The following is a 54,862-nucleotide window of genomic DNA, read 5'->3' as shown; positions in this document are numbered from 1 at the left end:
TCCGGTTTCGAGAACTACGAGGAGGTCCTCGACTATCTCACCGAGACGACGGACGAACTGGATGCACGTCTCGACGTCCTCGCCCGTGCGCTCGTCTCAGTCCGCGACCAAGCCCGCGCGCTCGCCACGGCGAACGCGACGCGGGTCGTCACCGCCGAACTCGCTCGGACGGCAAATCGACACGGCATCGAGAGCGCCAAGTGTGGCGACTGCGAGATGAGCGTCACCATCGCGCTGCTCACCGAACCGTCCTGCCCACACTGCGGCGCGACGTTCGAGGATATCGAACCCAAGCAGGGCTTCTTCGGGTCGAACTGGCTCGTCGTCGGTCGTCCGCCCGCGCTGGAGGGTGACACCATCGACCCGGACGCCGACATCGACCCCGAGGCTGCCGACCTGTTGTCCGAGGTGACGGAGGGGTGAGCGACCGTTCCCAGGACCCCGAACGACGGGACGAACCGCTCTCCGACCTCGTCTCGGACATCGAGGAACGCCGAAGCCGGAAATCGGAGCGGGTCGATGACGTCTTCGAGGAGGTGAACGTCGGCGGCGTCGACACGGACGACCTCTGGGCCGACCTGCTGAGCGAGGACAGCGGCGAACTGGTCGTGAGCGCCCCCCGAGAGGCGGGACGGGACGACCGCGACGTTCGTACGATTCCGAAGACGAACTGCCAGGGGTGTCCGCACGTGGGCGACCCGCCGAACCTCCGGTGTACCCACGAGGGAACGGACATCCTCTCGATGCCCGACGTCGACCACTTCCGGGTGGCGGACTGTCCGATGGTCGCGGACGAGGACGACCTCCACGTGGACGAGAAGTAAGCGGTGGTCCCTCGGTACGTGGCGTTTTTCACGCTCCGCGCACAAGGCGGGGTATGCAATTTTGCGACGACTGTGGCTCCATGATGCGGACGATGGGGTCGAAGATGGTCTGCACGAACGACGACTGTCAGGCGACGGTGGCGAAGGACGAAGAGCGCGCCGCCGAGTTCGTCTCCACCGAGGCACAGGACGATTCGGACGTCATCGAGACCGAGGAGGGCGCGGATTTCGAGGGCAAACCGACCGCGAAGGACGTGCACTGCGACAAATGCGGCCACGACGTCGCGTGGTACACCATCAAACAAACCGCGTCCGCCGACGAGGCACCGACACGGTTTTTCAAATGTAAGGAGTGCGGCTATCGCTGGCGCGAATACAACTAATTATCATCTCAAATACTTCGCATATTTTACCCGCAGACCGACGTTTTAGGTAGTGCGGCGCAGACACACTGGTATGCGATTGCATACCCGGGACGTCCGACAGGATGTCCGCGAACTGGCTGGCTTGCTCGGCGACGTCCTCTCGCGACTCGCATCGCGGGAGGCGTTCGAGGCCGTCGAGACGGTACGAACCGGAGCCATCGACTACCGACACGGGGACGCGGCGTCCCGCGACGTACTCCGCGACGAAATCGACCGACTCCCGCCCGAGTTGGCCGGCCACGTCGCACGGGCGTTCGCGACGTACTTCGAACTCATCAACCTCGCCGAGGAGCGCCAACGCGTGCGCGCCATCCGCGAGGGAACGCAGGACGGAACGCTCGAAGACAGCCTTCGGGCCACCGCCGAAACGCTCGCCGGGGACGGTGCGGACTCCCAAACCGTCGAGCGAGTGCTGGAGGACGTGAACGTCGTTCCGACCTTCACCGCCCACCCCACCGAGGCGCGCCGGAAGACGGTCAAGGCGAAACTCCGCTCCGTCGAAGTCCTCCTCTCGGAACTCGACGAGCGCAGGTTGACCGACCGCGAGCAGAATCAGTTGGAACGCCGCTTGGAGAGCGAAGTGACCGGCCTCTGGGAGACGCGACAGGTCAGAAAGCGCCGCCCGGAGGTGGCTGACGAGGCGCGAAACGTCCTCTGGTACCTCGAAAACGTCCTCTTCGACATCGTCGGCGACGTGTACGACGAACTCGACCATACCGTCGGCGAGGAGTTCGACGTGGACGTTCCGGAACTGTTCGCGTTCCGTTCGTGGGCCGGGAGCGACCGGGACGGCAACCCGCACGTCACGCCCGAGGTGACGGCGGAAACCCTCGACCGTCAGCGCGAAGTCGTGTTGGAGCGCTACCGCGACGAACTGAAGCGCCTCTCCGGCGTGCTGAGTCAGGACGGCGACCGAATCGAGACGAGCAGTCTGTTCGATTCGAGCCTCGACACCGACCGCGAGCAACTCCCCACCATCGCGGAGCGCGTGACGGAGCGCTACCCGGAGGAACCGTACCGCCAGAAACTCGCCCTGATGCGCGAGCGAATCGACCGCGTCGGCGACGTTCGCCCCGGCGGGTACCACGACGCCGAGGAACTCCTCGCGGACGTGGACGCCATCGCCGACAGCCTCCGGAAGGACGGCGCGGAGAGCGTCGTCGATACGGAGGTGGACCCGCTTCGCCGCCGCGTCGAAACCTTCGGGTTCTCGCTCGCCGCGCTCGATTTGCGAGACCATCAGAAGAACCACACCACGGCAATCGCGGAGGCGCTGGCCCGCGAGGGTTTCGACTACGATTCGATGGACGAGGACGAACGGGTCGAACTGCTGACCGACGCCATCCTGCAGGACGAACCCATCATCGACATCGACACCGAGGGGCTTTCGGAGACCGCGAGCCGGGTTCTGACTCTCTTCTCGGAGACGGCCGAATGGCAGCGCGAGTACGGCGCGGAGACCATCGACACGTACTGCATCAGCATGACCGAGGAGGCGAGCCACGTCCTCGAGGTGCTGTTCCTCGCGGACCAAGCCGGAATCGTGGACCTGCCCGGCTACTCGGGACTCGACGTGGTCCCCCTGCTCGAAACCGAGTACGCGCTCTCGGGCGCACGGCGCATCGTCGGCACCCTGTTCGAAAACGAGGCTTACGCCGCGGCGCTCGAAGCGCGCGGCGGGACGCAGGAGATCATGCTCGGGTACTCCGATTCGAACAAGGAAAACGGCTTTTTGGCCGCCAACTGGAGCCTCTATCGGAACCAGAAACGACTCGCCGAAATCACCGAGGAGTACGACGTCACCCTCCGCCTGTTCCACGGGCGCGGCGGGTCGATTTCGCGCGGCGGCGGCCCGATGAACGAGGCCCTGCTGGCACTCCCCCGCGAAACCGTCTCCGGCCAGGTCAAGTTCACCGAACAGGGCGAGGCCATCGCTGAGAAGTACGCGAACCCCGTCATCGCGGAGCGAAACGTCGAACAGATGCTCGACGCCCAGATTAGGGCACGATACGCCGCACTGGAAGACGACGAGGAGACGATTCCCGACGAGTGGACCGAAGCGATGGACGTCGCCGCCGACGCCGCCCGCGACGCCTACCGCGACCTGCTCGAATCCGACGGCTTCGTCTCGTACTTCGAGGAGACGACGCCGATAACCGTCATCGAGGACCTGAACCTCGGGTCGCGCCCCGCCTCCCGCTCCGGCGAACGGACCGTGGAGGACCTCCGCGCGATTCCGTGGGTGTTCTCGTGGACTCAAAGCCGCTGCATCCTGCCGGGATGGTACTCGCTCGCCAAGGGATTGGACGCCTATGGCGACGTCGAAACCCTCCGGGAGATGTACGAGGAGTGGCCGTTCTTCCGGACCACCATCGACAACGCCGCGATGGCGCTCGCCCGGACCGACCTCGAAATCACGGCGGAGTACGCGGACCTCGCGCCGAAGAACCTGCGCGAGGAGTTCTTCCCCGAACTCGAATCGGAGTACGAACGCTCCGTCGAACTCGTGTTGGACATCACGGGGCGCGATGACCTCCTCGCGCGCGAATGGCTTCGGGAGAGCCTCGACCGTCGGAATCCCTACGTGGACCCGCTCAACCTCCTCCAAGTTCGCCTGCTTCGCCAGTCACACCTCACGGAGACGGAGCGCCGGACGCTCCGTCTGACCGTCACGGGCGTCGCGGCGGGGATGAAAAACACGGGGTGAGTCCGTCGCTCCGTCGAAATCGGATGACCTTTCCCGCTCTACGGCTCACACGCGAACGTGAGCGCTGACACTCCGGTTCGCGTCGAAGTGCATCCGGGTCGCGAGGCGGTGGTGGAGTTCGACCCCGACCTCACGTTCGAGTGCGTCGATAGCTGTACGTGGTGTTGTCACCACGGCGTCATGCTGTACGACCGCGAGTTCTTCGAGTTGGGAACACACGCCGACTTGAACGAGGCGACCACCGAGTTCCGCGGGGAGGATTTCGTACGCCGAGAGGAGAAAGACCACGACGAGACCGCAGAGGACGGGTGTGCCTGTCATTTCCTCCGCGGGGACGGCCTCTGTGAGTTACAGGCCGAAAACGGCTGGAAGCCCGCCCGCTGTTTCGTCTATCCGGTCTCCATCCGCAAGGAGGACGGCGAGATGCACGTTGACATCCGCGAGTCGGCGTGGGACCACTGCGAGGGGATGAACGAAAGCGAGCGCAAAATCATCGACCACTTGGACGCCTTTCTACCTGAATACCTGTGGGACGTGGAGAACCCGGATTCCGTTCGGGAACTGTGAGGATTCGCGGGGTTCACTGTCGCTGTGCTCGGTGGGATTCACACGGCACAGCGGCCGGTATCAGTATCTCCCCGACGTTCCTTCGGCGTCGTCGGGAACGTTCGTTTCGTATTCGGAACGACGTTCCGCCATCATCCCGCCGAGTGCACCGAAGACGATGGGATAGACCAGACCGAGGAAAATCGCCGGAATACCGTCCGGTGAGGCGGTTACCGCGGCGTTGGCGGCACTGGCAGCGAAGACGAACGTGCCGACGACGAACAACGGAAGATAGCCGACCGCGATACTGGCTCCGGCGTTTCGCGGTCCGTTGGCACCCGGCGCCTTTCCGGTCCGAACCGCTACGTATCCCGCACCGAACAGGAGGAGTGGCGGGACGAGATAGAGGAGAAAAAACGGTCCACCGATCATCGAAAGAAGGGACCGGTTCGTGAGCGACCGAAAGCCGTTGACCGTATCCGCCGTCGGAAGACTCGTCGGGACGAAGTGGGCGTTGTAAAACATCCATCCGGAAAGAACCCACCGTGACGGCGGTGTCCCGAAAATATGTGAGAGCGACGTCGCGTCAAGATAGCTCCCGGGGAGTTCGATGGCCATTATTTCGCCGATACGACCCGCCGTAGCCACGAACGTCAGGAGGTATCCGGATAGAAACGCTCCGATACCGAGGGGAACGGTCCGCCGGAGTGGGAGATGCGTTCGAACCATTACTATTCTCACATCTATCCGACAACATTATATCTTTTTTCCACGGAAACGGCGAGAACGAACCGTACCGTCGCTAGCCGGACCCGCTGATGACCACCCAGAGGGCAAACACGGCGATACCGCCGAGAGAGGTGCTCGCCACGGCGTGCATACGGAGTTTGTCGAGGAGGTGGTGTGCGTTGTCGCTCAACTGGGCCACCTCGTACACCTCGCCGCCGAGTTCACAGCGCGGGAGGAAGTCCATGGCGACGTGGAGGAAGACGCCCGCGGCGAACCCGAAGACGAGGCCGTTTATCGCGGCGCTGGACGGGAGTTGGAGGAGCGCGGAACCGATGGCCGTGATTCCGATTCCGGCGGCGGGAAGGAGCAGTACGGAGACAGGGTTTCCGCCGTCCCGGAGTCGGTGGGCGGCGACGTACCCCGCGGGTCCCTTGTGCGAGACGATGGCGAGGCCGAGGAGCAGCCCGAGGTCCGGCATGTTGCCGTAGACGAGGCCGATGATGGCACCCGCGGCGAGCGAGTGGGCGGTCAGTTCGACGGACGTGTGGTCGAGCGCGGTGTCGAGGTGGGTCGCTCGATGGCCTATCGTGTGGGCGCTGAACCCGACCAAAATGCCGAAGGCGATGCCGAACCCGCCGAACTCCGGGTGGTGTGATATCGCGCTCGGGACGAGGAAGACGGCGGCGCTGGTTATCATCGCGCCGCTCGCCAACCCGAAGGCCCAGACGAGCTTTTTCGCGTGCATGGAGTCGCTCGTCCGCCCGGAGAGGAGGGCACCCGCGGCCATGGCCGCGAACGCCACCCATCCGATGACGAGGACTTTGGACAGGCCCGCCGTCACCCCCACTCCGGTGAGGACGACGAGGGCGACGAACCCGGCGACGCCGAGCCGTGACAGTCGTGACATGGTTATTAACCTTCTCGGTGGAGTTATTAAGCCCGTCGGTCGGCCACCACAAAGCTATTGCCGAGCGGCGGCACGTAAAAAACAATGGAGACGAAGACGGTTCGCGGTGTGCGGTTTTCGGTTCGCGTGGCACAGACGCTCGTTGCGTACCTCCTCTTCCGACTCACCGTTCCGTTCGCGGGTGAACTGGTGTACGGCACGCTTTCGCATTTCGGTCTCGACGCATTCGTCACCGGGTCGCTTGGCGTGCTGCCGCTCGCTCCCGTCCTCGCCATCTCCTTCGGCGTCCCGTTCTGCTGTTTCACCTGCTGGTACTACTGGCGGTCGTGACCATGCGTGCCCTTCGTTTCACGTGGCGCGATTGTCTGTTCGTCCACTGGCCCGTCGATACCGCGCCGCTCGAAAACGCGATTCCGGACTCGTTGGCGCTCGACACGTACGACGGGCGGGCGTGGGTCAGCGTCCTCGCTTCGACCATCGAGAACGCGAGACCTCCCGGCACGCCGAGGGCGTTCGGCATGACGTTCCCGCAGGTCAATTTCCGAACCTACGTCCGTCTCGGCGACGCCACCGGCGTCTACTTTTTGAGCCTCGATACGGCGAGTCGGCTTGCGACACGCGTGGCACGACGGTTGTATCACCTTCCGTACTTCTATGCCGATATCGCCGTCGAGACCGACGGAACGAGTGCACCGAGTGAATCGGTCGAAGCGACGGAACTGGAAGCATCACACCGGGTTCGGAGCCGTCGACTCCATCCCGAAACGCTCCCGGTCGAATTCGAGGCGACGTATCGTCCGGAGCCCACCGTAACCGCCCCCGAATCCGGGTCGCTCGCCGACTTCCTCGCGGAGCGCTATCGGCTGTTCGTCCCGCAGGCCGGGATGACCGCCCGAGTCGAACACGACCCGTGGTCGCTGTGCCCCGCCGAGGCCGACGTTCGCGCCGGTTCGCTCTTCGATGCCGTCGGTCTGCCGACCCCCGACGCCGAACCGCGGGTTCGGTACTGCCCGGAGATGGAGTTTCACGTCCACGCGCCCAAGCGACTCGACTGACTCACTCCCGCGTCGCCTGCCGCCACTGCTTCAGGCCGACGATGTCCCCGTTTACCTCCTCCGCGTCCGTGGCAGCCCAGACGAACAGTTCGGCCACGTCATCCGGGTCGCGTCCCTTCCCATCCATCATGTCGGTTCCGACCACGCCGGGGTCGACGCCGACGACAGTTCCGTCGAGTTCGGCCGAAAAGCCGCGGACGAGCGCCTCCGCGGCGGCCTTCGAGACGGCGTAGGAACCGTACCCGGAATGGGTTTCGTGGCCGATACTGCCCGTCGGGACGAGAACGCGGGCGTCGTCGGTGAGATGGGGAAGCGACTCCCGAACCGTCGTGAACACACCCCGGCAGTTCGTCCGAAACGTGTCGTCGAAGGCCGCGTAGGATTCCGTCGGCAACGGCGTTTCGCCGGGTGTGCCGTGGTAGGCTCCGGCGTTCGCCACCAACACGTCGATGCCGTCGTCTCCCTCTCTGGCGGCGGTTTCCGCCAATCGCTCCATATCAAATTCGTCACGAACGTCGGCGCGGAGGCCGATTGCGGTGTTGCCCCGTTCCTCGATGGCTTCGACGCTCTCTTCGACTTCCTCCGCGTTCCGTCCACAGAGGGTGACGGTCGCGCCTTCGTCCGCGAACGCCGCCGCAACCGCTCGGCCGATTCCTCGCGTCCCGCCGGTAACGACCGCCGTCAATCCGTCCATGGGGGGAACGAGGGAGGGAAGCGTCAAATCGGTTGCCGTCGGCGTCCCTTCGAACCCCCCGTTGCAGTTAACCCCGTGCAGTGCAAGTGAAAACCATGTATCAGCCGGGCCACTGCGGCGTGGCACTCGCGCTCTATGCGCCCATCGGTTGTGCCCTCGTTGCGACCGGGTCCCCGACGTACGCCCTCCTCGGCGGCGTCGTCACCGTCACCCTCACGATGATACCGGACCTCGATACGCGAATGCCCCGACTCGACCACCGAGGACCGACGCACTCCGTCGCGTTCGCGGGAACCGTCGGCGTGCTGACCGCCCTCGCGGGCGGCCTTCTCGGTGGCGTACAGGCGGCGGAGTTCGGCCTACTGGTCGGCACGCTCGCCATCGTTTCCCACCTCCTCGCCGACGTCATCACGCCGATGGGCGTTCGTCCGTTCTGGCCGCTCTCGGAGCGAAACTTCACCCTCGACATCGTGCCCGCGAGCGACACCCGTGCGAACGTCCTCCTGTTCGTCCTCGGCCTCGTGTCGGCGGGCGGCGCGTGGACGCTCGGCCACCTCCTCGGATGACCGTTCGTCACTATCGCAGTTGCTCGTCGAGGAAGGCCGCTTCGTAGCCGACCACCGTATCGAGCGCGTCGTCGTACACGTCGAAGTGGCCGACCGGGAGTTCGATGTACGTCGCGTCGGCCGCCTCCGCCGCCGACCGAACCGACGACACGGGGACGATGTCGTCGTCTCGCCCCCCGACGAAGAGCAACGGACACGGAACGTCCTCCACGACCGAAATCGGTCGGTAGAACGGAATTTCGAGGAAGACGCGGGCCGGGACTTCGTTGTCCCACACCGGCGGGTCGGGCACGATGGTTTCCATTCCCTCCATCGCTCCCGGTGCGTTGAGCACCGCGAACTCTCCGGGATATCCGGCGATGGGAACCGTGTGCGGTCCCCGGAACGTGTACTTCCTGACGAGGTCACGGACGCCCGCGACCGTTCCCTTCAGGAGCTTTTTCACGCCGGATGCGCGGGCGACGGCCCGTCCGTCCACGAACGGAACTTGTGCGATGACGGCGGCGATTCGGTGGTCGTCGGCCGCTGCCTGAATGACGTGCCCGCCACTGTAGGACGTCCCCCAGAGCGCGATTTTACGTCGGTCGACGGCGTTCAGTCCCCGGACGTGGTCGATGGCCGCCTCCCAGTCCTCGACGTGCCGACTCGCGCTTACGAGGTTGCGGGGTTCGCCGTCGCTGTCGCCGAAGTTTCGGTAGTCGAAGAGAAAGACGGCGAACTCGTGGGCGACGAACTCCTTCGCGATTTCCGGCAACCCGAAGGTTCGCTCCGCCCCGAACCCGTGTGCCATCACGACCACGGGCGGATTCGAGACGCCCTCCGGCGTGTAGAGCCACCCGGCACAGCGCGTCCCCTCGCTCTCGAAATCGGCGTCGTTCCTCGCGTACCGCAACCGTGATAGCTCGCGTCCCCGTGTCTTCGTCATTATCTCCTACGAGGACGACGAGGAACATAAAAGTCGTCTCACGGGTCAACGAACGATAGCTCCTCCTTCTTTCCGGTGACGGCCCGCATCATACACCCTCGGCACACCCACAACTCGCCGGTTCGTCCGACGAGGTGCGTTCCGTTCGACTTCCGTCGTTCGCAGATGTCACATACCCCCATACCGAAGCCGTCAACGGCCGTGAATGTCAAACCCGCCCCTCCGCGGAACCGCAATCGGTTTTTCGAATCGGGCTCTGTTACCACGTATCGAGAAAGGTTTATCACTTACTGAATGAATGTTCAGTCAGTGAGTGCGAAGGTGCCGAAACTGCCGATAGCCTCGGTGCACCCGTGACCGACCGCGAGAGGACCCGCCGAGCGACCGAACACACTATCACGACTTCATGCCAGACAAACCTACGAACGCGACACGGAAACCGACGGCCGCCGTGACGTTGACCGACGTCCGCAAGACCTACCACCGCGGCGAACCCGTTCACGCCCTCGACGGCGTCGACCTGACCATCGAAACCGGGTCCTACACCGCCGTCATGGGGCCGAGCGGGTCGGGAAAGAGCACCCTGATGAACGCCGTCGGCTGTCTCGACATGCCGACCGATGGGTCGATTACGGTGAACGGAACCGAGGTGACGACGCTTTCGGATTCCAAGCGGACGTCCCTCCGGGGTGACGAAATCGGGTTCGTCTTCCAGACGTTCAACCTGATGCCGAAGCTCACCGCCAAGGAGAACGTCGCCCTGCCGATGGTGTTCCAGGGAGTGAAGACAAAGCCCCGAAACGAACGGGCGAGTGACCTCCTCGAACGGGTCGGGTTGGGTGACCGACTCGACCACCGTCCGAACGAACTCTCGGGCGGCCAACGCCAGCGGGTTGCGATTGCGCGTGCGTTGGCGAACGACCCCGCCATCATCCTCGCCGACGAACCGACGGGCAACCTCGACACGGAGACGGAGGGCCAAATTCTCTCCTTGTTCGAGGAGCTTCACGACGAAGGGAACACCATCTTCCTCGTCACCCACGAACGGGTCGTCGCCGAACACGCGGACCGAATCGTGCACCTGTTGGACGGCGAAGTAGAGCGCATCGAAACCGTCGATGCGCCGCGGCGGATGGAGGCGAACGCATGAACGTGCGCCAGAGTTTCGCGATGAGTTGGCGGTCCATCCGCGACCACAAACTCCGGTCTGTACTGACGACGCTCGGCATCATCATCGGCGTCGGGTCGGTCATCACGTTCGTCACACTCGGTGCGAGCCTTCAGGCCGCCGTCGTCGGCCAAGTCACCGCGGAGGACAACCCGTCCATCGTCGCGAGCGTGGGCCCCCCGAGTTCCAACGACGGACCCGGCGGCCCACAGGGGCAGGGAAGCTCACTGCCGGTGTTCACCGAACACGACATCGAGCAGTTGCGGGGACTCTCCGACGTCGATTCCGTCGTGCCACAGGGGAACGTACAGGTTTCCTCTATCGCTCACGAGGGCCAAACCATCGGCTGGGAGAGCGTGACCGCGACGACGCCGAATTCGTTCGCCGCCGATTCGTTCGAGTCGGGACGCACGTTCACGCCCGGGGAGGACGAAGTCGTCCTCAACGAACCGGCGGCGACCCTGTTCTCGACGAACGTCACTACCGGCGATACGCTCACGCTTCAGTTCGATAGTGGCCCGCGGACCGTGACCGTCGTCGGCATCCTCAACGCCTCGGCCACCGCGAACGCGTTCGGTGCGGCACAACCCCACATCTACGTCCCGACGGACCCGTTCTACGGCACGACTGTGAAGAGTCCGGCGACGGGCGAACGGCAACAGGCCTACCCGCAGGTCACGGTACGGGCCGTCAATTACGACCACGTGGATAGCGTTCAACCCGCCGTCAAATCGTACCTGTCGAACGAATCCGACGCGAGCCAACTCAAACCCGCGTCCTACGAGGTGTCCCTCCAGACGAACCGGCAACTGGTGGACCAGATTCAGGAGGTCATCGGGACGTTCACGAGCTTCATCACCGGCATCGCCGTCATTTCGCTCATCGTCGGGGCCATCGGCATCGCCAACATCATGCTGGTGAGCGTGACCGAGCGCACCCGCGAAATCGGCATCATGAAAGCCGTCGGCGGGCAGAAACGGGACATCATCCAACTGTTCCTCGTCGAGGCGGTCATCCTCGGCGTCATCGGGTCCGTCGTCGGAACCGTCGTCGGCATCGCGGGCGGGTACGCCGCCGCGCAGGCCATCGGCTTCGACCTCGCGTTCGCGCCGAAGTGGTTCGTTATCGCCATCGTCGTCGGTATCGGCGTCGGCCTCGTCTCGGGTCTCTACCCGGCGTGGAACGCCGCGAGAATCGACCCCATCGACGCGCTCCGACACGAATAACGGCGCTTTTTATTTCGCCATCAGCACCGATTCGACGTACTCCCGTGCCGCCTCACGCGCCTCTTCGAGCGCGTTCTCCTCGTCGAGGGAGGCATAGCGCGTTCGCGCGCCGTCGACGATGAGCATGAGCGCTTCCGCCGCGTGTTCCGGGTCCTCCACCGAGAACACGCCGGAATCCGTCCCGTCGGCGATAACCGTCTTGAGGAGATAGCAGGTGTACTCGTCGTTGCGCTGGAACTGCTCCCGTACCGCGTCGTTGTACGGAGCCTGCGCTCGCATCTCCAACATGGCGACCATGAAATCACGATTTCCCTCGCGGTCGGTCAACAAGCGGTCCAACAGCAGGTCGAGTCGTTCCTTCGGGGCCGTCGTTTCGACTTCGTGAACCCGGTCGATAAACTTGTCCAACAGGAAGCTAAGGAACGCCGCGAGGAGGTCGTCTTTCGTATCGTAGTAGTAGTGGATGGCCGCCGTCGATTTGCCGTACTCCGCGGCTATCGTCTGCATCGTCATGTTCGCATAGCCGTACTCACAGAGCGCTCGATAGGTGGCCCGCATTATTTCGAGTTCGGATTCGGAACGCTCGTCGCCGCCGGATGGCTCTGCCATTGACTAAACAACTAGTTATCGCGGCAAAACGCTTGTGGTCGTGCTTCGAACGGGTGTTTCGGCATTTCCGGTGCTTCTCGTGGAACTCCACCGTCCCGTCGGGTGATTGTGACGGTTGAACGACAAAATCCTTAACAGGGCTGACTAACTATTCAGTAAGTAGATGGAACGACCTCGTTCGACCGGGCCACCACCCGAGACACACGAAGGAATCATGGACGCTACACACCGCGCGCTCTGTGAGTACGGCTATGCGAACCTCACGATGCGACGCATCAGCGACGAACTGGGAAAGAGCAAGTCGCTCCTCCACTACCATTACGACGGCAAAGAGGAGTTGCTCGTCTCGTTTCTCGAACACCTGCTCGACGAATTCGACCGAACGGTTTCGACGGAGGGACACGGGAGCGGGGAAGAGACGCTCCGGTTTACCGTCGAAGCGCTCCTTTCCGACGCGGACTGTCACACCGACTTCGACACCGCCATGTTGGAGATGGGGATGCAAGCGCCGTACAACGACGACTTCCGGGACCAGTTTCGGACGAACGACGCCCGCTTGAAAGACCTGTTCTCGCACATCGTCGCGGACGGCGTCGAGCGCGGCGAGTTCGAGGAAATCGACCCGGAGCGGGCCGCCGAGCACCTGCTGATACTCCTCGACGGCGCTCGCGGTCGAAGCGTCGTCCTCGGCACCGACGCCCCCAACGACGTCGGTCGAGCGGCGATTCGCGATTTTATCGGTCGAATTACCGTCGGAGGTGACGGGGAATGAGCGCCGGAAACCGCGACGTGAACCTCACCGACGGTGACCTGTTCAAACCGCTGTTGTTGCTGTCGGCACCCATCGTCCTCAGCCAGTTGATGCAGGTCGTTTACAACCTCGCGGACACCTTCTGGGTCGGTCAGATCGGTTCCGGGGCGGTGAGCGCGGTTTCGTACGCGTTCCCGCTCGTCTTCCTGCTCATCAGCCTCGGAACCGGGTTTTCCATCGCCGGAACGGCGCTCGTCTCCCAGAACAAGGGCGCGGGCAACCACGAGCGCGTGGACCACGTCGCCGGGCAGACCATCACGTTCACCATGCTCGCGTCGTTGGTCTTCGCGGTCATCGGCTACTTCGCCGCGCCGACCCTCGTCTCGCTCATCGGCGCGACGCCGGGGTCGCAGGTGTACCGGTGGACCGTGGAGTTCACGCAGACCACGTTCATCGGCGTGTTCTTCATGTTCGGTTTCTTCATGTTTCAGGCGCTTCTACGCGGATGGGGCGACACGAAGACGCCGATGTACCTGATGGCGTTCGGCGTGACGCTCAACATTGTCCTCGACCCGTTTTTCATCTACGGGTTCACGAACAACCTGCTGTTGGAGACCCTCGGATTCGGCGGTCTTCAGACGACCCTCCTCAACCTCACCGGGTTCACCGGATTCGGGGTTCAGGGCGCGGCCATCGCCACCGTGCTCTCCCGGGGCGTCGGCGCGGTCATCGGACTCGCTATCCTGTTCAGTGGGCGGGTCGGTATCCATCTCACGCCCGAGAACATCGTTCCCGACCCGGAGACCATCAGGAAAATCGTTCGCATCGGGGCTCCCGCCAGCGTGGACATGTCGATGCGGGCGCTCGGTATCACGTTCCTGACCGCCATCGTCTCGATGGCCGGGAATCCAGCGGTCGCCGCCTTCGGAATCGGCAACCGACTCAACTCGCTCGTCTTCCTCCCGAGCATCGGACTCGCACAGGGGACGACGACGGCGGTCGGACAGAACCTCGGTGCGGACAAACCGGAGCGGTCGGAGCGGGCAGTCTACTACGCTTCGATGACGCTGGCGGTCGTGCTCGCCGTGGTGAGCGTCCTCGCGTGGGTGTTCGCGGAACCGGTCGTCGGAATATTCGTCGGGGACAGCGCAAACCGTGCACGGGTCATCGAACTCGGCGCACAGTACCTCCACATCATCGGCCCGACGTTCCTGTTCCTCGGCGTCTTCCGAGTCGTCACGTCGGCGTTCCGCGGGGCGGGTGATACCACCACCGCGATGGTGTTCACCATCCTTTCGCTGTGGGTGTTCCGCATTCCCGTGGCGTACTACCTCCTCGAAGTGAGCGGCATGGGTGCGACGGGTGTCTGGTATGCCATCGCGTTCTCGAACACCGTGACCGCGATTCTCGCCTTCCTCTGGTTCCGACGCGGGACGTGGAAGACGAGCGAGGTCGGCGAAGCCAACGCGCCGTCCCCCGCGGACTGACGCGACCTTCGGTCGTTTTACCGTCGTCACCGAAACACCTGTACCGACCGCTATCCATACGGGAAACATGCCCAAACGGATTCTCATCCCCGTGGACAACGCACCGCAGTCGGATAGCGCGCTCGAACACGCACTCGACATCTACCCGGACGCGACCATCGTCCTCCTCCACGTCCTCGACCCCAGTAGCTGGATTTCCTCGGACGAATACGGGGACATCTTCTACGACGATTCAGTCGAGGATACGAAGAAATCGACGGCAGACAGGCTCCTCTCCGAGATGCAAGAGACGGCCGAGGAGTCGGGTGTGACGGTGGAAACGGAACGGCTGATGGGTCGCCCGGCACACAGCATCGTGGAGTATGCGACGGAAAACGGCATCGACGGCATCGTCATGGGAAGCCACGGTCGAACCGGACTCGACAGAATCGTCCTCGGGAGCGTGGCGGAGGCGGTGACGCGGCGGGCCACGATTCCCGTCACCATCGTTCACTGACTCCTCGTTCCACCTTCACTCCTCGTTCCACCCCTCACTCTTCGTCGACGAGCAATCGACGGCGGATGTAGGCGTCGAGTTCGTCACGAACCGCCGGGATGGTTTCCTCCGTCGTGGTCACGCGCTGGGTCATCGCCCCTGTGATGGTCATCAGCAGGGATGCCGCCACTTGTTCGGCGTCGACGTCGCGGAACACGCCGTCGTCGATACCCGACTGAATGACGCCCGTGAGCAGTTCGCGGAAGAACTCGTCGCTCCGCGTGAAGTGGTCGCGGTAGTTATCGTCGTGGGCGGCCTGTGCGCGCAGTTCGACCATCGCGCGCGAGAAATCCCGATAGTCGTCCGAAACCGAGGTGCTGAACACGCGGTCGAGGATGGCGTTCAGATGTTCGTCGGCGCTCCCCGTCCGTTCGGCGGGAATCCGTTCCCGTTGGTGTTCGAGCATGAACTCCAAGAAGTCGAGCAAGAGGTCGTCTTTGCCGTCGTAATGGTGATAGAGCAACGACTTGCTCTTCGGGAACTCGTCCGCGATACGCTGAATCGTGAGGTCGGCGTAGCCGTGCTTACAGAGGGCGAGATACGTCGCTCGCATGATGGCGTCCCGCGTGTCGGTCGGGTCTTCGAGGAAGGATGGCGTCTCCGTCATCGGCCGAAAGACCCGCTGTGGACGGTCGTTCGAGTCGCCGGCTGGAACGATACGGCGAGGGAATCCCGTTCCGCGAACCGCCCTCCGCGCGTGACGGTCGTCGCATCGAATTCGTGCATACACGCTCTACGAACGCGAGATATAAAAATTGAATGAACATTCAGTAGCCCGTGATGTGCTCCCGAACGAAGGACAAAACGGGTCATAGTGACGGAATACGATCGAAGGGTGTTCAAACTGCGGTTTTCGTGGGAGGTTCTGTCTCGGAAGCTTTATAATTGACTAACCGTTCAGTAAGTCATAGATGACTGAATGTTCATTCACCTCGAAACCCGGACAGCTTCGTTCGAACGGAGGGTTCGGACGTGAGTACTGAAACGAGCGACGGCATCGGTCGTGAACGCCTCGTCATCCTCGGCGGCCTCATGTTAGGGATGCTTCTCGGCTCCATCGACCAGTCCATCGTCTCGACGGCGCTCCCGACCATCGTCGGCGAATTGGGTGGTGCGAACAAACTGTCGTGGGTCGTCACGGCGTACCTCGTGACAGTGACGGTGACGACGCCGTTATACGGGAAGCTGAGCGACCTGTACGGACGCTCCATCATCTTCGAGTCGTCCATCACCATCTTCCTGATCGGCTCCATCCTCTCCGGCCTCGCCGGCGAGTTCGCCGCCATCAACGACGTCGTCGCCCCGATGACGCAACTCGCGCTCTTCCGCGCGCTGCAAGGCATCGGCGCGGGCGGTCTCATCGCCATGGCGACGACCATCCTCGGCGACATCTTCTCGCCCCGCGAACGTGGGAAGTACATGAGCTACATGATGCTCATCTTCGGTGTCGCGACCATCGGTGGACCGCTCCTCGGCGGCTACCTCACCGACCACTACAGCTGGCGCTGGATCTTCTACATCAACGTCCCCATCGGACTCGCGGCCATCGCCATCACGCACTTCAAACTCGACCTGCCGACGCCGGACACCGAACACGACATCGACTACCTCGGGGCCGCGCTCCTCGTCTTCGCGGTCGGGGCGCTCATGCTCCTCACGACGTGGGGCGGCGGCAAGTACGCGTGGGACTCCGTGGAAATTCTCGCGCTCGCCGCGGGTACCGTCGTCTTCGGCGTCCTGTTCGTCCTGCAGGAACTGCGCGTGAGCGAACCCGTCTTCCCCATCCACCTGCTCGACAGGCACACCGTCGTCGGCGTCATGACGCTGAGTTTCTGTCTCGGTATCGGGATGTTCGGGGCGACCATTTACCTCCCCGTCTTCCTCCAGACCGTCCTCGGCGCGAGCGCGACTAACTCCGGCCTGCTCCTGTTCCCGCTCGTCGGCGGCATGCTCGTCACGAGCGCGGTGACGGGGCAACTCATGACCCGACTCGGTCGCTACAAGATATTCGCCGTCCTCGGCACCGTGGTCGGCACCGCGGGATACTGGCTGCTTCACACCATGGGTCCCGCGACGACCTCGACGGAATCGACCGCGTTCATGTTCCTCACCGGAATGGGACTCGGGTTCGTCATGCCCGTCCTCACCGTCGCGGTGCAGAACGCCGTGGACCGCGAGGACCTCGGCGTCGCGACGACTTCCGTCACGTTCAGTCGAAGCCTCGGTAGCTCCATCGGCGTCGCCGTCTTCGGCGCGTTGCTGACGAACCAACTCACCCACCGCCTCGCCGACGCGTTCGGTTCGAAGGGCGGGTCCGAGAGCGTGGCGGCGTCCGGCGGGAGCATCGACCCCGCGACCATCAACGCGCTTCCCAAGGGAATTCACGACGTCGTCGTGACGGCGCTCGCAAACAGCATCGACACCGTGTTCCTCGCCGGAACCGGCGTCCTCGCGCTGGCGTTCGTCGTCGCGCTCACGCTCCCGAACACGGAACTCAGTGAAGAGGCGCACGTCTCGATGGGCGAGGGCGCAGCCGAACCGATGGACGACGCGACGGCGACCGACGACTGACACCAACGACCGTCGGCCGACTATCGACAGACTATCGACGGTTGACTGACGGACAAACCGTCGTTCCGAACCGTTTTCGCCCCGATATTCGTCGTTTTTCGGACTATCGCCTGTACGCATCCTCGGTCGTAACCGTTTTACTAACTGGTCAGTAAGTATCCGTATGGACTGGTATTCACACCCGGCGAGCAACGCGACGGGACGTGAGACGCGTGCTTGACGAACTCGGGGAACACAAGGGGGCTTTCGTCGGGTTGTTCATCGCAACCGGCGTCTCCATGCTCGGGTTCAGCATCCTCGAACCCATCCTGCCGATGTACGCCGACAAACTCGGTGCGTCGGGCGTCGTCGTCGGCCTCATCTTCTCCGGATTCGCCATCTCTCGGGGGGTTCTCGCTCCCTTCACCGGGCGCGTCTCCGACTCCTACGGACGCAAGCGACTGCTCCTCGCTGGACTCGGCATGTTCGCTGTTCTCTCCGTCGCCTACGCGCTCGTCTCGACCCCGCTCATGCTCGGTGTCGTTCGGTTCTTCCAAGGGTTCTCCTCGGTCCTCGTGACGCCCATCGCCCAGTCGTACGTCGGCGACATCACGCCGAAAGGGCGGGAGGGGTCCATCACGAACCTGTTCTACGTCTCGCTGTTCGGCGGCGTCGCCATTGGCCCGACCGTCGGCGGCTACTTCGCCCAGCACGCCATCCGAACGCCGTGGTTCACCCTCTCCGGCATGACGACGCCGTTCTACGTGATGGGTCTACTCACCGTCGTCGCGTTCGTCCTCGTCGTGATTTTAGTTCCCGAACTGCCCGACGACGTGCGCGACACCGAGGCGACACCCAACCCCCGCGAGGCCGCTCGCGCGGTCTGGGCCGACTTCGAGCTCCGGGGAATCATGTCGTACATCGCCGCCCGTGGCTTCTACCGCTGGGGGTTCAACTCGTTTTTTCCCGTCTTCGCCACGTCCGTTCTCGCGCTCTCCTCGACCACGGTCGGTCTCGTCCTCTCCGTCTACATGGCCGTCGGCGGAATCCTCCAGATTCCGCTCGGCCGGATGGCCGACGATTACGACGACTACCGAATCCACTTCATCGTGGCTGGCGGGTTGTTGAGCGCACTCTCCATGCTCGTCGTTCCGCTCGCGACCACGCTTCCCCTCCTGCTCGGGCTTACCATCTGTATGGGCGCGTTCAGCGCCGTTTCACGGACCTCCGCCGTGGCCATCCGAACCGAACGCGGTCGCGTTCACGGGATGGGACTCGTGACGGGTGCGTTCACGGCCTCGCTCTCGGCGGGACAGGTGTTCGGGCCGGTCGGGTTCGGTGCCATCACCGACTCGTTTTCGGTGCAGGACGCCTTCTACGTCGGCGGCGTCGTGGGAATCCTCGGAACCCTCGACGCGTTCTACTATCTCCGCAAAGGCCTCAGACAGGACGACCAAGCCGTCGAAGGAATCTCCGAGGACGCCCAACCGCTCGACTGACAGTTAGATAACACTATTATCGTTCGGGACACACCTCCGGTCGTTATGTCCGACTCGGCGAACGACGCCTCACGACCTGAATTTCCCCTCGAAGCGCTCGCTTCACTCCCGGAGTTCTACCATCCGATGGTAGCACCCGACGGTGAACGGGTCGCGTGCTACTACGACGGAAGCGGTCGAAACGAACTGTGCGTCCTCGACGTCGAATCCGGCGAGTTAGACCAGTTGAGCGACGGTGACGTCCCGAAGAGCGCCCGCTGGCACATCCGCTGGGACGCGGACGGCGAGCGGATCTACTTCCACCGCGACGACGACGGTGACGAACAAAACGACATCCACGCGCTGACGACCGACGGCGACCGCGAAACGCTCGTCGAAACCGACGGCCAAGGCGTGATTATCGACGTTTCCCCGGACGGTCGCTACCTGCTGTACGGGAGCGACGAAGGCGACCAGATGAACCTGTATCGCTACGGAACCGACTCCGGCGAGACCGAGCAACTGACCGCCTACGACCAACCGACGTGGAACGCGATGTACGGTCCCGACGGGGAACGAATCGCCTACGTGACCAACGAAACCGACGACCTCGACAATCGAGACGTCTACGTCGCCGATGCGGACGGGAGCGACCCGCGTCGCCTCGACGTCGGCGAACCCGGTTCGGAAACGGACGTCGCCGACTGGGGACCGGACGGGACGTCCCTGTTGGTCGAGGATAACGCGGACGACAAACCCCGCGCCGGCGTCTACGACCTCGAACGGGACACCGTCCGGTGGTTGAGCGACGGCGAGTACGTCGAGTATCCGTCGACGTTCACCCCGGACGGTCGTCACGTACTCGTCACCCGAACCCGTCGGGCGGCGACGGTGCCGGTCGTCTACGACCTCGAAACCGGAGACGGGCGGGAATTAGACCTCCCGGAGGGCGTGACCACCATCGCCGACGGAATCGAGCGTCCGTTCCTCGCGGACGGCCGCGTCGTCCTCACGCAGACGACGCCCGACGAGCGAAAGCGACTCCTCGCATACGACCTCGAAACGGACCAACACGACGTTCTCCTCGACGCGGAATACGGGGACATCGACCCGACGGCGTTCGTCGGTGCCGAGTACGTCACCTACGAATCCGGCGACTGGACCATCGGCGGACTGCTGTACGACGCCCGAAAGCGATCCGGTGTCGACCCCGGGGCGACCGCACGACCCGCGGTCGTGATGGTACACGGCGGACCGCACGGACAGTCCACCCAGTCGTTCAACGAACTCGCCCAGTTTCTGGTCTCCCGCGGCTACACCGTTTTCCAGCCGAACTATCGCGGTTCGACGGGGCGCGGACGCGGGTTCAAATACGCCATCCGCGGCGACTGGGGCGGCGGCGAACAGCGCGACATCGCCAACGGTGGCCGCTGGCTGATGGACCGCGAGTGGATAGACGAAAATCGCGTCGCGGTCTTCGGCGGCTCCTACGGCGGCTACAGCGCCTACAGCCAGCACGTTGGGTATCCCGACCTCTGGTCGGCCTCGCTGGCGTTGGTCGGGATAACCGACCTCCAACGGTTGTACGAGGACTCCATGCCGCACTTCCAGCACGTCCTCGAACAGCAACTCGGGGACCCCGACGAGAACGAGGACCTGTACCGCGAGCGGTCGCCGCTCACTCACGTCGAGTCGGCGGCGTCGCCGATTCTCATGGTTCACGGGGTCAACGACCCGCGCTGTCCCGTCTCGCAGGCCCGCCTCTACCGCGACGCCCTGCAGGAGCGTGGCTGGGGGGACGGCGAGGAGTTCGACTACGAGGAACTCGGCGAGGAAGGCCACGGTTCGACCGACACCGACCAGAAGATTCGCTCGTATCGCATCGTCACCGACTATCTCGACGAGACGCTGTAGACGGAAGAGAAGGGAAGAGAAAAGACTGCCCTTCGATTTACTCCGACGGCGACGGACAGTCGTACGTGTCCCGAAGCGTCTCCGCGAACTGCCCGCCCTTTCGGAGCGCGATGATGACGATGACGTATCGCCCCTCTGCGGGCCGAAGGACGAACACCTCGCGTGGGTCGGTCCCTTCCTCCTCGTTCACCCTGTCCACGAGCGGTTCGACCGGCCGGGTGCCGTCGCGGAACGCCTCGAAGATTCCGCCCCTGTCGTTTTCGGCGAACACGTAGAGGACGCCGTTGACCTCGTTGTCCGTGTTGCGAGTGACGCGGCTGTTCATCGAATCGCCCGCCATCTGTGCCTCCGTCCACGCCCCCTGTGCCGCCTCGAAGACGGGTTCGATTCCGTCGGCGAAGGCGTACAGCGTCCGACTCACCACCGAAAACGACCGAATCGTCGGTTCGCTCGTCGTCCAATCGAGGTCGGCGTCGATGCAATAGCCGGGGTGGAGGCCGTTCACGTCGACGTCGTGGCCCTCGGCGGCGGTGACGACCGGTTCGTACGTCTCCCGGTTCAACAGGCGAAGCGAACCCTCCTCGTCGGCGAGGACGCGAAAGCGCGTGGTTTCCATACCGGGAGGTCCGCCCGGACGCGGGAAAAGACGCTCGCATCCGAGTTCGTGATGTCTCCCCTGCTGTCGAAGGGTTCGACCTATACCCTTCCACATCATACCTCTCCGCATGGAACACGTGGAGTTCGTCTACACGTTCGGCATGGACGAGGCGGAACTCGAAGGAAAGCTACGGGACGCGGACACGGGTGTCCTCTCGCTCGCTCGTGATTCCGATTCCTACGCCATCCCCGTCTCGTTTTACTACGACGGTGAACGACTCCTCCTCAGGTTCGGCGTCGAAGAGGGAGGCGAAAAGATGTCGTTCGTGGAAGGGACGGGCACGGCCAGCCTCGTGGTCTACGAGGCGGCGGGCGACGAATCGTGGAGCATCCTCGTGCGGGGGCACCTCGAACCGACATCGGAATCGCTCAACGACGCCGGGATAAACGAGCGTTTCGTCCCGCTCCGAGTGTTCGGCGAGTCGATTTCGGACGTGGAACCGGAACTGTACGAACTCCGAATGGAGTCGGTGACGGGCCGGAAAACGTGACGAGCGACGGTGGCTGAGGTGTGGTCGGTGTCCTTTTGCACACGGAATTTGATACGGAATCTATGGCTCGAACGTACGACAAGTTGGTTCGTGACGCCATCCCCCGAATCATCGAGGAAAACGACGAAACGGCGGTGACACACACCGCCGACTCGGACGAGTACGAACGACGTCTCGCCGAGAAGTTGGACGAGGAAGTCGCCGAAGTCCACGAATCGGGTGACGTGATGGAATTAGCAGACGTACTCGAAGTCGTGTACGCGCTGGCCGAGCGGAAAGGCGTCTCCCGCGACGAATTGGAACGCCTTCGGGCCGAAAAAGCGACAGAGCGCGGCGGTTTCGAGGACGGTATCGTCCTCGAACGAGTGGAATAAAACACCCTGCGTGTGCAACCCCGGCGGGGATAGTCGAAGCGGGCAAACGTTCGCCCATGTCACGAACGACCTACACGCTCCTCGTTCGGGAAAACGAGAGCAACGAGGGTATCATCGCGGAGGTTCGCGCCGACGGCACCATCGAGGAATCGACCCGTCTCTCCTACGGCGATTTCGGGCTGACGGCCATCCGCGATGACTGGTCCCCGGACGAACGACGGACCGAATTCGAGGCCGACGTGCGGACGGTTCGACTCCAGACGGAACGAAACGGCGAAGGATTCTCCGTCCGCGTGTTGAGTGACGGAGAGACCATCGCCGAACAGCGAATCACGGACGACGAATGGCGGGTCGCCGCGGTGCGGTAGGTCCCTCAGAAGAACAGCGCCGGAACCGTCTTCGAGAAGATTTTCAGCGAGATGACGAGGAGGATGGCGACGACCAACCAGTTGAACTTGCGCTCGTCGATTTCGACGCGCCGGAGGTAAGTTCCGGCGAACAGTCCGACGAGGGTGACGACGGCGAGCGTCGAACCCAACCAGAGGTGATAGGTGGTCATGACGCCGGTCGCCAACATCTGGACGATTTTCGCCGTGAACACCAGACCGAGCACCATCGAGAGGCCGCCGACGTACCGCTCTTTGTCCCGCTCGAACGTGTGGAGGTAGGTCGGGAGAAGCGGGCCGAGGTTGGCCGCGCCGAGGAGGAAGCCCTCCAAGAGACCGACGATACCGAGGGCGACGGGGTTGTGCGTCCCTTCGACGGAGACGAACCCCTTGCCGAGTTGGAACAGCACGTAGCCGAACAGGACGACGCCGATGAGGAACGTCACCAGCGCGCTGGTTTTGAACGCGGAGAAGAAGAACACCCCCGCGACGCTCCCGACCAGCGCGAGGCCGATGAGCGACCACTCGCGGCGAACGTACTCTAATCCCGTGTTGGTCTCGCCTACCTGAAAGACGTTTATCATCCACGGCGGGACGGCGAGGACGACGACGGCGATTTCGACGTTCATCACGGATGCCGCGAGCGGCGTGGCGATGAGCGCGAATCCGAACCCGACCATTCCCTTCACCATCGCGGCCAACACGATGAGTGCGACGAAGAGCGCGAGGTCCGTCGTCGTCGCGTTCGTCTTCAGCCCGTTGGTTACGTTCTCCATGCCGGGAAAGAGGCCGACGGCGGCGACGACGACGGCGACGGTCGCGAGCGCCATCATCAGTTCCCGGTACCGGAATCGCCGGAGGTTTCTGACGAACTCCTCGGGACGGACGGCCGACTCGCCGGACATCAGCGCCCTCCCCGAAACGTTCGTGATTTCGTTCGCATTATCGGCAGTTGTCGCCCCGCGTAGATAGGTGGAAGAAATCGGGAAACCGTCTCCGCGAGCGGTGACGTGCCGTTTCGAGGAAGACAGTCGCGGAGGCTACGGAACCGCCGAAAACGAGGAAATGGCCGTTCGGTGTGCGTCGGAGGTACCGGCAGTCCTTGCGAAACCGGTGGCCGGTCCGACCGGCCTCACACCGACAACCGTACCGCGTGGTCGGTGATGGTCGCGATGAACTGCCGTCGCAACTCGTGCACCGACTGGTTGACGACGCCGCCCCATCCGAGTTCGTCGATGGTGTCCGGGTTCGGGTCCGCGCCCACCTCGACGTACAGCGTCCCGTTTCGTACTTCCTTCACGTCGCCGAGCGGCGTTCCGTCGGCGGCGACGACGCGTTTTCCCACCTGTTCGTCCGAGAAGTCGGAGTCCGGGTCCATCGACCCGATTACGCGCTCGATGCCCAAACTCACTTCGGCCGCTCGAAATGGGAACACATACGCTCGCTCGCTGACGAGACTCACCAAATGTACGACGCGGTGTTGTTCGACAACGACGGCGTCCTCGTGAAGCCTCCGAAACGGGCGTTGCTCCGCGAAGCGGCGATTTCCGCCTTCGAGGAGTTCGACGTGGACCCGGCGGACGCGCATTTGAACGAGGTAACGCACAGTGCCACCCCCGACGGATTTCGGCGGGTGTGTGAGGCGTACGGGTTCGACCCCGACGCGTTCTGGAAGGCCCGCGATAGCGCCGCCTCGGAGAAACAACTCCGGGAGATTCGAGCGGGACGGACGACGACGTACGAGGACGTCGGGACCCTTTCGGATTTCGACCGGCCCCTCGGACTCGTCAGTTCCAATCAACAGGCGACGGTGGAATTCATGCTCGATTACTTCGAACTCGACCGTCACTTCGAGACGTACTATGGCAGGCCGCCGACCGTCGATGGAATCCGCCGAAAGAAACCGAATCCGCACTTTCTCGAACTCGCACTGGCCGACCTCGGGGTCGAAGACGCCCTGTTCGTCGGCGACAGCGAGAGCGACGTGGTCGCCGCGCACAACGCGGGCGTGGACTCCGCGTTCATCCGCCGACCGCACCGCACCGACTACGACCTGTCCGTTTCCCCGACGTACGAAGTCGAGGGCTTGCCCCAGATTCTCGACATCGCGGATTGAGTTGGAAGGAAGTCAGTACCCCAACCGCGTCAGCGTTCGGTCGAGTTCGGACAGGTACCGCTCCCCGAAGTGATAGACGTGCGAGAGCAGCGGATAGCACACGTAGACGTCGCGGCGCGATTCGAACCCGGAATCGATGCCCCGTCGTTCGTCGTACCGGTCGAAAAAGGTGTCGCCGACGGTGCCCGTCCAATCCACGTACGCGAGTTCGATTTCCGCGTGGGCGTAGTAGGCCGCCGGGTCGAGGAACGCACGGAGTTCCCCGTCGGACGCGAGGAGGTTCGTCGTCCACACGTCGCCGTGAATCAGCGAGGGGGCCTCGGGTTCGACCAGCAACGAATCGAGGTCGGCGGCGAGCGCCTCGACCCGTTCGACCGTCGAAGCGGGAAGTTTTCCGGTCTCGTTGGCGACTCCCGCCGCGTACGTCAACCGCTGGTCGCGGTAGAAGTCCACCCACGAATCCGTCCACGGGTTCGGCTGGTGAAGCGACCCGGTGAGCGTGTCGCACTCGAACCCGTAGGTTGGCGCAGTCACGTCGTGGAGGGCGGCGAGGTGGTCCGCGACGTCGCGTTCGACTTCGGGTGTGATGGTCGAATCGCCGTCCACGTGTTCGAGTACGAGGAGGTCGTCCGTCGCGTGAACGACCTCAGGAACCGGAAGGCCGGCGTCGGCGAGGTGGGTGAGCATGGTCGCTTCGACCGAGAGGGACGTCTCGCTCGTCTTGACGACGAGCGGCGCTCGGGTATCGAACTCGACGCGATGGACGGTGCCGATTTCGCCGCCGTCGAGTTCGCAAACCGCTGTCGGCTGTTCGTCAACGACCGTCGAGAGGCAAGCCGCGATATCGTCCATCGGTTTGGATACGGCCTACCACGAGGTAAAATGCCACTACTCGGTGCCGTCGCGGCCGACAGACTGGCGATACCTCGGTTAGCCCGGGTCGGAACTCGCTTTCGGTGTTTTTGCCGAATCGGTCGTCGCGTGGGTGGTCGCGGCGGTCGTGATTTCCGTCGTGCCCGTGGTTTTCGCGGTGGCCGTCGGGTCGCCCGTCACGTTCGCGCTCGGTGTCGTCGTGACGGTTGCGCCGACGAACTCCCCCGAATGAACGGTCTCGCTGTCGCCCAGTCGGCCGTTCGTGACGTGCGTGTTTGCCGCGCTCACTAAACAGAGTGCGGCGAGCGCGAGGACGGCGAATCTGTAGTCGAATCCTCGCATCATCCGGTTTTCTCCGCGGGTTCCGCGCTGTCGGGCGTCGATGCGCTCGGTTCGGTAGGTTCGCCCCTCTCTTCATTGGACCCGTCCGAATCGCCACCCAACGCCGCGCTCACGAGCGAGTACGCTTCCGTGACGACGAGGAGCAGACACGGAACGATGACCAGCGAGAGGAGACCCATCCGTGACCGGGCGAACATCATGAGGTGGCCGATGTACGGTACGTGGAACCAGACGCGGCCGATAACGTCGTCGGCCGGAACGGGATTCGCGTCGGGATTCTCGTTTGCGTCTCCCTTCGTCTCGAAGAACACCCCGTCGTCGCGGTGAACCACGTTCACGACGCGGTGGGTCGTCCGGTCGGCAGAGACGGACCCATCTTGGAAGACGATGACGTCACCCGCCCCTATTTCCGCCGTCTCGACGTTTCGGGAGACGACGACATCTCCGGCGTGTATCGTCGGACTCATGCTCCCCGACAGCACGACGTAGCTCCCGCTCGCGCCGACTATCTGTGGGAACACGACGACGGCCGTGAGAACGAGGGCGAAGACGAGGAATACGCCCCCGACGATACGAGCGATTCGTCCCGGCTTCCGGACGGTGGCGAACGCACTCATATCGGTGGCTTCCCCTCCCGTCCGAGGTGGTGTCGCTCGTCGTGTCGTTTGTGTGCGACCGCGGAGGTAGAGAACAGCGCCACGACGACGAAGCCCCACGCGATGCCGGGAAGGAGGTTGAACGGGAACAGTCCGAGCAGCGCCGCCGTGAGAAGGCCGGCAGAGACGCCGCAGAGTCCGAGATAGTAACTGCTCCACGGGAGTCCGTCGTGGGGGACGATATCCAGATACACCTCCAACTTCGTCGCGTCGTCGGTGAGTTGTATCGTCCCCCCGTTCGCGTCGAACCGGACGATGGCAGCATCGTCCATCTTCGGCAGATGGGCCTGTCGAAGCGCGGTGTAGACGCGCATCCGCTGTTCGTACGTGACCGTGTCCGGTGAAATCTCGTTTTCCCACGCCGCGAGCTGTTTCGAGAGTTCGTGCAGCGAGGTCGGTTCACCCCGTTGGAGAAGGTAGTGGACGACGTGTCGTCGTCGCCGACAGCTGAGTATCTTGAATGCGGTTTCCTGCGTGAGCGTATCCGATTCCCTGCCTCGTTCGCGTTCGGTCGTCTCGCCGGTTTGGGCCGGTACGGAGGCCGCCGTACTCATGCACACACCCAACCGTTTGGTTCTGTTCCATCACCGGCCCCCCTACTCGTCGTTGTCATCACTGTGTCCGATTGATAACTTGAACTGTTGTAATATAATTATGAAGTTGCTATGGCATTTTTCATAACAGTCCAGTGAACGCCCGCGTCGTTCCAAGGCGAGTGAGACGGTTTCATCCCCCGTCGTATTTGATGAAATTCACGAGTAGCAACGGATTGTGGCCCGCATATACGCCGTATATGGGTGCCCGAACCTTCGACTCGAAATCCCCGTATCACCACTATACACTGTATATGGGGTCGCTATACGGCGTCTATGAAACCACTATCGAGTATATATATATATACGAGGTGACAGGTGGTCGGTTCGGTTGCGTCTTCGACACGGCGACACGCCACAAACGGGGCAATTTCGGTGTCGAAGAACGGAGATTTACAATGTCAGACAAAACGTTCGACTTGACGCGACGCAAAGCACTTCTCGGCCTCGGCGGTATCGGCGCTGGCGCTGTACTCGGCGGCGCGGGGACGATGGCGCTTCTGAACGACGACGAAGGAACCAGCGCGACGTTCACGGCTGGTGAACTCGACCTGAAGATCGGCTGGGAAGTCGACCACTACGGGAACGACGTCGAACCCAGGGTCGTCGAAGCCCAGGACACCGACAACACCGAACTCGGCATGGAACTCAGGGACGTCAAACCCGGCGACCAGGGGTGGATTCGGTTCGAGATTCTGAACGTGAACAACCCCGCGTGGGTCTGGTTCCGCGGACGCCTCAGCCATTCCATGGAGAACGGCCAGAACGACCCCGAACTGGACGCGGAAGGGCAGGACACCAACGGGTTCGGCGAGATGGACGAGAACTTGGAGTTCCGTTCGTTCTACGACCAGAACCAGAACGCGACGGTCGGCGACGGCCCGCAGACGGGTAACCTCTGGAACGACCGCTACATCCAGAAACCGCTCGACCTCAAAGGGACGCAGACGACGACGCCGCAGTACGGGTCCGTTCCCGTCCTCCTCGACGGGGTCCGCGACGGGGACTCCCCGGACGTGGTCGGCGGTGCGTACCCCGACGGCGAACCCATCGACCCGTTCGGGAACGGCACACCGCAGTACGTGACGGTTCGTTGGTCGCTCCCGAAGGACGTCGGCAACGAAATACAGAGCGACAGCATTCGGGTCTGTTTCGACTTCTACGCGGAACAGTCGCGCCACAACCCCGAAGAGCGCTTCCGCGACCCCAACGACACGCCCGACGACAGATACCCGGAGAACCCGTGGGCGGACGAGTACGCATCGGGTGCCTTCGACACGCTCGCCGATCAGGACGTGGTTTTGGGTCGGACGCCCGACAACGGACAACCCGACAGTAGCGCGTAATCGCTCCAATGCGGCGGACGCGCGGTAGAACGACCGTTTTCCACTTTTCAGACGATACTAAAAGAGCGTTCCACCCACCCCTAGTTATTCAGGCAAGTAGGTGCTACTCAGTAGCATGGCTTACACGTGGCAGTACTACGACCTCGTGCTGGTCGGAATCCTCGCCAGTATGGTCCTCGGCGTCGGCGTCGGCTATCTGACGACGGTTTCGCTGACGCTATCCGTCATCGGTGCCGGGTTCGTCGCCGTCGCGATAATCGGCCACGGACTGTTCGTGAACGGCCCCGTCGACGAACCGGGCGACTTGACGGGGGAAGTCGAGGCGCTGAACTGAATCGAAAAGCGGTTTTGTGTCAGTAGACGGCGTCCAGAATGTCCTCGTCTAGCTCCTCGAACGTGTCGAGGTGCACCCGACGCTCGGTTCGCAGTCGTTCCAACTCGGATTCGTGGTCGGAGACGTTGTCGGCGACGGAGAACTCCTCGATGTCGATGCCGGGGACCGAACTCGGAACCGTGAGGCCCGTCGCCTCGTCGTCCGTCCATTCGATCGTCCCGCGGGCGATTTCGCGGAGCAGCGTCACAGACTCCGTGACGCCGATGTCCTTGCCGCCGAGGTGGCCGGTGTTGAGGATGTAACACTCGACGCCCAAGTCGTCGATGAGGTCGCGGAAGCGGTTGCCCTCCTCGCCCTTCGACCCGACGATGAAGGGGTTGGTCCCGACGACGCGGATGGACTCCCCGGCCTTCGACGGGTCGCCCGCGCTGGTTTCGATGGATTCACCGAGCATGAACGCCACCGCGGCCTCCTCCGGTGAGAGCTTCGAAACCGGCGGCATCGTCGGGTTGCGCGTGATGAAGAACAGTTGGTCAACCCTGTCGAGGTCGATATCGTCGCTCGACGAGGCCAGTCGGTCGCGGCGGATGATGGCGCGGCCGTTGGAGGTGTGACGGCCGCTGTCGAAATCGACCGCCCCATCCTCGTCCACGTCCACGTTTTCGAGGACCGCGGACTCGTGGGTCACAGCGTCGTACATCGCCGGTTGCTCCTCGGCGTCCAGTCCGATGGTTTTGACGTAGAGGCCGTTGCCCTCGCTGCCCGCGACGCTCCCGTCGGGGAGCAGCGCGCACACGTCGTCCTGCAGCATCGTCGCCGATTCGGGGTCGTCCAACCAGAGTCCGTGAGCGGTCAGCGTGGATTTACCCGTCGCGGAGAGGCCGAGGAACACCTGTCCAACGTCCCGCAACTCGTCGTCTTCGTTCCGAAGCGTGACCCGCTTGCTTCCGGCGTGCAGTCCGAGTCCGCCCTCTCGCTTGGCGTGGAACATGAACAAGCGGAGGAACGACTTCTTCGCTTCGCCCGTGTAGTCGCTGCCGAGGACGGCGGTCAGTCCCTCCTCGGGGAGGATTCGGATGGCGATGTCGTCCCAGTCGGGAACCTGTATCGTGACGAAGTCCGGTTCGCCGGGTCCCTCGACGGGTTCGAAGAGGTTCGCCCACGCGAGCGCGATGCGACCGTACTTCTTCGGGACGTACAGTCGGCATCGGTAGGAGTGGTCGTCGTGTCGGCCCATCATGCGGTCGACACAGAGCATTTCGTGGTCGCGGGCGTACGCCACCGCGTCCTCGATGTGGGCGAAATCGCCCGCATCGAACTGCTCGTCCACGGCGTTCTTCGTTTTGTCCGAGTTGCGAGAGCGCTCGCGGCTGACGTACGACGCGGACCCGAACTCGGCCGTCGTCTCCAACTCCCGCGAGAACTCGCGGAGTTGGTCCGGGGACGGGTTATAGAGAACGTTTTCCGCCACTGTCGGGTTGGAGAGCATAGATTGCAGGGATTGGACTGACTGCCCAGTGTCTGACATCGTGCTTGAACGAGCCATCCCGAGACGTATAATTATGCACGGTTTACAGCCGTCTTAGTGGCCTCATAACGGCGAAATCGACGGAATTGTGTTTTCGGACGCGAGTAAATACTCTTCGTTTCGTCGAGAACGATTTCCAGGGGTTACCCGTCCGGCAGGTCGGAAACGAGGGCCATTCTCGTCGCGACGAGAGGCATGACAAACGGTATCGAAAGACACCTACCACTTAACCGTGTCCGTCACATATTTCGCCTGTGAGTGAAGAATCAGGGCGTCGGAACCTCCGAATGCCAAACAAGGACGAGATGTTCGCGGTCGTCACCCAGCACAACGGTGGCAACCACGTACAGCTCCGATGCAACGACGGAAAGGAACGGATGGGACGTATTCCCGGCCGCATGAAATACCGAACGTGGATCGAAGAGGGCGACATCGTCCTCATCGAGCCGTGGGACTGGCAGGACGAAAAGGCCAACATCGAGTGGCGCTACACGAGTCAGGACGCGGACCAACTCCGTCGCGAAGGCCACATTCAATGACGCCTTCGGCGAACTGAAACGGACCTTCTCACCGTCGATTCCGGGACATAGGGTTACGTAGCGGTCGATTTTTCGCCGCAGAGACGACGCTAGAACTTTAGTCGTACAGTGCAATCGCGGGAATTGTGAGCAAGATTCGCCCCGGAGAGTTGGACGAGCGTCTCGACGACCCCGACGCGCCGTACGTCCTCGATATCCGGCCACGGGAGGCGTATCAGTCGAACCATATCGACGGTAGTCACAACCTCCCGGTGTACGAAGACCTTCGGAAGGGGAACGACGGCGAACTCCGTCGCCGTCTCGACGAGATACCGCGCGACCGCCCCGTCGTGACAGTCTGTAAAATGGGTGTCGTCGCCACGCGCGCAACCGGCCTTCTCGCCGACGAGGGGTACGACGTCACGACGCTCGCGGGCGGCATGAGCTGATGGGGCGGCTATCGAGCAGGGTCGTTCGGCCATCGACTTCGGTCGGCACTCTGGCGACTGTTCTGAACGCCGTAGTGGAAACAAAATTCGTTTTCGCCGGAGTTCTCCACGGAGCTATCGCTCTCCGAGAAGGTGTCGAAAGAAACGAAAATACGCCCTGTCGCCGTGTGGCGACGGTGCGAAACGCTCTATTTACTGTCGAACGACGTTCTTCGCGCGCGGGCCTTTGGGGGCCTGCTCGATGTCGAACTCGATCTCGGTACCTTCCGTGAGGTCCTCGCCGCCAACGTCTTCCATGTGGAAGAAAACGTCCTCGTCCGCGTCGTCAGTCTCTATGAAACCGTAGCCGCCTGTGTCGTTGAAGAAATCAACTTTACCGTTTGCCATTACAACTATACACAATCCCACGACACGGTTAAGGGTTCCGCATTCGTTTTCAAAAAATCAATTTTTTTAGACGGATACTCTATTACGAAACCGTATTTTGGTCACATGGCCACGTATGATGGGTTATTCGTGTCTTTGGTGGCCGATTCGGCATAACGAACCCTGACTTCCGTGATATCCACAGATTCGTTGTATTCGTGTGGTATGTCTTCTCAGTACACCGTTCTCGCGGTATCTCGAATCGGTGCGCGAGTGCAGTGAAAACGGTTCGGAAGCCGTTATCGCACACGCCACGCGAGGACGGCCACCGAACCGAGGAGTGTGATACCTCCTACGAACAGCCACCAATCGGGACCGTCGCTCTTCTCCCGTGGTCTGCCGACAGGCGTCGTCTCGCTCGTCTCCGTCGCTTGGACCGTCGGTGTCATTGTCAATGTGGCCGTGGTCGTCGCCGTCGGCGTCCGGGTGGTCGTTCGAGTCGTCGTCGGGGTTCTATCGGTTTCCGAGAAGGCCACGGTTCCAGCGGAGGTGTCATCGACGGCGATGCCGTAGGTTCCGGGTCCGCTGCGCGTCACATCGAACGTGACCGTCACCGTCTCTCCCGCCGGAACGGTGACGATTCGCTCCGTCAGCACCGTCCCGTTGGCGGTCACGGCGAGCGATTCGTTCGCCAGCCAGTTCCCGCGGTTCGTCACCGTCGCGGAAACCGTAACGGGCGTCCCGACAGCAGCGGACGGCTCCGAAAGGCTCGCGCCCGTTACCGAGAGGAGGTCCGCGTCTCGGAGGCCGACGGCGAACACCGAGAGACCGGGGGAGTCCGCTCGAACGACGTAGGAATCGTCGGTTTGGCCGATGACGCTCGTTGGGAGGGCGTTCCAGTGTCCGCCGTGATAGCGGTACACCACGGCGTCGGTGGCGTCCATGCCGACGTCCTCGAAGCGACGTGAATCGATATCGAACGTGAGGCCAGCGCCGTCGATGTCGGAATCGCCCACCGAGTGGTCGATTTCGACGAACCCGACCGCGTGGCCCGCGAAATCACTCGCCTCCCCGAGGCGGTCTGTGGAGGCGTTGACGGTCAGGTCGTAGTTCATGGACCGTTCGACGGTGAGGTTCAATCGACTGAGGTTCACGCCGCTCGACCCGGTGCCGTTGTCGAATCCGACGCCGACCTGTTGGTTCGCATCGGCATTTTCCACGGTGACAGCGGTCGTTTCGTTCGCCCCCGGCGTGACGGTGACGGAGAGTTCCGGTTCGGGCGAAGTGTCTGTGTCCGGGGAGTCGTCGGAGGTTCCGCCGGAGCCGTCGCTTCCACTGTCGCCATCCCCGCCACTACTGCCACCGCTTCCACCGCTCCCGCTGTTTCCATCACCGCTCCCACCGCTCGATTGCGACGTGTCGACGGTGACGCTCGCCACCTCTCCCGACGCCCCGTCGCTGCTCTCGTTGTCGAGGGCCTGGTCCAGCGTCGCGATGTACGTCCCGTCCGTGCTTCTGTTGTGGGTCGCGGTGTAGGTCGTGCCGTTCACGGTGAAGTCGGCGAGCGTGAGCGTCGCGTTCTCCGCGCCGAAAATCGAGACGTGAACGGCCGAGAGCGGTTCCGAACTGTCGAAACTGACCACCATCCGCCTGTCGGACGGATTCGTGGCGACGAAGTTCGAGACGGTCGGCGGACCGACGTGCAGCGTCACGTTGTCCGTCTGCCCCGCCGTCCCCTCGTTGTTCGCGGCGTCCGCGAACTCGACGACCGTCACGTCGTACTCCCCGTCCGTGCTCCCGTTGTAGGTCGCGGTGTAGGTCGTGCCGTTCGCAGTGAAGTCGGTGAGCGTGAGCGTCGCGTTCTCCGCACCAGAGACGCCGGTTTCGAGGGTCGAGAGCGATTCGGAACTCTCGATGCGAACCCGAATTTCGCCGCCGCCCGGATTCGTGGCGACGAAGTTCGAGACGGTCGGCGGAGTCGCGTCCACGGTGACGGACCCGGACTCGCCGCCCGCGCCATCGTTGCCCACGGCGTCGAGGACCTCCTCCAACGTCGCGGTGTACGTCCCATCGACGCTGCCTGTATACGTGACGACGTACGACCCGTCACTTTTCGACGGGTTGTTTTTGGTCAGCGTGGCCGTTTCGGCACCGGAGATGGAGACGCGAACGGACGAGAGCGATTCCGAACTGTCGAACTCCACGCGAACCTCCTGACGCGTCGGGTTCGACACGGAGACGTTGGAAATCGTCGGCGGCGTCGTGTCGATACCGAGGGAGTCCGTCTGCCCCGTCGTGGCATCGTTACCCGCCTCGTCCGACGCGTCGACGAGCGTCGCGGTGTAGTTCCCGTCGGACCCCACATCATACGTCGCGGTGTACGTCGTCCCGTTCCGTGAGAAGTCCGCCGACGTGGAGTTGAAACTCTCCGCTCCCGAGACGGCGACCGTGAACGAGCCGAGGCGTTCGTCGCTGTCGAACGCGACCGTCAGGTTTCTGCCGTCCGGATTGCGCAGGTCGAAGTTCGAAATCGTCGGTGTGGCCGTGTCGATGGAGACGCTCCCGAACTGCCCGGTCGACCCGTCGTTACCGGCGTCGTCCACCGCTGTGTTCAGCGTCGCGGTGTAGTTCCCGTCGCTGCTTCCCGCGTACGTTACCGCGTAGGTGTACGTGCCGTTTCCGTGGTCGGTCTCGGCGAAATCCGAAATCGTCAGCGTCCCCGACTCGCTCCCCGAGATGGCGACGGCGATGGTCTGTAACCGTTCGTCGGTGTCGAAGGAGACGGCGACGTCCTGTCCGTCGGGGTTGGACACGCTGTAATCGTCCACCGTCGGTGCCGTCGAGTCGATGACAAACGTCGCGTTGCTCGCGTCGGTTGCGACGTTACCGCTCGTGTCCGTCGCCCTGACGCGAACTAACACGGACGCCGAATCGACGGCGGGAACCGTCCAGTCCTCGCTCCCGTCGTTCGGCGTGTCGGAGTCGACGGCCGTCCAACTGCCACCGCCGTCGGTGCTGTACGCGATGGAAACCGTATCCACGCTCACGGAATCCGTTGCGGTCCACTCGATGGACGTCGTCTCCCCGCCGCGGACGGTCGTTCCGCCGTCGGGGGCCGAGATGCTCACCGCGGGTGCCGTCTCGTCGACCAATACGGTCTCCGCGTCACCGGTCGCACCGTCGGTCCGCCCGTCGTCGGCCGTGACCAACTCGAACGTGTAGTTTCCGTCGGTCCCTCCGGTGTACGTCGCCGTGTAGGTGTATCCGCCATCCCCGTCCGGAGTCGCGGCGAAATCGCCCGTCGTCAGCGTCGCGTTGTCCGCGCCGCTCACCGTAACCGCCACCGTGTCGAGTTCGTCGGTCGAATCGAACGATACGTCCACGTCCATGCCGCTGCCCTTCGTCGCCTCGAACTCGCTGACGAACGGCGGCACGTCCACGTCGAATTCGAAGTCGGTCGCTCCGCCGTTCCCGACCGTATCGCTCGCCGAGACGTTCACCGTGACGGTACCGTTCGGGAGAGTCGGCACTCCGGTCCCCGCCGGGTCGATGGTAAGCGTCCCGCCGCTCAAGGAGACGCCGTCGGTGCCGGTTCCCCCGCTGAACAGTTGCCCGCTCGTGTTTCGGAGCGTCACCAGAACGCTCCCCGCGTCCACGTCCGTCGTCGCGTCGGCGATGTCCACGTGAATCGCCGTCAGGTTGTCCGTCACCGTTCCGGTCGGACCGGCGTTTTCGAACGTCGGGGGCGCCGTATCGACGACGAACGAGAAGTCGGTCGCGTTCGCGTTGCCCGCCGTGTCGTTCGCCGAGACGGTGACGTTCACGTCACCATCGGCCAGCGTGATTCCCGCCGCGGATGGGTCGACGGTGAGCGTCCCACCGCCGTAGCTCACGCCGCCGTGGCCCGTCCCGACGGCGTCGATTCGGGTCCCGTTCGCGTCCACCACAGTGACCCGAATCGACGCCCCATCGACGCTCCCGGTCGTATCCGCGATATCGACCGAGAGAACCGTCCCGTCGTCGGTGACGGTCGTCGCGTCCGGCGTCGGATTTCCGAACGACGGCGGGGTCGTGTCCACGGTTACGGTATCGGACTGCCCCGTCGCCCCATCGTTGCCCGCCGCGTCGTTCGCGGCGTCTAACGTGGCCGTGTAGGAACCGTCGTCCCCTCCCGAATACGTCGCGGTGTACTCGTACGGGCCGCTTTCGCTCTCGGTGAACGAACTCAGCGTCGTCGTCCCCGAGGGCGTACCGAGGGAGACGGACGCAGAATCGAGGGATTCGCTGGCGTTGAACGACACCGAGACCGTTCCACCGCCCGTGTGAGCCACGTCGAGTCCGGTTATCGACGGCGTCTCGGTATCGACCGAAACGGACCTGTTCGCCGTCACCAATGCGTTTCCGAGGGCGTCCGCCGCACCCGTCACAGTGACGTTCCCCGTCGTCGTCTCGTCGTCGTCCGCTATCGTGACCGTTCCCGTCCACGCCGTGTCGCTGTCGAAACTTCCGTTGACGGCGTACGTCCGGTTGAGGTCTACGAGTTTCACCGTCGGACTTACGCTCCGATTCATGTCCTCGTCGAAGGTGACCGTCACGGGTTGTCCGGTTCCGGCGTCGACATCGTTGATTTCGCCGTCACCGACGGTTATCGACGACACGTTCGGTCGTTTCGTATCCTTCGTCGCCGTGGTCGGTGCAGTGTACCCCTCCGTGTTCGGGTATCCGCTGTCGAGTGCGAGCGCGGACACGGTAATCGACCCGTCGTCCAACGAGGAGACGTCGAGGCCGGTGACGTTCACGGTCTCCGTTCCGGGAGTGATACTCCGGTTTTCGACCACCGTCGTCGTTCTGTCCGTCACTTTGACGCTCACCTCGTCGGCCTCCGAATTGGCGACGAGGTTCACGGTAACGTCGTAATCGTTCCGATTGCTCAGCGTGACGTTCGCGGCGTCGGTCGAATCAGGTTTCGCCGGACCCGTGGTGTCGACCTGAAACGCGTTCGAACCGTCCGCAGTCATCACGTTCCCTACCGTGTCCGCCGCATCCGAAACCGCGATAGTCGCCGTCCTCTGTTCGTTGTCGTCGACGATAGTCACCGTCCCCGTCCACGTCGTCGTGTCGTCGAAACTCCCGCTGACGGCGTACGTCCGGTTGAGGTTCGTCACCTCCACCGTGGGAGCGACGCTCCCGTCGACGCTCTCGTTGAACTCGACGGTCACGGTCTGTGCGGTCCCGGCGTCGTAAGTCCCTATCGGCGCGTTCGTGATGCTGGCGTCGGTGACCGTCGGACGGCCGGTGTCCTTGGGCACGCTCGCCAGTCTCGAAGCGCCGTTCGAGTTGCCGCCGTAGTCGGTGAACGTCGCGTCGATAGAGACGCTCCCTTCGGAGAGGGCGGTGGCGTCGATGCCGCCGAACGTGACCACGTCACCGCTCGAATCGGGGTCGGTTCCGTTCGCGACCTCCGTACTGGTCGTTATCGCTCCTCCGTCGAGCGACAGTCGAAGCGTCCCGGCCTCGTGGTCGTCGGGTAACGTTACGGAAACGTCGTAGCTCCCCTGATTGCTCGCGTTGATGGCGGACGGGGACGCGTCGGTCGGGGCGTCCGGTTCCACCGTATCTCGAAGTGACTTCGCAGTCGTCCCCGCAGCGTTTCCGTACCCGTCGTACACGCTCCCCGTCTTCGCGGCGATGGTGTCGTTTCCGAGGTCGGTCGCCGAAACGGCGGCGTCGAACGTCACCGTCGCCGTGTTCGTCCCCGCCGTGTGATTCACCGAACTGATGCCCGTCGCACCGCCCCCGTTGCCGTCGCCGAACTGGAAATCCCCGGCAAAAAGAGCGGTGCCGGAGTCATCGACGACGCTTTCGTTGAACGTGAGAACCGCCGTATCACTCCCGACCGCCGTCTCGACGCCCTGCAGTCCGGGCGGAACGGTATCGACCGTCACCGTGTCGCTCAGTTCCGCCGCGGACTGGTTGTCCCCCGCATCGTTGCCGACGGTGTCGTTCGCCAGCGTGATTTCCGCAGTGTAGTCCCCGTCGTTGCTTACTCCGTAAGAGGTGGTGTACGTGTGCGTCCCGTTGTCACTCGTTTCGGTGAAGTCGCTCTTGACGAACGTCGCGGACTCCTCACCGGTGAGCGAGACGGAGGTCCAGTTCAACTGCTCGTTCGTCGTAAAGGAGAATTCGAGCGTTTGTCCCGACGGGTTCGTGAGGTTCACGTCGCTCACCCACGGAGGACTGGCATCGATGGATATCTGCGCCGATGTCCCGTTCGTCAAGTCATCGCCGGCATCGAGCGTTCCGTCTGCAAACGTCGTGCCGTCGATGGCGTACACTTGGTACGTCCCGTCCAGACCGGCGGTCTTCCCCCCTGGAAACGTTCTGTCGAACGACGGTGTTCCCACCGAGATGTTCATGTACTGTTCGCCCGCGGTGTACGCTCCGTTGCCGTCTTCGTCGATGACTACGTACAAGTAGTCGCTACTGGTTTCGTGAAAGCCGAAGTAGTCGAACGAGTTCCCGGGAGCGATTTCCGTATCCTCCGAAGCTATCGCAAAGCTGGTTACGGCCGCTTTGCCCGTCTCCGAGAGCGGAACGACGCCCAGAACGACCGACAGCAGTACCACCGTTGCCAGAAGGACCGCACGAGTACGGCCGTGATTTCGTGTCATGGTTGTGAATGGGGGAGTGTGGCGCAATTATCAGATTCGATACTAAAGACCGGTTCATACGCAGCAATCAGCGCAGATACAAATCTGTTGGGGAATCCCGTCGGTCGAATAGTTACAATTCACATCGAAACTTTGTCACTGTCTTCGAGCGCTCCCGAACCGTTCCGCTGTGTCCCCCATCGTGGTACGAATTTGTGCCCGAATTCCCGGTCGTTTCCGCGTGATTTCGGCAAATTCCCATATGCGCATCCGACGACGTCGAGATATGGATGACGACGACGAACCGGTCCGGTCCGATGAACGACTCTGCGCCCCCGAACGGGTCGGAGACGAATGGGACGACTACGGACGGATGGTCGGGACGTCGGGACGTGAACTGGATTGACTCGGCGACGGCTAGTGGGGTCGAGACCTCCGGCACTGTGAGCCTACAACTCGATGTGGCGGTCAACCAACTACTCTTCGTACTCGATTACGTACGATAGCGGCAGTAGCGGACTTCAACAGAATTCTCGGCGATAGTTCGGCCTCGGCACTCATAGGGTTCGTCACGACCGGCCGCCACGCCGGTTCGGAACGCCGTTCTCGTCATCGGCCGTTCGACCCTACTTCGCTCCGGCACAAAAACCCACCACTCCCGTTCCCACAACACACATTTCCCACCCCGCCGTCGTTCAACTATGGCAGACGTTCTTCCCGACGAAGCCGAAATTCTCCTCGCCGAGGAGTCGGTGATGGCGCACCTCGCGACCTGTTCCGACGGACGACCACACGTCGCGCCGGTGTGGTACCACTACGACGACGGGACGGTGTCGATTCTCACGGGCGGGAGAAAATTAGCGAACATCCGCGAGAACCCGCGAGTCGCCGTTTCCATCCAGAAGGACATCGCCGGAGAGGCGGAGTGGAAGGTCACGATGTTGGGGACGGCCAGCGTCGTCGAGGACGCGGAAGAGACGCTGAAGGCCGTCGAACAGATCAACCCGCGCTACGGTGCGGAGGCGGACGCCTACCCGGAGAACACGTTAGTCAGAATCGACGTGGGGTCGGGGACGTTCATGCGGTACTGAGTTTTCGCTTACTCGATTCGCTCCCGTGCGGCGGCGACGACCAGTGGAAGCGTAATCGTCGCGTCGGCGTAGACGGAGACGTTTCGCGCGGCCTTTTCGAGTTTGCCCCACGACCGCGCCTCGTCCAGTGTGGCACCGGAAAGCCCGCCGGTCTGCGGCGGGTCCATCGTCAACTGGACGGCGTACTCGTAGGCCTTCGGCGAGACGAGCATCGTCTGGAGAACGTAGTTCTTCGGGACGCCGCCGCCGACGACCATCGCGCCTGCGCTGTCGGCCTCGAACGCGAGGTCCGTGAGGTGGGTCATGTCTGCCAGTGCGTCCAACCGGAAGTCGGAGGTCTGGGAGTACATCCACGCCTGCAATCCGAGGACGGAGTCCTGCACGGCGGGGCAGTAGATGGGGACGTCGTTCTCGTAGGCCGCCGCCGCGATTCCGGCGTCCTCCTCGATGCCCTCGCGTTCGTTTACCTCGCTGTTCGCGCGGCCGAGTTCCTCCGTCATGCGCTGGATGGTGACGGTCTCTTCGATGTTCGGGAACACCTCGGAGCGGAGGTGGGACTCGAACAGCGCGAAGTGTTCCTGTGGCAGGTAGACGTTGTAGATTCGGTCCACCTCCTCGTCGCGCAGTTGCTCGTCGTGCTCGCGCATTGATTTGCCGTCCCGTTCGTCGCGGCCGTGTTCACGCGAGTTTTGCGAGTGTGAGCAAGAAGGGCGTGCCCTTCCGTGATGATGTTTGCCGCCGATGCCCTCGATGGCGTCGTGGGTGAGGTTCGCGCCCGTCGTCACAAGCGCGTCGATATGACCGTCTCGGATGAGGTCCGCGACGATTTTTCGCATTCCGGTCGGGACCATCGCGCCCGCGAGTCCGAAGAAGGTGGTCACGTCGTCGTCCAGCATCTCGGCGTAGATGTCCACGGCTTTATGGATGTTCGCCGCTCCAACCCCCGCGTTCCCGTACTCGTCGGCCAGTTCGCCGACGGTCATCCCTGCACGCACTTCGGCGTGGGCTATCGGGTCGTGACGGAACTCCTCGCGGTGAACGTGATGTTCGTGTTCCGTGTGTTCTCCATGCTCGTCGTGATTCGCCTCGTCCTGGTGCCCGTCGTGGTCGCCGCGCTCATCGTGGTCAGCCATACGCCACAGTGTCGGCTACAGACGATTGAATCCTCGGTTAGAAACTGTGTTGCCGACTGCCACGAGGGCGCGCGTGACGCGAGGTCAAGGGCCAGAGACGCTTCGATTAGCCGTAACCGAAGTTCGGCTATCGGGGCCGGTCGGCGGCGGCCCGTGTCCGGCGAGACCGGAACGTGACCTCGATGGTTCCGGCAGTCCTCTCGGGCCGTTGAAACCCGCAGGACACGTCCGTTTCCTCGTCGTCTCCCCTTTTAATACCTCCTGTTTGGACGAAATCGTATGACGAATCACGAAAATTCAGCACGTCGACGTAAGTAGTTACAGACCGCCGCGAAAGTAGTTGTAGCGGACGACGAGGGTAGTTGTAGCCGAAGAATGCGTAGTTACAGACCGGTTGGCGCGTCGATGAAGGTTGTCACCATCCCCCACTCTTGGCTTAGGGATTCGAGCGACTGCACGCCGAACGTCTCCGTCGCGTAGTGGCCTCCGAGGACGACGTTCAATCCGGTCTCCCGCGCTTCGTGGTACACCTTCCCCTTCCCTTCGCCCGTAATCAGCACGTCCGCGTCGACTTCGACGGCCTCGTCCAACCAGTCCGCACCGCTACCGGTGACGATGGCGACGTGTTCGACCGTCTCGGGTCCGAAGTCGAACTCCCGAATCCCCTGCCCGCCGGTGTCGAGTTCGTCCGCCAGCAGGTCGCTCAGCTCCTCCATCGTCAGTTCACCGTGGCCCTGTTGGCCGATGTGCTCCGGTCCCATCCGACCGAACGGCTCGCGCGATTCGAGACCGAGGAGGTCGGCGATGCCCGCCGCGTTGCCGAGTTCGGGATGGGAGTCGAGCGGGAGGTGCGAGACGTACAGCGCCACGTCGTTCTCGACGAGTGGGGCGAGTCGCCGGTAGTCGCGGCCCGTCACGCGTTCGATGCCGCCCCACGAGAGTCCGTGGTGGACGACCAACGCGTCCGCACCCCATTCGACGGCCTCTTCGATGGTCTGTTCGGCGGCGTCCACGGCGAACGCGACGCGTTCGACGGAGACGGATTCCGGGTCGTCCGGGCCGACCTGTAGCCCGTTCGCGCTGGCGTCGATGTCGGAGAAATCTCCGGTTCGAAGTCGGTCGTCGTACCGTCGGACGAGTTCGGCGAGATTCATACCTGTCCCTCGTCGTTCCGGCGGCTTGTATGCCCCGGCTTTCGAACCGTCTGCCAGCACGGTTAAGGCGGAGTGCGGACGATATTTACTTCCCCATCTCGGGGAAAAGCGACAATAGAGGTGTTCGATCATGAGCAAGTTCCGTAAGGCCATGTCTACGTGGCGACGTCTTCCACGACGGTTCAGGCGACGTATCATGCGCAAAGTACGGCGCACGCTCTAACAGCGCCTTTTCCGCTTTTCGGGACAGATTCGATGACGGAGAGAAATCTCTGGGATCTATACTCGTTCACCGTTCTTCGAAAAACGACTGCAAACACTCGTTTCGAATCCGATTCTCAGGCCGTCTTTCCGGCGTGTGAGAACACGAACTCGCGTAACAGCTTTCCGCCGAGGGAGGCCGCTTGGCCGTCGTCGCGGTCGTTCACCTCGACAACATCGAAACCGACGATATCCGCCGTTTCGGTCACGTCGCGCACCACATCGCGCATCTCCCGCGAGGTGAGGCCGAACGGTTCCATCGTGCCGGTACCGGGAGCGAACGCGGGGTCGGCGCCGTCGATATCCACGCTGAGGTACGCGCTCCCGTCGAACTCGGGTGTCCAGTCGCCCACGTCTCCGGGCGGTACGACGGTCACGTCCGATTTCGCGGCGCGCTCCCACTCGTCCTCGCTGCCGGTTCGAGCGCCGAGGATTACGGCTTCGTCGGCGACATCGAGGACGTGTCGGGTAACGGTCGCGTGGCTCAACGAGTTGCCGTCGTACTCTTCGCGCAAGTCGAGGTGGGCGTCGAGACAGACGAACACGTCGGGGTCGGTCGCGCGAACGGCGGCCCCCGTAACGGTGTGTTCCCCACCGAGGAGCAGGGGAACGGCGTCGTCCCAAATCACGTCGGTGACGACGCCTTCGAGGTACTCCAGATACTCCTCGGCGTCGTCCCACGCGTACACGTCGCCGTGGTCGTGGACTGAACAGTCGGAAAAACACTGCCCGGTTCGGCGGTCGTAGTCGTCGAAGGTCCGTGCGAATTTACGGATTTCGTCGGGACCGAACCGCGTGCCGGGCTGAAACGTGGTGGATACGTCGAGCGGCGCACCCACCACCACGAAGTCCGCATTTCCGCGGTCGGTAGACGCGCCGGGAAACATTTAGCGTTCGATCTTGCGCTGCTCTTCCATCTCGAGGTATTCGATGGTGTCGTCGGGCGAGATGTCCATTCCCTCGGGCGTCTTGATGGTGATGGTTTCGTAGGTGTCGAGGTCCATGACCTGTGCGACGGTTTCGCTCTCGACGCTGACGACCTGTCCCTGTTTGCGGTTGATGATCGGGACCCAGATCTTCGCGTCGACGGGCTGGCTCAGGCTTCGCTTTTTGTCGTCGAAAACGCCTTTGCCCTCGATTCGAGCTTTCGCACTGCCGTGTTTGCCGGGCTTTGCCGTGCTGTAGGATTTGATGACACACGCGGCGTCGTCCATCATCAGGTAGTTCCCTTCTTTGAGTTCGCGGACTTCCTTTTGCTCTTTCGCCATATCGCGGAATTGCCCTCCCGGCGGTATAAACCGTTTGGAAACGCGCCGCGTTCGCTCGTGGGTTGTGGAAACGAAGAACGCACAGAAACCGCGAATAGAACCCGGATGGGAAACGTTTTCCACGACGCCTACGACCGTGGCTGGCTTCCGCCAGTTTCACGAACGCCGTTTTCACGCCGTCCGTTACTTGGTCTTCACGATCGTCTTTGCGGACGATTACTGCGTCGCTTCGGTTTTCCGTCGGAGCGTTGACCTCGTTGCCGTTTGACCGACGACTTGGTGTTTGCCCCACGTTTCAGTCTGATCGACGGAAACCATCCGGTTTGTTCTCGTGGTTCCTGCGACATCTGTATCTTGGTCATCGATGATGATAAACGTTTTTCAGGAGTTCTGCCATGAGTCGTGTGAACAAATAACATGAAAGGGCTTTTATCCCCCAGCACGAATCGCCATACATGCCGGAACACCCGCTGAAACAGCGGTTCGTCCTCGATACGTCCGTCTTCCTTTCCGAGGAGATTCGGTTCGAAGGGGAGGAGTTGGAGGACGCGATCGAGCGGCTCCTCGATTCCATCGCCACCGCAAAACTCGCGCTCAACATCTCCTGTTACATTCCGCCGTCCATCCACGACGAACTCACGGTCATCCTCGAAGACCGTGGCGTCTCCGACCCGGTCCTCTCGAAACTCGAAACGTGGGTCATCAAGAAGAACCCCGGTCGCTTCGAGGTTATGATTCCGGCCGAACTCGTCTATCGGTTCATCGACGAGATGAGCGGGCGCGTGGACAAGGGTCTCCGCGTGTCAGAAGACGCCGTCCGGGAGGCCTCGGAGGACGGCCAAGCCGACGTCGGAGCGGTCATCTCCGACCTGCGAAGCCAGTACCGTTCGACCCTCCGTCGGGGCGTCTTGGACTCCCGCGAGGATTTCGACCTGCTCATCCTCGCCCGTGAATTAGACGCCGGCGTCGTCACCGAGGATACCGGCATCATCAACTGGGCCGAGGATTTCGGACTGCGCTATCTTCGTGGTCGTGATTTCCCGCCGCTCCTCGACTCGTATCTCGAAGCCAGCGAAGAGATGTGATTCCGAAGACAGCGTCCACGGACTTCCCTGCCGTGATATGCTAAATGCGGGAAAATGGTGGCCGTTCTGCTGTACGTCGATTCGACGATAGTGTTAAGATAGGCTACAGGAGTTGTTTCCCTATGTTCTCGCTTCGGAGTCTCGTTACCGACGCGACCAGCGAGCAGTTTCGTCTCGCAGTCTTCCTCGGCCTCGCGTCGATTCCCGTGACGGTGTGGTTGAACTGGATACTCACACCGAACGCTCTCCCTCGCAGTAGTGAGATATCCGCGCTACTGATTGCGTCCGTGATTGCAGGATACGCCTATCAGCCACGGCCAGCGACGAGTTCCCGTGCGGGTACGATAACGGGTCTCGTCGGTGGATTGCCGGTGGTGTTCTGGCAAAGTGCGACCGGATTCAGCGACGTGTGGAACTCCCCACTCGTAATCGATGCGGTCGGAGAATCCGCGTTGATACCCGTGGTTGCGGGCGGGTTCGCATTCATCTCCGTCATCATTCTCTTCGTCATCGTTTTGCTGGTCAGCAGGGTGGGTGGCAGTATCGGTGGATGGCTCAACGAGCGCCTCCACTCATCGCGATTGCTCAGTTCGACCGGCTAATCGAACCCCCTTCCAACGTATTCACGTGAACGGACCGGACACCACCGAAACGGCCTTCATTACGCGTGGCTGTCGAGGAACGACTCGACGCGTTCCAATCCGTCCTCCAACTCCTCGGCGGGGAGTCCGAACCCGATGCGGAAGTACCGGTCGAAGCCGAACAGGTTCCCCGGCGCGAGGACGACGCTCTCTTCCTCCACGACGCCGCGACAGAACGCTTCGCCGTCCTCGAAGCCGTCGGGAATCCGAACGAACCCGTTGACGCCCACGGGGTCGTACCACTCCAACCCGTATTCCTCCACGAACTCGCGGACTCGGTCGCGGTTGCTCGCCGCCAACTCGCGGTTTTCCGCCAATATCTCCTCTTCGTGTCCGCCGAGCGCCTGCCGGGCGACGTGCTGGTCGATGATGCCCGGCGAGATGGTGGTGTAGTCCTTCCACTCCCACGCGCCGTTCACTACCTCCTCTGCCCCCACGAGCCACCCGAATCGGAGTCCGGCGAGTCCGTAGGCCTTCGTGAGACTCGTCGTGCTGATGCCGTACTCGCCCATGCTGGCGACCGGGTCCACGGGGTCCGAGGAGAGCAGTCGGTACACCTCGTCACAGAGCAGGTACGCCCCGGCGTCCTCCGCGAGGTCGTAGAGCGCTTCGACCTTCTCCTGCGGGTGGTACCGCCCTGTCGGGTTGTTCGGGTTGTTGAGGACGATGACGCTCGTCTCGTCCCGAACCGCGTCGGCGACGGCGTCAACGTCGAGTTCCCACTCCGGCGGTTCGAGCGACACCCTGCTCACCTCGCCCATCGACTCGGGGACGGCGTGGAGTGCTTGGTACGTCGGGGTTACGATTACCGCGTGCCCGTCGTCGTCCAGAAGACTCAGAAACGCCAGAAAGTTCGCTTCCTGCGTCCCGCAGGTGAACAGCACCTCGTCGGCGCTCCGGCCGTAGCGCTCGCCGACCTCGGCGCGGAACTCGGGGTCGCCGTTCGTCGGGATGACGTAGCCCAGTTCGCCGGGGTTCAAATCGAAGCGGTCGGCGTCGAGGCTTCGGATGCCGCTCTCGGCCAGCATGATGTCGGCCTCGTGTTCGTACTCGGCGAACCAGCGCTCCAAGCCGAAGGGTTCGATGTTCATACCCGGACGTGGGCGCGGTCGGTGGAAAAGCTACGGAATGTGGCAGTTCGTGCGTTTCGATGGGGTTACTCCTCCGGGTCGAGAACTCATCCCTCGAAAAAACCGCTCGTGTGCAGCAGGAGCACTCCGAGTCCGACCACGGTAACCCAAACGAACGCATCGAGACCGAAGAAATCCGGGAGCGGCGACCCACTGAGTTGTACCGCCATCGTGGTGAGCAATATGGAAACGATACCGATGACGTTGCTTCGGACGTGACGAGACTCTGTGTTCATTATCCCAACAATTTCGCCCAATGGGTATTAAATCACAGCACCTCTCTGGAATGAACTGTGTACGGGGCGGAACCACCCGAGCGAAAACTAATCGAAAATCAGGGGACGCCGACGTACTTGTGACGACGGTAGAGGTACAGCAGACTGAACGGGATGCCGATACCGAACCACATGGCGATGCCGAGGAGGACGTACTCGGACCGGGGTTCCCACTCGGACACCGAGGCGATGAATCGTCGGTCGAAGTGAATCCCGACGGCGACGACGGCGGGGGCGGTGAAATACGCGAGAGCGAGAACGAGTCCGACCAGCGGCGGAAGGTACGAGAGGGTACTCGACGGTTCGAGGCGGAAGGCAATCGCGGAAACCGACAGGCCGAGCGTGGCGGAAATCGACAGTAGCAGACTCGGGAGGAGGAGTATCCACCAGTGGCTCTCCGTGCTGTCGACGGTGGAGGGATGGGCGGTCATCGTCATTGTTCAAATGGATGAACAGTGGTCCCAAAAGGATTGTGGAGCGGGTAGTTCTACCTACTCCCCGCGCCGCTCTCGCAGGTTCTGCCGCGTGAACTGCGGCGTCGCCCGAATCCCGCGCCGTTTGCGGAACGAGCGGTAGAGCAGGAGGATGATGAACAGCGAGATGACACCGGCCACCGCGGCGGCGGGGAACGCCTCCGCGGCGTACAGCACCGCCGTCGTCAACCCGCCGAAGGCGAGGAGGATGCCGTAGATGAGGCGCTTCGCCAGCAGGTCGAAGACGTCGTTGTCGTCCTCGATGCTGACGCGGGCGTAGAGGTTATCACGGTCGATTTTGTCGAGCGTGCGCTCCAGTTTCGGCGGCGTTCGGACGAGCGACTGGGCCGACGCTTGCAGTTGGTCGCCCGTCTCGGAGACGTACTTCTTGATGGATTCCTCGCGGTACCCCTCGTCGGTGAGGTACTCCGTCGCTACCGCGATGAAGTCGAATTCAGGGTCGAGGGTGACGCAAACACCCTCCACGACCGTCGCCACGCGAAGCACGAGCGCGAGGTTCGACGGCAGCCGCAGCGGGAACTCGTAAATCGTGTCCTCGACCTGCGAAACTATCTGTTGGACGCGGTAGGTTTCGATGTCCTCGCCCCGTGCGTCCTCGATGGCGAGTTCCATCACGCTCCCCATCGTCGCCCGGTCGGCCTCCGGGCTGAGGGTGCCCATCTCGATGAGGGCGTCGAGGATGCCCTCGATGTCCTGATTCGCCACCGCGATGTAGAAATCCACGATTTTGCGCTGGATGAACTCGTCCACCCGCCCGCTCATGCCGAAGTCGTAGAAGATGATGCGCCCGTCGTCGGTGACGGCGAGGTTGCCGGGGTGCGGGTCGGCGTGGAACACGCCGTCCTGAATTATCATCTGGAGGTACGCCCGCTGTAGCGTTTCGGCGAGTTCGTGGCGGTCGAGTCCCTCCTCGTCCAGTTCGTCGACGCGGTTTATCTTCGTCCCGCCGAGGAACTCCATCGTGAGAACGCGCGACCCCGAGTGACTCTCGATGACGCGCGGAATGGCGATGTCGGGGTCGTCCTCGAAGTTCTCCCGTATCTCGCCAAGCATCTCCGCCTCGCGGTCGTAGTCCATCTCTTCACGAATCGTGCGGCCGAACTCGTCGGCGAGGTTTTCGAGCGAGAAGGCGCGAGCCTGCCCGATGAATCGCATGATGAGCGGGAGCGACCAGCGGATGACCCGAAGGTCGGCTTCGACCAAGTCTTCGATTCCGGGGCGTCTGACCTTCACCGCGACCCGTTCGCCGTCGATTTGCGCGTCGTACACCTGTCCGAGGCTCGCGCCGCTGATGGCCTCGGTGTCGAACTCGTCGAAGTTGTCCGCCACGGGGCCAAGCTGGGATTCGATGACCTGCTCAGCCTCCGCCCACGGCGCTGGCGGCACCTCGTCCTGCAGTTTCGAGAGTTCGTCCACGTACTCGGGCGGAAGGACGTCGGGACGCGTCGAGAGGAGTTGTCCGAGTTTGATGAACGTCGGACCGAGCGTGAGGAGCGACTCGAGGAGCGTGTTCGCCCGTTCGATTCGCATCTCGCTCGTCACTCGGCGTGATGACCCGAAGAACAGGAATTGATTTCGGTCACGGGCGTAGCTCAGCAGCAGCGGCAGGAAGTGCCATGCGACGACGACGAACCGACGGTATGCGCGGAGGAATGCCAGTGTGACCACCCGCTGTTAGCGGCTCGTGACTGGGACCGACTCGTCCGAAGCCGACGCCTGTTTCAGGAGGGTGATTTCGAGGACGCCACGTGCGACCGTGGCCTCCGCACCTGCGCCGGTGGCGTCCGGCGGCAGGGGGAGTTCGGCATCGAGAAACAGCGGACGCTCCTCGCTCACGTAGTCGAACTCGATTGGAACGTCCTTCTCGCGCCGCGCTTCTATCCGGAGGCGGCCATTCGTCACGTCGATGTCGATAGTTTCCTCGGTGACGCCGGGCATATCGAGAACGAGGAGGTAGGCCTCATCGTTCTCCAACAGGTCCGCGAACACGGCGTCCGGGAGTTCTCGCAACGCATCGCGCAGCGCTGACATAGTCCCGTGTTAGGAGGCAGGACCGAAAAAGGGTGCGGTCTTGCTGGTCGTCTTACAACCCGAGGACCAACGCACCGATGGCGAAAAACAGGACGCCGGCGACCACGTAGGGAAGGCCCTTCGCCGCGACCCGCCACGCGGCACCCCGTTCGTCCGTATCGGAGATGAGGAAGTGCGTGTCGTCGCCGTAGCCGATAACGACGTTCACCTCGCCCGCATCGTGTCCGGCGCTCGCGTCGTAGCGCGCTTCGCCGAGGATGTGGACCGACTCGTCGGGGTCGAGTCGCCGTTCGATGTACTTTCTGTCCTTTCCCGTGTTCAACTCGAACAGTTTGAGGTCGAGGCTTTTCTCCTCGGAACCGACGTCCTCGTTCCGCCGGATGAACTCCTGTACCCGCTCGGGCGGCCGTTTCCCGCCGCGAACGTCGATGGACCGTTCGGCGCTGAATCGAAAGTCGGCCGCACGCGGGTCCACGAGCGCGCTCGCCGTGCCGTCTTCGACGCGAAACGGAGTGTGGTTTCGCCCGGAATCGACCGTTTTCCAGTGACGGCCGTTCTTCGAGTTTCGCTCCTCTTTGATTTCGTACTCGTAGGCGAGACAGGGCGTCTCCGTGAACGGCGAGGTGAGCGTCCCGTGTTGTGGCTTGGCCGTTCCCTCAACTTCGACCGGGCCGCCGTCACCCAGCGACATAACGTCTCTCGGGTCGTTGGTCACGATTCGATACGCGAGGACGAGTTCGCGCCCGCCGTACCATAGCATCACACAGCCGAGAAGGTCGGCAACGCCGACGAGCGCGAGGGCGAACGGATGGTCGAGGAGGGCCATGCGGAACGGTGTTGTTGAGAGAACGATAAGTGTTCCCCGCTTCCTTTTTGTCCGCCGTCCCGAACGGGGTCATATGAGCGACCACCAACCGGATAGAAAGCAGTCCGGGTTCAAGGAAACGACGCGCGTGTCGGTGGCCCGCGACCGATTGCGCGATGTCGTCACGGGTCACGACCGAACCGATTCCGTCCCGCTCCTCGAAGCCGACGGGCGGATTCTCGCGGAGTCGGTCAGCGCGCCGCGAAACGTCCCCCACTACTCGCAGGCGGCGATGGACGGCTACGCGGTTCGAGCGCAGGACACCTTCGGGGCCAGCGCCCAGTCGCCCGAAATCCTTCGGGAAGCGAACGAGATTGCACCCGGCGCGGCGGTTCGGGTCCATACCGGCAGCGAAGTCCCGGAAGGGGCCGACGCCGTGGTGATGATGGAGGAAACCGACGAATTCGATGGGGAACTCGAGGTGTTCGACGCCGTGGCCGAAGGGGAAAACGTCGCGCCGGTCGGTGACGACGTGGAAGTCGACCAATCGCTGTACGAGGTCGGGCACCGCCTCCGACCGTCCGACCTCGGCATGGTGAAGTCCGTCGACGTGAACGAGGTCACGGTGTACGACCGGCCGCGTGTCGCCGTGATTCCGACCGGCGAGGAGTTGGTGCAGTCGGACCCAGAACCGGGAGAGGTCGTCGAGACGAACGGCCTCACCGTCTCCCGGTTGGTCGAGCGATGGGGCGGAAGCGCGACCTACCACGACGTCGTGACCGACGACGAAGAGTGTCTCCGCGAGGCTATCGAGTCGAACCTCGACCACGACATCGTCGTCACGACCGGCGGGTCCTCCGTGGGAGAACGCGACCTGCTCCCCGAAGTCGTCTCCTCGATGGGTGAGGTCGTCGTCCACGGCGTCGCGCTGAAACCGGGGCATCCGGTCGCGCTCGGTGCTGTGGAGGGGACGCCAGTTCTGCTGCTCCCCGGCTACCCCGTCGCCTGCATCATCAACGCGATGCAGTTCCTCCGTCCCGCGCTAAAGTGGGCCGGCCACCTCCCGGTGGAGGACCTCCCGACCAAAAGCGCCCGACTCGAACGCAAAATCAGAAGCGAACCCGGAATCCGGTCGTTCGTCCGTGTGACGCTGAACCTGACGGGGGACGAACTCGTCGCAACCCCGACGCGGGCGAGCGGGGCCGGCGTCCTTTCCAGCGTCGCGTTGGCGGACGGATGGGTCGAAGTCCCCGAAGAACGCGAGGGGATTCCCGAAGGCGAGACGGTCTCGGTCGCGAACTGGGAGTGGTCGGCATGACTTCGATCGGACGTCCCACGTCCGATAGCGTCACGCTCACCGCGGGGGGATTCGCATGACCGAACGCAAGGAGTTCCGAGACCTCGCCGAACCGGAGGACGCACACGAGGCGATTTCCTCCCTCGACCTTACACCGGAACCGGAGTCGGTTCCGCTCACGGAGGCACGCGGACGCGTGCTGGCCGAGCGATTCGACGCGGACCGTGACGTGCCGGGGTTCGACCGGGCGAGCATGGACGGCTTCGCGGTCAAAGCGCGGGACACCTTCGGGGCGGACGAAGCCGACCCCGCCGTCCTCGACCTCGTCGGAGAGGTTCACGCCGGGACGGAACCCGACGTGGAAGTCTGCGAGGGCGAAGCCGTCGAGGTTTCCACCGGGGCCGTGATGCCACCCGGCGCGGACGCGGTGGTGATGGTCGAACGGACCGACTACGTGGACCGTGACGATGGAACGAGCGTCGAAATCCGAACCGCCGTCACGCCCGGCAAACACATCATGTTAGCCGGAGCAGACATCGCGGCGGGCCAGCGCGCCCTCGGTCCCGGAACGCGGCTCACCGCCCGCGAAATCGGTCTGTTGTCGGCGCTCGGCGCGGACGAGGTACCCGTCCGTGGCACCCCCCGCGTCGGCATCATCTCGACGGGCGACGAGTTGGTTCGCCCCGGAAACCCGCTCTCGGACGAGGCGGGGCAAATCTACGACGTGAACAGCTACACGGTCGCCGCCGGCGTCGAGGAAGCGGGCGGCGACCCCGTCCTGTATCCCCACGCCGGTGACGACTACGAGGAGATGGAGCGCCTGTTGTTGGAGGCCTCCGAGGAGTGTGACCTCGTCCTCTCCTCCGGTTCGACCAGTGCGAGCGCGGTGGACGTCATCTACCGCGTCATCGAATCGCGCGGCGAACTCCTGCTCCACGGCGTCGCCGTCAAACCCGGCAAACCGATGCTCGTCGGTCGATTCCCCGACTCGGCCTACGTCGGCCTGCCGGGCTACCCCGTCTCCGCGCTGACCATCTTCCGGACCTTCGTCGCGCCCGCCATCCGCGAGGCGGCCGGACTGCCCGACCCCGCCACGGCGACCGTCGACGCTCGGATGGCCGTCGAGGAGCGCTACGGCGAGGGGCGAATGCGACTCATGCCGACCGGCTTGGTCGAGGACGAACACGGGCACACGCTCGCCTACCCGGTGGACAAGGGGAGCGGGGCCACGACCAGTCTCGTGGAAGCCGACGGCGTCGTGACGGTGTATCCCAACACAGCGTACCTCGCGGAGGGCGAGGAGGTCTCCGTGCAACTGTTCTCGCCGGAGGTCCGCCCGCCGTCGGTCCTCGGCGTCGGCGAGGACGACCCCGCACTCTCCCGACTGCTCGATTCGCTCGACTCACCGCGCTATCTCCCGTTCGGCAGTCGGGAGGGCCTGCGTCGTCTCAGGAACGGCGTATCCGATTTCGCGGTCGTCACGGGGGCGGCTGAACCACGTTCCGCCGAAAGTGCGAGCGACGAAGCCGCGAGTGACGCGGAATCGCGGTCCGTGAACGCGGGCACCGAACTCGCATCCTACGTCCGGGAGTGGGGATTGGTCGTTCCCGCCGGAAACCCCGACGACATCGAGGGACTCTCCGACCTCGTGGACCGCGACCTTCGGTTCATCAACCGCGGGACGAACTCCGGTCTCCGGACCACGCTCGGGAACGCCGTCGACGGCCTCGCCGAGGAGCGCGGAACCACGCGCCGCGACCTCGTCGAATCGATTTCCGGGTTCGACCTCACGGTGAAAGCCCACGAAAGCCCGGCCAGAAAGGTCGCGGCGGGGGCGGCGGACGCCGGGGTCGGCCTGCGTTCGACGGCCGAAACGCTCGGGCTCGGTTTCGTTCCGCTCGGCGAGGAACAGGTCCGAATCCTCGTCAATCCGAACCGCGAGGAGAAGCAGGGTGTCGAGGAACTTGCGGCGGTACTGGACTCGACGTTAGTCGGTGTTCTCGAAGGTTTGCCGGGCGTTCGGCCATAGCTCGTCGAAGCTGTTCACACGATAGTCGCCGAGGACGCACTGTTTCCGCCGAGTCGGGTCGTGGCGCTCGACGTGGACCGCGTCCAGTCCGGCGTTCCACGCCGCGCCGATGTCGCTCGACCCATCGCCGGCGAGGACGCCGTGGTCTCCCCGTCCGACGCCGAGTTGCGCCATCGCGTGTTCGACCGGCGCGGGGTCCGGTTTCCAGCCCAGTTGCTCGTCACAGCAGACGACGGTATCGAACCAGTCGCGGATTCCCAGTCCGTCGAGTACCGGGTCGGTCAGGAACTGCTGGCAGTGGGTCACCAATCCGACCGGGCAGTCGAGGTCGGCGACGAACGCGGCGTCGTCGTAGAGGAACGTGTTTTGGGCGCGAACTTGCGGATCCTCGATGGCGTGGAATACTTCCCAGAACTCCACGGGGTCGAGTCCCCACTTCCGGAGTTGGGCGTCGCGTGACCCGCCGAGGCCGTGCCAGATGATTTCGGATTCGTAGTCGGTAAACTCGTAGCCGAGACGGTCACTCACCCGCTCGAACACGGAGCGAACGTACGACGGGTCGATATCGATGAGCGTCCCGTCCAAATCGAGGAGCCAAAAATCGTACTCACGGGCGACCATTGGGGTTCATCTAGTAATGGTCCTTTGCATATAACTCTTCGTCTGGAATCGAACTCTCGTCGCGTGAAAAATATCCGTTGACGTGACCGGCCGTTTAGTCCGCCGAGGGCTCCACTTCCCGTTCCGTCTCTCGCTCGGATTTCGGCGGTTCCGGTTGGTCGTAGAGGTGGCAGGCCGCGGGATGTACACGGTTCTGGAGCACCGGATTTTGCCGCTCACAGATACTCGCGAATCGGTCTGCCATCACGGCAACCGCGCCGTCCCGGTCGCCGTTGACGAACCGGTCGAGCGATTCCGAAACCGTCGCACGGTTTTCACCTGTCAACTCCTCGTCGAACAGTTCGTCCCACAACTCGGCTTCGAGCGCCTCGTCGTCTACTTCCTCGGGCCTCTTCTCCGCCCCGGCGGCCAACTCCCGAACGCTCTTCAGGGTGAGTTCACCTGATTCGAGACGTTCGCGGTAGTCCATCACTTCGCGGTATGCGGGTTGGGAAATCTCGATGTCGTCCGGCGGGATGACGCTCGGACATCGCGTCCTGAAGTGACACCCCGACGGCGGATTTCGCGGCGACGGCACGTCGCCCGAGAGCGTGTGAACGTCGCGCTCCTGCTCGCTCGTATCGGCGCGCGGCACGCTCTCTAACAGCGCCTTCGTGTAGGGATGCTGTGGGTCGGAGAATATCTCGTCCACCGGCCCGAGTTCGACGATTTCGCCGAGATACATCACCGCCACGCGGTCGGAGATGTGGCGCACCACCGAGAGGTCGTGGGC

59 protein-coding genes and 1 pseudogene (2 of these 60 running past the window's edge) are annotated in these 54,862 nt (G+C 63.1%); 30 read left to right on the top strand and 30 right to left on the bottom strand.

All coding sequences use genetic code 11. The features are described 5' to 3' along the window. The 5 genes from AC1XDK_RS01765 to AC1XDK_RS01745 form a co-directional block, all read left to right on the top strand. Positions 1-423, top strand: the end of a protein-coding gene (locus AC1XDK_RS01765) for a hypothetical protein (protein WP_483348059.1). 435 nt of this gene lie to the left of the window's left edge; only the last 423 of its 858 coding nucleotides appear in the window; the start codon falls outside the window, past its left edge; its stop codon occupies positions 421-423. Continuing rightward, a complete protein-coding gene (locus AC1XDK_RS01760) occupies positions 420-824 on the top strand; it encodes a DUF8135 domain-containing protein (protein WP_483348058.1) in 405 nt (134 codons plus the stop codon). Before AC1XDK_RS01765 ends, AC1XDK_RS01760 begins: the two co-directional genes overlap by 4 nt. Before the next feature lie 53 nt (positions 825-877). Beyond that, complete coding sequence (locus AC1XDK_RS01755) at positions 878-1,207, top strand: transcription factor S (RefSeq protein WP_395283806.1); 330 nt, start codon at positions 878-880, stop codon at positions 1,205-1,207. Positions 1,208-1,280: 73 nt separating this feature from the next. After that, positions 1,281-3,956 carry a phosphoenolpyruvate carboxylase gene (ppc, locus tag AC1XDK_RS01750; RefSeq protein WP_483348057.1) on the top strand — a complete coding sequence of 892 codons (2,676 nt, stop codon included), beginning with the start codon at positions 1,281-1,283 and terminating at the stop codon, positions 3,954-3,956. Between the two features lie 57 nt (positions 3,957-4,013). Beyond that, on the top strand, positions 4,014-4,523 hold the full coding sequence (locus AC1XDK_RS01745) for a hypothetical protein (protein ID WP_483348056.1): 510 nt from the start codon (positions 4,014-4,016) through the stop codon (positions 4,521-4,523). A 60-nt stretch (positions 4,524-4,583) separates the two neighbouring features. On the opposite strand, the gene AC1XDK_RS01740 is transcribed toward AC1XDK_RS01745, so the two are convergent. Further along, positions 4,584-5,231 carry a DUF7978 family protein gene (locus AC1XDK_RS01740; RefSeq protein WP_483348055.1) on the bottom strand — a complete coding sequence of 216 codons (648 nt, stop codon included), beginning with the start codon at positions 5,229-5,231 and terminating at the stop codon, positions 4,584-4,586. Positions 5,232-5,304: 73 nt separating this feature from the next. Next, entirely contained in the window at positions 5,305-6,138 is an 834-nt protein-coding gene (locus AC1XDK_RS01735) for a ZIP family metal transporter (protein ID WP_483348054.1), read from the bottom strand. A gap of 84 nt (positions 6,139-6,222) precedes the next feature. Here AC1XDK_RS01735 and AC1XDK_RS01730 point away from each other — a divergent pair, with 84 nt between their 5' ends. Both AC1XDK_RS01730 and AC1XDK_RS01725 read left to right on the top strand, forming a co-directional pair. Next, positions 6,223-6,468 (top strand): hypothetical protein, encoded by a 246-nt coding sequence (locus AC1XDK_RS01730; RefSeq protein WP_483348053.1) that lies wholly within the window; start codon positions 6,223-6,225, stop codon positions 6,466-6,468. Positions 6,469-6,470: 2 nt separating this feature from the next. Then, positions 6,471-7,193, top strand: coding sequence for a YqjF family protein (locus AC1XDK_RS01725; RefSeq protein WP_483348052.1), 723 nt, complete (start codon positions 6,471-6,473; stop codon positions 7,191-7,193). Position 7,194: 1 nt separating this feature from the next. On the opposite strand, the gene AC1XDK_RS01720 is transcribed toward AC1XDK_RS01725, so the two are convergent. After that, the gene (locus AC1XDK_RS01720) at positions 7,195-7,887 is read right to left on the bottom strand and encodes an SDR family NAD(P)-dependent oxidoreductase (protein WP_483348051.1); all 693 of its coding nucleotides are present in this window, start codon (positions 7,885-7,887) and stop codon (positions 7,195-7,197) included. 95 nt (positions 7,888-7,982) lie between these two features. On the opposite strand from AC1XDK_RS01720, the gene AC1XDK_RS01715 reads away from it, so the two are divergent. Next, the gene (locus AC1XDK_RS01715; RefSeq protein ID WP_483348050.1) at positions 7,983-8,453 is read left to right on the top strand and encodes a metal-dependent hydrolase; all 471 of its coding nucleotides are present in this window, start codon (positions 7,983-7,985) and stop codon (positions 8,451-8,453) included. A gap of 10 nt (positions 8,454-8,463) precedes the next feature. Here the strand turns inward: AC1XDK_RS01715 and AC1XDK_RS01710 are convergent, their stop codons facing one another. Both AC1XDK_RS01710 and AC1XDK_RS01705 read right to left on the bottom strand, forming a co-directional pair. Beyond that, a complete protein-coding gene (locus AC1XDK_RS01710) occupies positions 8,464-9,378 on the bottom strand; it encodes an alpha/beta hydrolase (protein WP_483348049.1) in 915 nt (304 codons plus the stop codon). A gap of 38 nt (positions 9,379-9,416) precedes the next feature. Next, the gene (locus tag AC1XDK_RS01705; RefSeq protein WP_483348048.1) at positions 9,417-9,590 is read right to left on the bottom strand and encodes a hypothetical protein; all 174 of its coding nucleotides are present in this window, start codon (positions 9,588-9,590) and stop codon (positions 9,417-9,419) included. A gap of 194 nt (positions 9,591-9,784) precedes the next feature. On the opposite strand from AC1XDK_RS01705, the gene AC1XDK_RS01700 reads away from it, so the two are divergent. Continuing rightward, positions 9,785-10,528, top strand: coding sequence for an ABC transporter ATP-binding protein (locus AC1XDK_RS01700; protein ID WP_483348047.1), 744 nt, complete (start codon positions 9,785-9,787; stop codon positions 10,526-10,528). Then, a complete protein-coding gene (locus AC1XDK_RS01695; RefSeq protein ID WP_483348046.1) occupies positions 10,525-11,772 on the top strand; it encodes an ABC transporter permease in 1,248 nt (415 codons plus the stop codon). Before AC1XDK_RS01700 ends, AC1XDK_RS01695 begins: the two co-directional genes overlap by 4 nt. Before the next feature lie 9 nt (positions 11,773-11,781). On the opposite strand, the gene AC1XDK_RS01690 is transcribed toward AC1XDK_RS01695, so the two are convergent. Next, positions 11,782-12,381 (bottom strand): TetR/AcrR family transcriptional regulator, encoded by a 600-nt coding sequence (locus tag AC1XDK_RS01690; protein ID WP_483348045.1) that lies wholly within the window; start codon positions 12,379-12,381, stop codon positions 11,782-11,784. 163 nt (positions 12,382-12,544) lie between these two features. Between AC1XDK_RS01690 and AC1XDK_RS01685 the strand changes: the two genes are divergently transcribed. The 3 genes from AC1XDK_RS01685 (at position 12,545) to AC1XDK_RS01675 (ending at position 15,115) form a co-directional block, all read left to right on the top strand. Beyond that, positions 12,545-13,153 carry a TetR/AcrR family transcriptional regulator gene (locus AC1XDK_RS01685; protein WP_483348044.1) on the top strand — a complete coding sequence of 203 codons (609 nt, stop codon included), beginning with the start codon at positions 12,545-12,547 and terminating at the stop codon, positions 13,151-13,153. Beyond that, on the top strand, positions 13,150-14,619 hold the full coding sequence (locus AC1XDK_RS01680) for an MATE family efflux transporter (RefSeq protein ID WP_483348043.1): 1,470 nt from the start codon (positions 13,150-13,152) through the stop codon (positions 14,617-14,619). Before AC1XDK_RS01685 ends, AC1XDK_RS01680 begins: the two co-directional genes overlap by 4 nt. A gap of 67 nt (positions 14,620-14,686) precedes the next feature. Then, complete coding sequence (locus AC1XDK_RS01675) at positions 14,687-15,115, top strand: universal stress protein (RefSeq protein WP_483348042.1); 429 nt, start codon at positions 14,687-14,689, stop codon at positions 15,113-15,115. A 34-nt stretch (positions 15,116-15,149) separates the two neighbouring features. On the opposite strand, the gene AC1XDK_RS01670 is transcribed toward AC1XDK_RS01675, so the two are convergent. Both AC1XDK_RS01670 and AC1XDK_RS01665 read right to left on the bottom strand, forming a co-directional pair. Next, positions 15,150-15,761 (bottom strand): TetR/AcrR family transcriptional regulator, encoded by a 612-nt coding sequence (locus AC1XDK_RS01670; RefSeq protein ID WP_483348041.1) that lies wholly within the window; start codon positions 15,759-15,761, stop codon positions 15,150-15,152. Continuing rightward, a complete protein-coding gene (locus AC1XDK_RS01665; protein WP_483348040.1) occupies positions 15,758-15,880 on the bottom strand; it encodes a hypothetical protein in 123 nt (40 codons plus the stop codon). The genes AC1XDK_RS01670 and AC1XDK_RS01665 overlap by 4 nt, the downstream gene beginning before the upstream one ends. A 246-nt stretch (positions 15,881-16,126) precedes the next feature. Between AC1XDK_RS01665 and AC1XDK_RS01660 the strand changes: the two genes are divergently transcribed. From AC1XDK_RS01660 to AC1XDK_RS01650, 3 genes are all read left to right on the top strand, one after another. Continuing rightward, positions 16,127-17,725 carry an MDR family MFS transporter gene (locus AC1XDK_RS01660; RefSeq protein WP_483348039.1) on the top strand — a complete coding sequence of 533 codons (1,599 nt, stop codon included), beginning with the start codon at positions 16,127-16,129 and terminating at the stop codon, positions 17,723-17,725. 212 nt (positions 17,726-17,937) lie between these two features. Next, positions 17,938-19,203, top strand: a complete 1,266-nt coding sequence (locus tag AC1XDK_RS01655; protein WP_483348038.1) for an MFS transporter — start codon at positions 17,938-17,940, stop codon at positions 19,201-19,203. Positions 19,204-19,248: 45 nt separating this feature from the next. Further along, the gene (locus tag AC1XDK_RS01650) at positions 19,249-21,096 is read left to right on the top strand and encodes a S9 family peptidase (protein WP_483348037.1); all 1,848 of its coding nucleotides are present in this window, start codon (positions 19,249-19,251) and stop codon (positions 21,094-21,096) included. A 37-nt stretch (positions 21,097-21,133) separates the two neighbouring features. Here the strand turns inward: AC1XDK_RS01650 and AC1XDK_RS01645 are convergent, their stop codons facing one another. Then, positions 21,134-21,712 carry a DUF6663 family protein gene (locus tag AC1XDK_RS01645; RefSeq protein ID WP_483348036.1) on the bottom strand — a complete coding sequence of 193 codons (579 nt, stop codon included), beginning with the start codon at positions 21,710-21,712 and terminating at the stop codon, positions 21,134-21,136. A gap of 109 nt (positions 21,713-21,821) precedes the next feature. Between AC1XDK_RS01645 and AC1XDK_RS01640 the strand changes: the two genes are divergently transcribed. From AC1XDK_RS01640 to AC1XDK_RS01630, 3 genes are all read left to right on the top strand, one after another. Beyond that, complete coding sequence (locus AC1XDK_RS01640; RefSeq protein ID WP_483348035.1) at positions 21,822-22,244, top strand: pyridoxamine 5'-phosphate oxidase family protein; 423 nt, start codon at positions 21,822-21,824, stop codon at positions 22,242-22,244. 62 nt (positions 22,245-22,306) lie between these two features. Further along, the gene (locus tag AC1XDK_RS01635) at positions 22,307-22,618 is read left to right on the top strand and encodes a nucleoside triphosphate pyrophosphohydrolase (protein ID WP_483348034.1); all 312 of its coding nucleotides are present in this window, start codon (positions 22,307-22,309) and stop codon (positions 22,616-22,618) included. A 56-nt stretch (positions 22,619-22,674) separates the two neighbouring features. After that, entirely contained in the window at positions 22,675-22,986 is a 312-nt protein-coding gene (locus tag AC1XDK_RS01630; protein ID WP_483348033.1) for a hypothetical protein, read from the top strand. 5 nt (positions 22,987-22,991) lie between these two features. Here AC1XDK_RS01630 and AC1XDK_RS01625 read toward each other — a convergent pair whose 3' ends face one another. Both AC1XDK_RS01625 and AC1XDK_RS01620 read right to left on the bottom strand, forming a co-directional pair. After that, a complete protein-coding gene (locus AC1XDK_RS01625; protein WP_483348903.1) occupies positions 22,992-23,912 on the bottom strand; it encodes a TSUP family transporter in 921 nt (306 codons plus the stop codon). A gap of 224 nt (positions 23,913-24,136) precedes the next feature. After that, positions 24,137-24,466, bottom strand: a complete 330-nt coding sequence (locus AC1XDK_RS01620; RefSeq protein WP_483348032.1) for a hypothetical protein — start codon at positions 24,464-24,466, stop codon at positions 24,137-24,139. Positions 24,467-24,469: 3 nt separating this feature from the next. On the opposite strand from AC1XDK_RS01620, the gene AC1XDK_RS01615 reads away from it, so the two are divergent. After that, positions 24,470-25,120, top strand: coding sequence for an HAD family hydrolase (locus tag AC1XDK_RS01615; RefSeq protein ID WP_483348031.1), 651 nt, complete (start codon positions 24,470-24,472; stop codon positions 25,118-25,120). 12 nt (positions 25,121-25,132) lie between these two features. Here AC1XDK_RS01615 and AC1XDK_RS01610 read toward each other — a convergent pair whose 3' ends face one another. The 4 genes from AC1XDK_RS01610 to AC1XDK_RS01595 all read right to left on the bottom strand — a co-directional run bounded on the left by AC1XDK_RS01610 (position 25,133) and on the right by AC1XDK_RS01595 (position 27,545). Next, on the bottom strand, positions 25,133-25,972 hold the full coding sequence (locus AC1XDK_RS01610) for a fructosamine kinase family protein (protein ID WP_483348030.1): 840 nt from the start codon (positions 25,970-25,972) through the stop codon (positions 25,133-25,135). Between the two features lie 78 nt (positions 25,973-26,050). After that, positions 26,051-26,338, bottom strand: a complete 288-nt coding sequence (locus tag AC1XDK_RS01605; protein WP_483348029.1) for a hypothetical protein — start codon at positions 26,336-26,338, stop codon at positions 26,051-26,053. Then, complete coding sequence (locus AC1XDK_RS01600; protein ID WP_483348028.1) at positions 26,335-26,952, bottom strand: signal peptidase I; 618 nt, start codon at positions 26,950-26,952, stop codon at positions 26,335-26,337. Before AC1XDK_RS01600 ends, AC1XDK_RS01605 begins: the two co-directional genes overlap by 4 nt. Next, a complete protein-coding gene (locus tag AC1XDK_RS01595; protein ID WP_483348027.1) occupies positions 26,949-27,545 on the bottom strand; it encodes a DUF7344 domain-containing protein in 597 nt (198 codons plus the stop codon). The genes AC1XDK_RS01600 and AC1XDK_RS01595 overlap by 4 nt, the downstream gene beginning before the upstream one ends. Before the next feature lie 437 nt (positions 27,546-27,982). On the opposite strand from AC1XDK_RS01595, the gene AC1XDK_RS01590 reads away from it, so the two are divergent. Together AC1XDK_RS01590 and AC1XDK_RS01585 are read left to right on the top strand one after the other, a co-directional pair. Beyond that, the gene (locus AC1XDK_RS01590; protein WP_483348026.1) at positions 27,983-28,930 is read left to right on the top strand and encodes a SipW-dependent-type signal peptide-containing protein; all 948 of its coding nucleotides are present in this window, start codon (positions 27,983-27,985) and stop codon (positions 28,928-28,930) included. A gap of 115 nt (positions 28,931-29,045) precedes the next feature. Continuing rightward, the gene (locus AC1XDK_RS01585) at positions 29,046-29,264 is read left to right on the top strand and encodes a DUF8015 family protein (protein WP_483348025.1); all 219 of its coding nucleotides are present in this window, start codon (positions 29,046-29,048) and stop codon (positions 29,262-29,264) included. A 19-nt stretch (positions 29,265-29,283) separates the two neighbouring features. On the opposite strand, the gene AC1XDK_RS01580 is transcribed toward AC1XDK_RS01585, so the two are convergent. Further along, positions 29,284-30,792 (bottom strand): phosphoenolpyruvate carboxykinase (ATP), encoded by a 1,509-nt coding sequence (locus AC1XDK_RS01580; protein ID WP_483348024.1) that lies wholly within the window; start codon positions 30,790-30,792, stop codon positions 29,284-29,286. Positions 30,793-31,046: 254 nt separating this feature from the next. Between AC1XDK_RS01580 and eif1A the strand changes: the two genes are divergently transcribed. After that, a complete protein-coding gene (eif1A, locus tag AC1XDK_RS01575; RefSeq protein ID WP_483348023.1) occupies positions 31,047-31,331 on the top strand; it encodes a translation initiation factor eIF-1A in 285 nt (94 codons plus the stop codon). A 125-nt stretch (positions 31,332-31,456) separates the two neighbouring features. After that, positions 31,457-31,825 (top strand): annotated as a pseudogene (locus tag AC1XDK_RS01570) (rhodanese-like domain-containing protein). Positions 31,826-31,951: 126 nt separating this feature from the next. Here the strand turns inward: AC1XDK_RS01570 and AC1XDK_RS01565 are convergent. Both AC1XDK_RS01565 and AC1XDK_RS01560 read right to left on the bottom strand, forming a co-directional pair. Then, positions 31,952-32,146, bottom strand: a complete 195-nt coding sequence (locus AC1XDK_RS01565) for a cold-shock protein (protein WP_007977946.1) — start codon at positions 32,144-32,146, stop codon at positions 31,952-31,954. A gap of 278 nt (positions 32,147-32,424) precedes the next feature. Then, complete coding sequence (locus AC1XDK_RS01560; protein WP_483348022.1) at positions 32,425-38,796, bottom strand: PGF-pre-PGF domain-containing protein; 6,372 nt, start codon at positions 38,794-38,796, stop codon at positions 32,425-32,427. 680 nt (positions 38,797-39,476) lie between these two features. On the opposite strand from AC1XDK_RS01560, the gene AC1XDK_RS01555 reads away from it, so the two are divergent. Next, positions 39,477-39,866: a pyridoxamine 5'-phosphate oxidase family protein gene (locus AC1XDK_RS01555; protein ID WP_483348021.1), complete on the top strand. Its 390-nt coding sequence runs from the start codon at positions 39,477-39,479 to the stop codon at positions 39,864-39,866. A gap of 8 nt (positions 39,867-39,874) precedes the next feature. On the opposite strand, the gene AC1XDK_RS01550 is transcribed toward AC1XDK_RS01555, so the two are convergent. Then, on the bottom strand, positions 39,875-40,999 hold the full coding sequence (locus tag AC1XDK_RS01550; RefSeq protein ID WP_483348020.1) for a deoxyhypusine synthase: 1,125 nt from the start codon (positions 40,997-40,999) through the stop codon (positions 39,875-39,877). Positions 41,000-41,072: 73 nt separating this feature from the next. Between AC1XDK_RS01550 and AC1XDK_RS01545 the strand changes: the two genes are divergently transcribed. Continuing rightward, positions 41,073-41,282: a hypothetical protein gene (locus AC1XDK_RS01545; RefSeq protein WP_483348019.1), complete on the top strand. Its 210-nt coding sequence runs from the start codon at positions 41,073-41,075 to the stop codon at positions 41,280-41,282. Positions 41,283-41,382: 100 nt separating this feature from the next. On the opposite strand, the gene AC1XDK_RS01540 is transcribed toward AC1XDK_RS01545, so the two are convergent. The 3 genes from AC1XDK_RS01540 to AC1XDK_RS01530 all read right to left on the bottom strand — a co-directional run bounded on the left by AC1XDK_RS01540 (position 41,383) and on the right by AC1XDK_RS01530 (position 43,682). Further along, positions 41,383-42,153, bottom strand: coding sequence for a Nif3-like dinuclear metal center hexameric protein (locus tag AC1XDK_RS01540; RefSeq protein WP_483348018.1), 771 nt, complete (start codon positions 42,151-42,153; stop codon positions 41,383-41,385). 338 nt (positions 42,154-42,491) lie between these two features. Further along, on the bottom strand, positions 42,492-43,301 hold the full coding sequence (gene speB / locus AC1XDK_RS01535; RefSeq protein WP_483348017.1) for an agmatinase: 810 nt from the start codon (positions 43,299-43,301) through the stop codon (positions 42,492-42,494). Further along, the gene (locus AC1XDK_RS01530) at positions 43,302-43,682 is read right to left on the bottom strand and encodes a translation initiation factor IF-5A (RefSeq protein WP_483348016.1); all 381 of its coding nucleotides are present in this window, start codon (positions 43,680-43,682) and stop codon (positions 43,302-43,304) included. 455 nt (positions 43,683-44,137) lie between these two features. On the opposite strand from AC1XDK_RS01530, the gene AC1XDK_RS01525 reads away from it, so the two are divergent. Together AC1XDK_RS01525 and AC1XDK_RS01520 are read left to right on the top strand one after the other, a co-directional pair. Then, positions 44,138-44,767, top strand: a complete 630-nt coding sequence (locus AC1XDK_RS01525) for an RNA ligase partner protein (protein ID WP_483348015.1) — start codon at positions 44,138-44,140, stop codon at positions 44,765-44,767. 122 nt (positions 44,768-44,889) lie between these two features. Further along, positions 44,890-45,369, top strand: coding sequence for a DUF5518 domain-containing protein (locus tag AC1XDK_RS01520; RefSeq protein WP_483348014.1), 480 nt, complete (start codon positions 44,890-44,892; stop codon positions 45,367-45,369). A 59-nt stretch (positions 45,370-45,428) separates the two neighbouring features. Here AC1XDK_RS01520 and AC1XDK_RS01515 read toward each other — a convergent pair whose 3' ends face one another. The 6 genes from AC1XDK_RS01515 to AC1XDK_RS01490 form a co-directional block, all read right to left on the bottom strand. Next, positions 45,429-46,499 (bottom strand): aminotransferase class I/II-fold pyridoxal phosphate-dependent enzyme, encoded by a 1,071-nt coding sequence (locus tag AC1XDK_RS01515; protein WP_483348013.1) that lies wholly within the window; start codon positions 46,497-46,499, stop codon positions 45,429-45,431. An 86-nt stretch (positions 46,500-46,585) separates the two neighbouring features. Continuing rightward, positions 46,586-46,774: a hypothetical protein gene (locus AC1XDK_RS01510; protein WP_483348012.1), complete on the bottom strand. Its 189-nt coding sequence runs from the start codon at positions 46,772-46,774 to the stop codon at positions 46,586-46,588. A gap of 98 nt (positions 46,775-46,872) precedes the next feature. Continuing rightward, on the bottom strand, positions 46,873-47,250 hold the full coding sequence (locus AC1XDK_RS01505; protein ID WP_483348011.1) for a hypothetical protein: 378 nt from the start codon (positions 47,248-47,250) through the stop codon (positions 46,873-46,875). Between the two features lie 54 nt (positions 47,251-47,304). After that, positions 47,305-48,975: an ABC1 kinase family protein gene (locus AC1XDK_RS01500; RefSeq protein WP_483348010.1), complete on the bottom strand. Its 1,671-nt coding sequence runs from the start codon at positions 48,973-48,975 to the stop codon at positions 47,305-47,307. Between the two features lie 6 nt (positions 48,976-48,981). After that, positions 48,982-49,338, bottom strand: a complete 357-nt coding sequence (locus AC1XDK_RS01495) for an Hsp20/alpha crystallin family protein (RefSeq protein WP_483348009.1) — start codon at positions 49,336-49,338, stop codon at positions 48,982-48,984. Between the two features lie 52 nt (positions 49,339-49,390). Then, positions 49,391-50,164: a GIDE domain-containing protein gene (locus AC1XDK_RS01490; protein WP_483348008.1), complete on the bottom strand. Its 774-nt coding sequence runs from the start codon at positions 50,162-50,164 to the stop codon at positions 49,391-49,393. 73 nt (positions 50,165-50,237) lie between these two features. On the opposite strand from AC1XDK_RS01490, the gene AC1XDK_RS01485 reads away from it, so the two are divergent. After that, positions 50,238-51,461 carry a molybdopterin molybdotransferase MoeA gene (locus AC1XDK_RS01485; RefSeq protein WP_483348007.1) on the top strand — a complete coding sequence of 408 codons (1,224 nt, stop codon included), beginning with the start codon at positions 50,238-50,240 and terminating at the stop codon, positions 51,459-51,461. A 55-nt stretch (positions 51,462-51,516) separates the two neighbouring features. Further along, positions 51,517-53,469, top strand: a complete 1,953-nt coding sequence (locus AC1XDK_RS01480; protein ID WP_483348006.1) for a molybdopterin biosynthesis protein — start codon at positions 51,517-51,519, stop codon at positions 53,467-53,469. Here AC1XDK_RS01480 and AC1XDK_RS01475 read toward each other — a convergent pair. Beyond that, positions 53,428-54,090 (bottom strand): HAD family hydrolase, encoded by a 663-nt coding sequence (locus AC1XDK_RS01475; RefSeq protein ID WP_483348005.1) that lies wholly within the window; start codon positions 54,088-54,090, stop codon positions 53,428-53,430. The genes AC1XDK_RS01480 and AC1XDK_RS01475 overlap by 42 nt on opposite strands. Before the next feature lie 94 nt (positions 54,091-54,184). After that, on the bottom strand, positions 54,185-54,862 hold the 3' portion of the coding sequence (locus AC1XDK_RS01470; protein ID WP_483348004.1) for an ABC transporter ATP-binding protein. 642 nt of this gene lie beyond the right edge of the window; the window shows 678 of its 1,320 coding nt (coding positions 643-1,320); its start codon lies beyond the right edge, outside the window; the stop codon is at positions 54,185-54,187.

Source organism: Haladaptatus sp. HS23, assembly GCF_056892285.1.
This window is presented reverse-complemented; position numbering and strand designations above follow the sequence as displayed.

What these genes read in the sequence shown, in the direction of transcription:
- AC1XDK_RS01715 (WP_483348050.1), top strand. Translation starts at nt 7,983, where the DNA reads ATGTATCAGCCGGGCCACTGCGGCGTGGCACTCGCGCTCTATGCGCCC.
- AC1XDK_RS01580 (WP_483348024.1), bottom strand. Translation starts at nt 30,792, where the DNA reads ATGTCAGACACTGGGCAGTCAGTCCAATCCCTGCAATCTATGCTCTCC.
- AC1XDK_RS01670 (WP_483348041.1), bottom strand. Translation starts at nt 15,761, where the DNA reads ATGACGGAGACGCCATCCTTCCTCGAAGACCCGACCGACACGCGGGAC.
- AC1XDK_RS01650 (WP_483348037.1), top strand. Translation starts at nt 19,249, where the DNA reads ATGTCCGACTCGGCGAACGACGCCTCACGACCTGAATTTCCCCTCGAA.
- AC1XDK_RS01490 (WP_483348008.1), bottom strand. Translation starts at nt 50,164, where the DNA reads ATGGCCCTCCTCGACCATCCGTTCGCCCTCGCGCTCGTCGGCGTTGCC.
- AC1XDK_RS01590 (WP_483348026.1), top strand. Translation starts at nt 27,983, where the DNA reads ATGTCAGACAAAACGTTCGACTTGACGCGACGCAAAGCACTTCTCGGC.
- AC1XDK_RS01525 (WP_483348015.1), top strand. Translation starts at nt 44,138, where the DNA reads ATGCCGGAACACCCGCTGAAACAGCGGTTCGTCCTCGATACGTCCGTC.
- AC1XDK_RS01635 (WP_483348034.1), top strand. Translation starts at nt 22,307, where the DNA reads ATGGCTCGAACGTACGACAAGTTGGTTCGTGACGCCATCCCCCGAATC.
- AC1XDK_RS01495 (WP_483348009.1), bottom strand. Translation starts at nt 49,338, where the DNA reads ATGTCAGCGCTGCGCGATGCGTTGCGAGAACTCCCGGACGCCGTGTTC.
- AC1XDK_RS01600 (WP_483348028.1), bottom strand. Translation starts at nt 26,952, where the DNA reads ATGAGTGCGTTCGCCACCGTCCGGAAGCCGGGACGAATCGCTCGTATC.
- AC1XDK_RS01720 (WP_483348051.1), bottom strand. Translation starts at nt 7,887, where the DNA reads ATGGACGGATTGACGGCGGTCGTTACCGGCGGGACGCGAGGAATCGGC.
- AC1XDK_RS01615 (WP_483348031.1), top strand. Translation starts at nt 24,470, where the DNA reads ATGTACGACGCGGTGTTGTTCGACAACGACGGCGTCCTCGTGAAGCCT.
- AC1XDK_RS01475 (WP_483348005.1), bottom strand. Translation starts at nt 54,090, where the DNA reads ATGGTCGCCCGTGAGTACGATTTTTGGCTCCTCGATTTGGACGGGACG.
- AC1XDK_RS01565 (WP_007977946.1), bottom strand. Translation starts at nt 32,146, where the DNA reads ATGGCAAACGGTAAAGTTGATTTCTTCAACGACACAGGCGGCTACGGT.
- AC1XDK_RS01595 (WP_483348027.1), bottom strand. Translation starts at nt 27,545, where the DNA reads ATGAGTACGGCGGCCTCCGTACCGGCCCAAACCGGCGAGACGACCGAA.
- AC1XDK_RS01515 (WP_483348013.1), bottom strand. Translation starts at nt 46,499, where the DNA reads ATGAACATCGAACCCTTCGGCTTGGAGCGCTGGTTCGCCGAGTACGAA.
- AC1XDK_RS01605 (WP_483348029.1), bottom strand. Translation starts at nt 26,338, where the DNA reads ATGATGCGAGGATTCGACTACAGATTCGCCGTCCTCGCGCTCGCCGCA.
- AC1XDK_RS01725 (WP_483348052.1), top strand. Translation starts at nt 6,471, where the DNA reads ATGCGTGCCCTTCGTTTCACGTGGCGCGATTGTCTGTTCGTCCACTGG.
- ppc (WP_483348057.1), top strand. Translation starts at nt 1,281, where the DNA reads ATGCGATTGCATACCCGGGACGTCCGACAGGATGTCCGCGAACTGGCT.
- AC1XDK_RS01700 (WP_483348047.1), top strand. Translation starts at nt 9,785, where the DNA reads ATGCCAGACAAACCTACGAACGCGACACGGAAACCGACGGCCGCCGTG.
- AC1XDK_RS01690 (WP_483348045.1), bottom strand. Translation starts at nt 12,381, where the DNA reads ATGGCAGAGCCATCCGGCGGCGACGAGCGTTCCGAATCCGAACTCGAA.
- AC1XDK_RS01485 (WP_483348007.1), top strand. Translation starts at nt 50,238, where the DNA reads ATGAGCGACCACCAACCGGATAGAAAGCAGTCCGGGTTCAAGGAAACG.
- speB (WP_483348017.1), bottom strand. Translation starts at nt 43,301, where the DNA reads ATGTTTCCCGGCGCGTCTACCGACCGCGGAAATGCGGACTTCGTGGTG.
- AC1XDK_RS01730 (WP_483348053.1), top strand. Translation starts at nt 6,223, where the DNA reads ATGGAGACGAAGACGGTTCGCGGTGTGCGGTTTTCGGTTCGCGTGGCA.
- AC1XDK_RS01560 (WP_483348022.1), bottom strand. Translation starts at nt 38,796, where the DNA reads ATGACACGAAATCACGGCCGTACTCGTGCGGTCCTTCTGGCAACGGTG.
- AC1XDK_RS01630 (WP_483348033.1), top strand. Translation starts at nt 22,675, where the DNA reads ATGTCACGAACGACCTACACGCTCCTCGTTCGGGAAAACGAGAGCAAC.
- AC1XDK_RS01685 (WP_483348044.1), top strand. Translation starts at nt 12,545, where the DNA reads ATGGAACGACCTCGTTCGACCGGGCCACCACCCGAGACACACGAAGGA.
- AC1XDK_RS01645 (WP_483348036.1), bottom strand. Translation starts at nt 21,712, where the DNA reads ATGGAAACCACGCGCTTTCGCGTCCTCGCCGACGAGGAGGGTTCGCTT.
- AC1XDK_RS01640 (WP_483348035.1), top strand. Translation starts at nt 21,822, where the DNA reads ATGGAACACGTGGAGTTCGTCTACACGTTCGGCATGGACGAGGCGGAA.
- AC1XDK_RS01585 (WP_483348025.1), top strand. Translation starts at nt 29,046, where the DNA reads ATGGCTTACACGTGGCAGTACTACGACCTCGTGCTGGTCGGAATCCTC.
- AC1XDK_RS01550 (WP_483348020.1), bottom strand. Translation starts at nt 40,999, where the DNA reads ATGGCTGACCACGATGAGCGCGGCGACCACGACGGGCACCAGGACGAG.
- AC1XDK_RS01510 (WP_483348012.1), bottom strand. Translation starts at nt 46,774, where the DNA reads ATGAACACAGAGTCTCGTCACGTCCGAAGCAACGTCATCGGTATCGTT.
- AC1XDK_RS01675 (WP_483348042.1), top strand. Translation starts at nt 14,687, where the DNA reads ATGCCCAAACGGATTCTCATCCCCGTGGACAACGCACCGCAGTCGGAT.
- AC1XDK_RS01755 (WP_395283806.1), top strand. Translation starts at nt 878, where the DNA reads ATGCAATTTTGCGACGACTGTGGCTCCATGATGCGGACGATGGGGTCG.
- AC1XDK_RS01530 (WP_483348016.1), bottom strand. Translation starts at nt 43,682, where the DNA reads ATGGCGAAAGAGCAAAAGGAAGTCCGCGAACTCAAAGAAGGGAACTAC.
- AC1XDK_RS01610 (WP_483348030.1), bottom strand. Translation starts at nt 25,972, where the DNA reads ATGGACGATATCGCGGCTTGCCTCTCGACGGTCGTTGACGAACAGCCG.
- AC1XDK_RS01520 (WP_483348014.1), top strand. Translation starts at nt 44,890, where the DNA reads ATGTTCTCGCTTCGGAGTCTCGTTACCGACGCGACCAGCGAGCAGTTT.
- AC1XDK_RS01740 (WP_483348055.1), bottom strand. Translation starts at nt 5,231, where the DNA reads ATGGTTCGAACGCATCTCCCACTCCGGCGGACCGTTCCCCTCGGTATC.
- AC1XDK_RS01735 (WP_483348054.1), bottom strand. Translation starts at nt 6,138, where the DNA reads ATGTCACGACTGTCACGGCTCGGCGTCGCCGGGTTCGTCGCCCTCGTC.
- AC1XDK_RS01680 (WP_483348043.1), top strand. Translation starts at nt 13,150, where the DNA reads ATGAGCGCCGGAAACCGCGACGTGAACCTCACCGACGGTGACCTGTTC.
- AC1XDK_RS01505 (WP_483348011.1), bottom strand. Translation starts at nt 47,250, where the DNA reads ATGACGATGACCGCCCATCCCTCCACCGTCGACAGCACGGAGAGCCAC.
- AC1XDK_RS01710 (WP_483348049.1), bottom strand. Translation starts at nt 9,378, where the DNA reads ATGACGAAGACACGGGGACGCGAGCTATCACGGTTGCGGTACGCGAGG.
- AC1XDK_RS01540 (WP_483348018.1), bottom strand. Translation starts at nt 42,153, where the DNA reads ATGAATCTCGCCGAACTCGTCCGACGGTACGACGACCGACTTCGAACC.
- AC1XDK_RS01555 (WP_483348021.1), top strand. Translation starts at nt 39,477, where the DNA reads ATGGCAGACGTTCTTCCCGACGAAGCCGAAATTCTCCTCGCCGAGGAG.
- AC1XDK_RS01480 (WP_483348006.1), top strand. Translation starts at nt 51,517, where the DNA reads ATGACCGAACGCAAGGAGTTCCGAGACCTCGCCGAACCGGAGGACGCA.
- AC1XDK_RS01695 (WP_483348046.1), top strand. Translation starts at nt 10,525, where the DNA reads ATGAACGTGCGCCAGAGTTTCGCGATGAGTTGGCGGTCCATCCGCGAC.
- AC1XDK_RS01665 (WP_483348040.1), bottom strand. Translation starts at nt 15,880, where the DNA reads ATGCACGAATTCGATGCGACGACCGTCACGCGCGGAGGGCGGTTCGCG.